47 protein-coding genes (1 of these 47 only partly in view) are annotated in these 52937 nt (G+C 54.3%); 17 read left to right on the forward strand and 30 right to left on the reverse strand.

Going from position 1 to position 52937, the window contains the following annotated elements; translation table 11 throughout:
- The 5 genes from TMES_RS13790 to TMES_RS13810 form a co-directional block, all read right to left on the reverse strand.
- A protein-coding gene (locus tag TMES_RS13790; protein WP_085583462.1) for an ABC transporter ATP-binding protein crosses the window boundary here: on the reverse strand, positions 1–95 show its 5' end (the start). The gene continues 592 nt to the left of window position 1, outside the view; the window shows 95 of its 687 coding nt (coding positions 1–95); it begins with the start codon at positions 93–95; its stop codon lies off the left edge, out of view.
- The gene (locus TMES_RS13795; RefSeq protein WP_085583464.1) at positions 95–856 is read right to left on the reverse strand and encodes an ABC transporter ATP-binding protein; all 762 of its coding nucleotides are present in this window, start codon (positions 854–856) and stop codon (positions 95–97) included. Before TMES_RS13795 ends, TMES_RS13790 begins: the two co-directional genes overlap by 1 nt.
- On the reverse strand, positions 849–1856 hold the full coding sequence (locus TMES_RS13800) for a branched-chain amino acid ABC transporter permease (protein WP_085583466.1): 1008 nt from the start codon (positions 1854–1856) through the stop codon (positions 849–851). The genes TMES_RS13795 and TMES_RS13800 overlap by 8 nt, the downstream gene beginning before the upstream one ends.
- Positions 1849–2763: a branched-chain amino acid ABC transporter permease gene (locus TMES_RS13805; protein ID WP_085583468.1), complete on the reverse strand. Its 915-nt coding sequence runs from the start codon at positions 2761–2763 to the stop codon at positions 1849–1851. Before TMES_RS13805 ends, TMES_RS13800 begins: the two co-directional genes overlap by 8 nt.
- 77 nt (positions 2764–2840) lie before the next feature.
- Positions 2841–4031: an ABC transporter substrate-binding protein gene (locus TMES_RS13810; protein WP_085583470.1), complete on the reverse strand. Its 1191-nt coding sequence runs from the start codon at positions 4029–4031 to the stop codon at positions 2841–2843.
- 237 nt (positions 4032–4268) lie between these two features.
- On the opposite strand from TMES_RS13810, the gene TMES_RS13815 reads away from it, so the two are divergent.
- Positions 4269–4757 carry a hypothetical protein gene (locus TMES_RS13815; protein WP_085583472.1) on the forward strand — a complete coding sequence of 163 codons (489 nt, stop codon included), beginning with the start codon at positions 4269–4271 and terminating at the stop codon, positions 4755–4757.
- A 79-nt stretch (positions 4758–4836) separates the two neighbouring features.
- Here the strand turns inward: TMES_RS13815 and TMES_RS13820 are convergent, their stop codons facing one another.
- The 5 genes from TMES_RS13820 to TMES_RS13840 all read right to left on the reverse strand — a co-directional run bounded on the left by TMES_RS13820 (position 4837) and on the right by TMES_RS13840 (position 10477).
- On the reverse strand, positions 4837–5901 hold the full coding sequence (locus tag TMES_RS13820) for an alanine racemase (RefSeq protein ID WP_085583610.1): 1065 nt from the start codon (positions 5899–5901) through the stop codon (positions 4837–4839).
- Positions 5902–5917: 16 nt separating this feature from the next.
- On the reverse strand, positions 5918–7384 hold the full coding sequence (locus tag TMES_RS13825) for a M81 family metallopeptidase (RefSeq protein WP_085583474.1): 1467 nt from the start codon (positions 7382–7384) through the stop codon (positions 5918–5920).
- Between the two features lie 129 nt (positions 7385–7513).
- The gene (locus tag TMES_RS13830) at positions 7514–8572 is read right to left on the reverse strand and encodes a TRAP transporter substrate-binding protein (RefSeq protein WP_085583476.1); all 1059 of its coding nucleotides are present in this window, start codon (positions 8570–8572) and stop codon (positions 7514–7516) included.
- Between the two features lie 106 nt (positions 8573–8678).
- On the reverse strand, positions 8679–9959 hold the full coding sequence (locus tag TMES_RS13835; RefSeq protein ID WP_085583478.1) for a TRAP transporter large permease: 1281 nt from the start codon (positions 9957–9959) through the stop codon (positions 8679–8681).
- Positions 9956–10477: a TRAP transporter small permease gene (locus tag TMES_RS13840; protein ID WP_085583481.1), complete on the reverse strand. Its 522-nt coding sequence runs from the start codon at positions 10475–10477 to the stop codon at positions 9956–9958. The genes TMES_RS13835 and TMES_RS13840 overlap by 4 nt, the downstream gene beginning before the upstream one ends.
- A gap of 185 nt (positions 10478–10662) precedes the next feature.
- On the opposite strand from TMES_RS13840, the gene TMES_RS13845 reads away from it, so the two are divergent.
- From TMES_RS13845 to TMES_RS13855, 3 genes are all read left to right on the forward strand, one after another.
- Positions 10663–11052, forward strand: coding sequence for a RidA family protein (locus tag TMES_RS13845; RefSeq protein WP_085583483.1), 390 nt, complete (start codon positions 10663–10665; stop codon positions 11050–11052).
- A gap of 61 nt (positions 11053–11113) precedes the next feature.
- Complete coding sequence (locus TMES_RS13850; RefSeq protein WP_085583485.1) at positions 11114–11998, forward strand: MurR/RpiR family transcriptional regulator; 885 nt, start codon at positions 11114–11116, stop codon at positions 11996–11998.
- Between the two features lie 86 nt (positions 11999–12084).
- Positions 12085–13086 carry a sugar kinase gene (locus TMES_RS13855; RefSeq protein WP_085583487.1) on the forward strand — a complete coding sequence of 334 codons (1002 nt, stop codon included), beginning with the start codon at positions 12085–12087 and terminating at the stop codon, positions 13084–13086.
- 87 nt (positions 13087–13173) lie between these two features.
- On the opposite strand, the gene TMES_RS13860 is transcribed toward TMES_RS13855, so the two are convergent.
- Both TMES_RS13860 and TMES_RS13865 read right to left on the reverse strand, forming a co-directional pair.
- Positions 13174–17628 (reverse strand): translocation/assembly module TamB domain-containing protein, encoded by a 4455-nt coding sequence (locus TMES_RS13860; RefSeq protein ID WP_085583489.1) that lies wholly within the window; start codon positions 17626–17628, stop codon positions 13174–13176.
- Entirely contained in the window at positions 17628–19631 is a 2004-nt protein-coding gene (locus TMES_RS13865) for an autotransporter assembly complex protein TamA (RefSeq protein ID WP_245835420.1), read from the reverse strand. Before TMES_RS13865 ends, TMES_RS13860 begins: the two co-directional genes overlap by 1 nt.
- A 368-nt stretch (positions 19632–19999) precedes the next feature.
- On the opposite strand from TMES_RS13865, the gene TMES_RS13870 reads away from it, so the two are divergent.
- Positions 20000–21961 (forward strand): GNAT family N-acetyltransferase, encoded by a 1962-nt coding sequence (locus TMES_RS13870; protein WP_085583614.1) that lies wholly within the window; start codon positions 20000–20002, stop codon positions 21959–21961.
- Positions 21962–22029: 68 nt separating this feature from the next.
- On the opposite strand, the gene TMES_RS13875 is transcribed toward TMES_RS13870, so the two are convergent.
- The 5 genes from TMES_RS13875 to TMES_RS13900 form a co-directional block, all read right to left on the reverse strand.
- Complete coding sequence (locus tag TMES_RS13875) at positions 22030–23139, reverse strand: GNAT family N-acetyltransferase/peptidase C39 family protein (RefSeq protein WP_085583491.1); 1110 nt, start codon at positions 23137–23139, stop codon at positions 22030–22032.
- Between the two features lie 109 nt (positions 23140–23248).
- Positions 23249–24985, reverse strand: coding sequence for a SulP family inorganic anion transporter (locus TMES_RS13880; protein WP_085583493.1), 1737 nt, complete (start codon positions 24983–24985; stop codon positions 23249–23251).
- Between the two features lie 212 nt (positions 24986–25197).
- Positions 25198–25611, reverse strand: a complete 414-nt coding sequence (locus TMES_RS13890) for a protein tyrosine phosphatase family protein (protein ID WP_085583497.1) — start codon at positions 25609–25611, stop codon at positions 25198–25200.
- A 42-nt stretch (positions 25612–25653) separates the two neighbouring features.
- Entirely contained in the window at positions 25654–26559 is a 906-nt protein-coding gene (locus TMES_RS13895) for an MBL fold metallo-hydrolase (protein ID WP_085583500.1), read from the reverse strand.
- Positions 26556–26807, reverse strand: coding sequence for a YgaP-like transmembrane domain (locus TMES_RS13900; protein WP_085583502.1), 252 nt, complete (start codon positions 26805–26807; stop codon positions 26556–26558). Before TMES_RS13900 ends, TMES_RS13895 begins: the two co-directional genes overlap by 4 nt.
- Positions 26808–27022: 215 nt before the next feature.
- On the opposite strand from TMES_RS13900, the gene TMES_RS13905 reads away from it, so the two are divergent.
- Positions 27023–27751: a TenA family protein gene (locus TMES_RS13905; RefSeq protein WP_085583504.1), complete on the forward strand. Its 729-nt coding sequence runs from the start codon at positions 27023–27025 to the stop codon at positions 27749–27751.
- Positions 27752–27840: 89 nt separating this feature from the next.
- Here the strand turns inward: TMES_RS13905 and TMES_RS13910 are convergent, their stop codons facing one another.
- From TMES_RS13910 to pcaD, 8 genes are all read right to left on the reverse strand, one after another.
- Positions 27841–29181 carry a 3-carboxy-cis,cis-muconate cycloisomerase gene (locus TMES_RS13910; RefSeq protein WP_085583506.1) on the reverse strand — a complete coding sequence of 447 codons (1341 nt, stop codon included), beginning with the start codon at positions 29179–29181 and terminating at the stop codon, positions 27841–27843.
- 126 nt (positions 29182–29307) lie between these two features.
- Positions 29308–30513, reverse strand: a complete 1206-nt coding sequence (gene pcaF / locus TMES_RS13915; RefSeq protein WP_085583508.1) for a 3-oxoadipyl-CoA thiolase — start codon at positions 30511–30513, stop codon at positions 29308–29310.
- Positions 30514–30516: 3 nt separating this feature from the next.
- The gene (locus TMES_RS13920; protein WP_085583510.1) at positions 30517–31287 is read right to left on the reverse strand and encodes a CoA-transferase subunit beta; all 771 of its coding nucleotides are present in this window, start codon (positions 31285–31287) and stop codon (positions 30517–30519) included.
- A 2-nt stretch (positions 31288–31289) separates the two neighbouring features.
- On the reverse strand, positions 31290–32141 hold the full coding sequence (locus TMES_RS13925) for a CoA transferase subunit A (protein ID WP_245835422.1): 852 nt from the start codon (positions 32139–32141) through the stop codon (positions 31290–31292).
- A 170-nt stretch (positions 32142–32311) separates the two neighbouring features.
- On the reverse strand, positions 32312–32899 hold the full coding sequence (gene pcaG, locus TMES_RS13930; protein WP_085583514.1) for a protocatechuate 3,4-dioxygenase subunit alpha: 588 nt from the start codon (positions 32897–32899) through the stop codon (positions 32312–32314).
- Positions 32900–32902: 3 nt separating this feature from the next.
- Positions 32903–33604 (reverse strand): protocatechuate 3,4-dioxygenase subunit beta, encoded by a 702-nt coding sequence (gene pcaH / locus TMES_RS13935; RefSeq protein WP_085583516.1) that lies wholly within the window; start codon positions 33602–33604, stop codon positions 32903–32905.
- Positions 33601–34011 carry a 4-carboxymuconolactone decarboxylase gene (gene pcaC, locus TMES_RS13940; RefSeq protein ID WP_211275921.1) on the reverse strand — a complete coding sequence of 137 codons (411 nt, stop codon included), beginning with the start codon at positions 34009–34011 and terminating at the stop codon, positions 33601–33603. The genes pcaH and pcaC overlap by 4 nt, the downstream gene beginning before the upstream one ends.
- Positions 34004–34804 (reverse strand): 3-oxoadipate enol-lactonase, encoded by an 801-nt coding sequence (gene pcaD / locus TMES_RS13945; RefSeq protein ID WP_085583520.1) that lies wholly within the window; start codon positions 34802–34804, stop codon positions 34004–34006. Before pcaD ends, pcaC begins: the two co-directional genes overlap by 8 nt.
- A gap of 128 nt (positions 34805–34932) precedes the next feature.
- Here pcaD and pcaQ point away from each other — a divergent pair, with 128 nt between their 5' ends.
- From pcaQ to TMES_RS13970, 5 genes are all read left to right on the forward strand, one after another.
- Positions 34933–35874, forward strand: a complete 942-nt coding sequence (gene pcaQ, locus TMES_RS13950) for a pca operon transcription factor PcaQ (RefSeq protein ID WP_085583522.1) — start codon at positions 34933–34935, stop codon at positions 35872–35874.
- Positions 35875–36073: 199 nt separating this feature from the next.
- The gene (locus tag TMES_RS13955; protein WP_085583524.1) at positions 36074–37111 is read left to right on the forward strand and encodes a TRAP transporter substrate-binding protein; all 1038 of its coding nucleotides are present in this window, start codon (positions 36074–36076) and stop codon (positions 37109–37111) included.
- Between the two features lie 73 nt (positions 37112–37184).
- Positions 37185–37682 carry a TRAP transporter small permease gene (locus TMES_RS13960; RefSeq protein ID WP_085583526.1) on the forward strand — a complete coding sequence of 166 codons (498 nt, stop codon included), beginning with the start codon at positions 37185–37187 and terminating at the stop codon, positions 37680–37682.
- Positions 37675–39066, forward strand: a complete 1392-nt coding sequence (locus TMES_RS13965) for a TRAP transporter large permease (RefSeq protein WP_085583528.1) — start codon at positions 37675–37677, stop codon at positions 39064–39066. Before TMES_RS13960 ends, TMES_RS13965 begins: the two co-directional genes overlap by 8 nt.
- A gap of 97 nt (positions 39067–39163) precedes the next feature.
- A complete protein-coding gene (locus tag TMES_RS13970; protein WP_085583530.1) occupies positions 39164–40090 on the forward strand; it encodes a helix-turn-helix domain-containing protein in 927 nt (308 codons plus the stop codon).
- A 24-nt stretch (positions 40091–40114) separates the two neighbouring features.
- Here TMES_RS13970 and TMES_RS13975 read toward each other — a convergent pair whose 3' ends face one another.
- The 3 genes from TMES_RS13975 to TMES_RS13985 form a co-directional block, all read right to left on the reverse strand.
- A complete protein-coding gene (locus TMES_RS13975; protein WP_085583532.1) occupies positions 40115–40930 on the reverse strand; it encodes an ABC transporter permease in 816 nt (271 codons plus the stop codon).
- On the reverse strand, positions 40920–41690 hold the full coding sequence (locus tag TMES_RS13980) for an ABC transporter ATP-binding protein (RefSeq protein ID WP_085583616.1): 771 nt from the start codon (positions 41688–41690) through the stop codon (positions 40920–40922). Before TMES_RS13980 ends, TMES_RS13975 begins: the two co-directional genes overlap by 11 nt.
- Positions 41691–41780: 90 nt before the next feature.
- A complete protein-coding gene (locus TMES_RS13985) occupies positions 41781–42836 on the reverse strand; it encodes an ABC transporter substrate-binding protein (protein WP_085583534.1) in 1056 nt (351 codons plus the stop codon).
- 334 nt (positions 42837–43170) lie between these two features.
- Here TMES_RS13985 and TMES_RS13990 point away from each other — a divergent pair, with 334 nt between their 5' ends.
- On the forward strand, positions 43171–44385 hold the full coding sequence (locus TMES_RS13990) for a TIGR03862 family flavoprotein (protein WP_085583536.1): 1215 nt from the start codon (positions 43171–43173) through the stop codon (positions 44383–44385).
- 126 nt (positions 44386–44511) lie between these two features.
- Here TMES_RS13990 and TMES_RS13995 read toward each other — a convergent pair whose 3' ends face one another.
- Entirely contained in the window at positions 44512–46431 is a 1920-nt protein-coding gene (locus tag TMES_RS13995) for a PhoX family protein (protein WP_085583537.1), read from the reverse strand.
- Between the two features lie 267 nt (positions 46432–46698).
- Here TMES_RS13995 and TMES_RS14000 point away from each other — a divergent pair, with 267 nt between their 5' ends.
- Complete coding sequence (locus TMES_RS14000) at positions 46699–47370, forward strand: class I SAM-dependent DNA methyltransferase (RefSeq protein ID WP_085583539.1); 672 nt, start codon at positions 46699–46701, stop codon at positions 47368–47370.
- A 48-nt stretch (positions 47371–47418) separates the two neighbouring features.
- Here TMES_RS14000 and TMES_RS14005 read toward each other — a convergent pair whose 3' ends face one another.
- Positions 47419–47769 carry a hypothetical protein gene (locus tag TMES_RS14005; protein WP_085583541.1) on the reverse strand — a complete coding sequence of 117 codons (351 nt, stop codon included), beginning with the start codon at positions 47767–47769 and terminating at the stop codon, positions 47419–47421.
- 234 nt (positions 47770–48003) lie between these two features.
- Between TMES_RS14005 and ade the strand changes: the two genes are divergently transcribed.
- From ade to TMES_RS14025, 4 genes are all read left to right on the forward strand, one after another.
- On the forward strand, positions 48004–49710 hold the full coding sequence (gene ade, locus TMES_RS14010) for an adenine deaminase (protein ID WP_085583543.1): 1707 nt from the start codon (positions 48004–48006) through the stop codon (positions 49708–49710).
- 351 nt (positions 49711–50061) lie between these two features.
- A complete protein-coding gene (locus TMES_RS14015) occupies positions 50062–51444 on the forward strand; it encodes an MFS transporter (RefSeq protein WP_085583545.1) in 1383 nt (460 codons plus the stop codon).
- A 76-nt stretch (positions 51445–51520) separates the two neighbouring features.
- Positions 51521–51946, forward strand: coding sequence for a MarR family winged helix-turn-helix transcriptional regulator (locus tag TMES_RS14020; protein ID WP_085583547.1), 426 nt, complete (start codon positions 51521–51523; stop codon positions 51944–51946).
- Between the two features lie 50 nt (positions 51947–51996).
- On the forward strand, positions 51997–52764 hold the full coding sequence (locus tag TMES_RS14025) for a siderophore-interacting protein (RefSeq protein WP_085583549.1): 768 nt from the start codon (positions 51997–51999) through the stop codon (positions 52762–52764).
- The last annotated feature ends 173 nt before the right edge of the window (positions 52765–52937 follow it).

Raw genomic sequence — 52937 nt, forward strand, 5'->3', positions numbered from 1 at the left:
AGACTGACGATTTCGCCTTGGCCGACTTGCATATTCACGCCAAATAACACCTGGCTGCTGCCATAGCAGGTTTCGACATTCTGAAGTTCCAGCATCAGTACCCCTCCGCCAGATAGGCTTTTTGAACGTCTTCATTGTCGCGCACATCATCGACACTGCCCGATGCGATCATGGCCCCGTTGACCAGAACCGAAATCACATCGGCGAGCCGAAAAACAATATTCATGTCGTGCTCAACCAGCAAAATTGCGAAATCGGGCTTCAGTTTTTCCAAAAGTTCGGCCAGTTGATTACTTTCAGTTGGCCCCATGCCCGCCATTGGCTCGTCTAGCAACAAAACCTTTGGTTCCAACGCCAATGCCATGGCAATTTCCAGCTGGCGTTTCTGCCCGTGCGACAAATCGGCTGCACGGCGGGATGCAAAACCGCCCAATCCAACCTGCTCAAGCAACGCCATTGCCCGTTGATTAATCCCGGCATCGCGCGAAACCGCACGCCAGAATGAAAAATGATGCCGGGTGCGTGATTGCACCGCCACGGCGACATTTTCGGCCACCGTGAAATCATCAAATATCGCAGTGATTTGAAACGACCGCGCCACCCCCATCCGGGCGCGCCAGGGCATCGAAAAACGGGTAATATCCTGCCCGTCAAACCAGACCTGCCCGTCATCGGGGCGTAATTCGCCCGACAATTGCGACAGGGCCGTGGTTTTACCGGCCCCATTGGGGCCGATCAGGGCATGGATTTTGCCAGTTTCAAGCTGGATCGATAAATCATCGGTGGCGCGCAAACCGCCATAGCTTTTGTAAAGGTTGCGCGCTTCAAACACCGGGCGACCTTGCACATTATCCATGATCGCCCCCTGACTTTACCGTTGTTTTGCCCGCGCCCGACAGAAAACCAACAATGCCCCCGCGAAAAAACACCACGACCAATATCAAAACCGGGCCTAAAATGACCTGCCAGTGTTCGGTAAAGGACACCAGGCTTTCTTCCATTAAAAACAGCGCCAAGGCCCCGTATATTGGCCCGACCAGGGTGCCCAGCCCGCCCAGAATAACAATCACCATCAATTCGCCCGACCGCGACCAGTGCAAAAGCCCGGGACTGACAAATTCGGAATGATTGGCAATTAACGCCCCGGCCAACCCGCCAATGGCGGCGGAAATGCAAAACGCGGTTAGCTTATAAAGCAGCGGGTCATAGCCAAGGGCGCGCATGCGGCGTTCGTTTTGTTTACAACCGATAACAACCCGGCCAAACCGCGATCCGACAAGGCGGGATAGCAAAAACCACACCGCCAGCAAAATGGCAAAACACAGATAATAAAATGTATCGCGGTCATACAGATCAAGGCCCGGAATGACGTTGCGATCCCACAGCGATAATCCGTCTGCCCCACCATATTGCGACAGGGACACAAAGAAAAAATAGAATAACTGGGCAAAGGCCAGCGTGATCATGATGAAATAAACACCCGAGGTGCGCAGGCTGATCAAACCAATAATCAGCCCGAAAAATGCCGCCACCAGCATCGCCAGCGGCCAGACAACAAAGGCGTCGTTACTGCCCGTCCAGCCAAAAATAAAGTCGCTGCCATCAAACGCATGGGTGCCCAAAATACCCGCTGTATAGGCGCCGATGCCAAAAAAAGCCGCATGACCAAAACTGACCATACCGCCAAAACCAATGATCAGATCCAGCCCGACCGCGGCCACTGCATAAATAACCGCGCGGTTAAACATCGTAATTAAAAACGCATTATCAAACGCATGTGCCACCGGCGGCACCAGTGCCAACAATACAAAAATCGCCAATGTCGCCCAGCCTTGGCGTGAAATGTTTTTAACCATGTGTCTGGAACAACCCCCGGGGACGGAAGGCCAGAGCCACGGCCATTAAAATATAAATCATCATCGATGCCAGTGACGCGCCAGCACCATCTGCCACCGATGGCGGCAACCACAAACGCATCAGATCGGGGATATAAACCCGGCCCAGTGTGTCGGTCAGGCCGATTAACAGCGCACCGGCAACCGCCCCGCGAATGGAGCCTATGCCGCCAATCACAATCACGACAAAGGTCAGGATCAGGATATTTTCCCCCATGCCGGACTGAACAGCACTGAACGGGGCCGCCATAACACCGGCCAACCCGGCCAGTGCCGCGCCAAAGCCAAACAGCAAGGTATAAAGCAGCGAAATATTAACCCCCAACGCACCAATCATTTCGCGGTTGGATGCCCCGGCCCGTATCCACATGCCAATACGGGTTTTCATTACCAGAAAATACAAAAAGCCCGTCACCAGAATGCCGGTGGCGATAACGGCCAGACGAAATGCCGGGTACGGTGCACCGGGAATAATTTCGACCGTGCCCGATAAAAATGCCGGCGGGTCCATGGCAATGGGCTGGCGACCCCAAATGATACTAACCATTTCATTAAAAAACAAAATCAGGCCAAAGGTTGCCAATACCTGATCCAGATGGTCGCGGCGATAAAGCCTGCGCATGATGACAAATTCCATCACCATCCCGGTCAGAGCGGCGGCGGCAACCCCGGCCAAAAGACCCAGAAAAAAGCCCGAGCCATGGGCAATGGCGGTCGCCCCGACATAGGCGCCGACCATAAACAGCGACCCGTGGGCCAGATTGATCAGGTTCATGATCCCGAAAATCAGGGTCAATCCCGATGCCATCAAAAGCAGGGTCACGCCAAATTGCAGCCCGTTCAAAAGCTGTTCTAGAAACAAAAGCATGATTATTTTCCGGTGCAAATGCGAAAACGCAGTGGCCGGCACAAGACCGGCCACTGGTTAAATTGCGCGGGGTAAAATTACATTTTGCACTCGGAGGCGTAGGCATCGACATGGTTTGAAAAAACCTTGCCAACCAGCTTGTTGGTATAGCCCCCATCCGGGTCGGCAACGACTTCGCGCACGTAAAAATCCTGGATCGGGTGATTGTTATTGCCAAATTTGAAGTTGCCACGCACCGAGGAGAAATCGGCCTTTTTCAAAGCCGCGCGGAAATCATCTTTTTTCGACATATCCCCACCCACGGCAGAAATGGCACTGCCAATAAGGTTGGCCGCATCATAGCCCTGCACCGAATACAGGCTGGGTTTCGCACCATATTTGGCAAAATAACCGGCCACGAACTTTTTCGAGGCGGCGTTATCCATATCGGGCGACCAATGCGAGGTGTTTTTCATGCCAACGGCGGCTTCACCAACGGCATCAACCAAATGTTCATCGGCGGAAAAGGCCGGGCCAAACAACGGAATTTCATCTTTCAAACCGGCTTGGGCATATTGTTTGATAAAATTAATGCCCATGCCGCCGGGATAGAAGAAAAACACGGCATCGGGTTTTGCCGCGCGCAAAGATGCAATTTCGGCAGCATAATCGGTTTGACCCAGTTTGGTGTAAACCTCGTCAGCAATATCGCCTTTGTAATACCGCTTAAAGCCTGCCAGAGCATCTTTACCGGCCGGGTAATTCGGGGCCAGCAGGTAAACTTTTTTAAAGCCCTGATCCTGAACATACTGGCCCATGGCTTCGTGAATATTGTCGTTCTGGTAGGCGGCATTAAAATAATTGGCATTGCACTTCGCACCCGCCAGCGCACTGGGGCCGGCATTGGTTGAAATGTAAATCATGCCGTCGCGCACCACCTTGGGCACAACGGCCATCGCGACATTGGAAAAGATAATGCCGGTCATCAGATCAACATGTTCGCTTTCCATCATGCGGGTGGCAATCTGGCGGGCACTTTCGGGTTTTAGCCCGTCATCCTCTACGATCAGATCAATATCCGCCCCGCCCAATTTGCCGTCATGTTCGGAAATCGCCAGTTCAAACCCCTTGCGCATATCATCGCCCAAATACCCGGCACCGGTTGAAAGGGTGGTGATCATGCCAATTTTAACCGGCTCGGCCGCCTGCGCAGAAATCCCCGCCGCACAGGTGCCCATCAACAATGCCGCCGCCCCCAAAAGGGCCGCCTTTTTTCTTTTTGCCAACATCTTACAGTCTCCCTGAAACCTGATTTTAAATCGTTTGTTTTTGACTTGTTTTTGTTGCCTTTCTATTCATCCCCAATTCGCTCGCCGTTGCAATAACCAGTTTGTTTAAGCTTAAAGTTTTTTTATTTCTTGTACGTATAAATACGTATTTTTTGCTCATATTCCTGTCATCAGCCCCGGAAAAATGGCACAGTGCGCCCTTGCAAAATGTAATACTGCCAAGAACAGGGACCCATTATGACAGCCGATCAAACCTGCCCGTTCCCCACCAAAGACGCCGATCGTAACGCGATTTGGGAAATGCTGGTCCCGCGCGATATAACTGCCTTTGTGCTGGCCGACTGGGCACTGGTGGAAAACGATTTTGCCGCCAACGGGTTTTATGCCATCGACGCCCACACATCGGCCAACCCCGATGACTGGACTTTGGCCTTTCCCGACCTGCTCGCCTATCGCGAAACATGGCTTACCCAGGCGCGCGCCGGCCAAAGCACCGACTATGCCGAACCGCTTTTTGACGCGATTTTTGCCGCGACCAAACTGGAACATATTGAAATAAACGGCGACCGCGCCCTTGCGCGCAAACATTTTAATGGCAGCATCAAAAAGGCCGATGGCAGCGAAGACCGCTTGTTGTGGAAAACGCATTATTATTGCCAGAAAGGGGCCGACAAAAAATGGCGCATCACCGGCTTTATCGGCTATTTGCCCAATAAAGACGTCTGACAATTCAAAACGGCATTCCCGATGAAACAGGAATGCCGTTTGTTCTGTCACCGGTCATATATCGAAAGCCTGACCGAAATTAAACCATTTTGCCGCGCGCGGCGACAAAGGCCGGGTTTTCAAAAATGCCATTTCGGCACAATTGAACATAGTCAAACATGTTGCTGACCACGCAGACATGGTTGGGAATAATCTGTAACCGCTGGCCAATTTCAAACGGCTGCGTTGCCGGGTCAAACGTTAGAATACCATGTTCCTCGCTCAGCGATTTCACGGTGACATCGCCATGACCAACGACATAGCCAAAATGCTCCAGCCCGAACAAATCCGACGTCAAAGCCTTTGACCCGGCATCGATAATCGCGCGGCCCGGCGCCGGTAGCGACACGATTTCGGTCAGGACACGCAAGGCGCAATCTTCTTCCAGGCAACCGCCCCGTGCCATCACCGATTTATCGTTATAAATATACGTACCAATACGATATTCAGTCACCACCGGAGCCTTATGGGCCTGCCACATATCGGGGGTTCCGCCCGAACTGCGCACCGGGCATTCCAGGTCAAAATTTGCGCATTTAGCCATGGCATCGCGGAAAAACGTTTCCACCTTTGTCATGCCGCCATTTGGCGGATAGGTCATCAAGCCAACAAACTTCAACCCCGGCAGAGCATCAACGACCCGCGCCAGATTAGCGGTTTCGGTTGGGGATTGCACCCCGCACCGCCCGGCACCGGTATCGCATTCCACCAGCACTTCCAATGGTTTTTGCCCATCGGCAAATGCGCCTGAAAGCCCGCGCGCCACAGTTTCACTGTCAACAACCACACGCAACAGATCGATGCGGTCTGCCAATGTCCGCAATCGTGCCAGCTTGCGCGCACCGATAATGTTATAGGTAATCAGAATATCGCCAATGCCCGCATCCGTCATAATTTCGGCTTCGCCGATTTTCTGGCACGTAATGCCCTTTGCCCCGACCGCAATTTGCTGCAACGCGAAATCGGGGATTTTGTGGGTCTTGATGTGCGGTCGCAAGGCAATATCATGTTCGTCGCAATATTCCTGAAAAGTGCGAATATTGCGTTCAACGCAATCAAGATCAACAATGGCGCAGGGCGTGTCGAGTTCGGCAAATTCGGTCATTCTATACTCGATTTCATCATGATGCGGCGGCAAACGGATCATCTACAATCGGCCAGACCTTGCGCGTCAGGTGTTTATACCCGTTTGTTTTCGGGTCTGACGGATAGGGGCCCTGAACATTCACATAGATAATTTCACCGGCAATTTTAGCAAACGCATCGTAGAAGTGATTGGTGGATTTGATAAACAGATAATTCTTTGCTTTAGGGTCAACGCCCATATTGGCAAAAAGATCCGGATCAAAGCTTTGCGCCCGGTTGCTGTTTAAAATCACTTCGCCGCCATCGGGCAGCTCAATCAAGGCGCAATCGCCCAACGGCACGATGCTATCACCGAAACTTTGCCAGGAATTCCGCTGCAATTTTTTCACACGAACAACGGCATCCACCGGTGCACCCCCGGTCGAGGATGTTTTGCCGCCAAAGCGCAGCGGCAAAACACCGCCTTCGCCCGCCGAAAAACAAATCCGCACTGCCATCGGGTCCCAGATCGTGCCAAAGGCATAATTTTGAAGGCCGCTATTCATAACCTTGCGCAGCAAAATTGTGGAGTCACCGGGCACCCCGCCACCGGGGTTATCCCAAACATCGGTAATGACAACCGGGGTCGCAATAATATCGGGCAATTTCGCCATCGCCTGATCGGGGGTAATAAAATCGGGCCGGGTGGTGCCGCGAAACCCGAACAGCTCCATCCCCAGATCCCTGGCTGTTTGGGTGGCCAGATCGGCTTTGTTATCAGTAATCACGATAACATGTGACCCGATTTCGGGCACGTCCCCTGCCATAAAGCCATGAATAACCGAGACCGACAAAATGCCGTCATGGCCTTCCATTGCCTTGATCCGATCAACAAAGGATCGCATGGGTTCGCGCGAAGTCGGCAAAACTTCGATCATTTTGCAATCAAACGCCGCCTTGACCGGCTTTATTTCCCCGCGAATGGTGCGCAAAACCAGATCAACGGTTGCGGCCCCTGCTTCGACAAAATCGGTATGGGGAAATTCCTTGAACGCAACAAGCACGTCGGCTGCATTAAAGCGTTTGGCACTTAAATGGCTGTGCGGGTCAAAGCTGGCACCAATCACAACATCGGGGCCAACAATATCGCGCACGGATTGTAACAAATCGCCTTCGCAATCGAGATAATCCTGTGCGACCATCGCCCCGTGCAGACCCAATACAACGCCGTCCACCGGCATTGCGGCTTTAAGCTGGGCCAGTACCTCGTCGCGTAAATATTCATAGGTATCGCGGTTCACAATCCCGCCCGGTTCCGCCCAGGTTGCCGTGCCTTCCACCAGTTCCCACCCTTCGGCCTTGGCGCGGGCGCGGGCAACGGTAAAAACAGCACTGCATAATGTTGGCGTTTCGGGGTGGTCGCCAGGGCCTGCATAAAAACTTTCGCGGAAATCGGAAATATCGGTTCGCAGGGGCGAAAACGTGTTGGTTTCAGTCGCAATGGAAGCGCAAAAAATTCGCATACCCGGGTCCTTCTTGGTCTTTGTTTTGGGTAAATGGATCAATGAAATGGAATGGAAAAATGATCAGGCAGTTTTTACAAAGGTGGCGGGAGGGAACCGGGAGGAAGCCCCCTCCCCGCCAGACGGAAATTAATCCGTCAGGTACTGTTTTTCGTTGGCTTTTTTGACTTCAACCTTAAACAGGTCGAGCAATTCAACACCCTTGTCGCCAAGTGTTTCCTTGACGTGCTTTTCCATAACCGGCTGGGTGACTTCCTTGAACTGTTCGCGTTCTTCCGGGGTCAGGGCGTCAATTTCCATTTTGCCCATCAGGCCCTTCAGGCCACGATCAGATGCTTCGATCACGCGCGAAACACCCCGGCTGGCAACGACACAGGACTGTGCGGCATAGCGGATAATGCGCTGCTGATCTTTGGTCAGGTCATCCCAGAATGCTTTGGACAGCATCATGGTGTAGGGCGAGAACAAATGGTTGGTCAGGGTCAGGTATTTCTGAACTTCGTTAAATTTGGCGAAGGTCACGGTTGGAACCGGGTTCATCTGACCATCGATCACGCCGGTCTGAAGGCCGGCATAAACTTCACCCCAAGCCATCGGATAGGCTTCGGCGCCCAATGCCTGCATGATTTTTTGATGTGACGGCAGCGCCATGGTGCGAATACGAATGCCCTTGAAATCGGCCAGTGTTTTGATCGGGTGCTGCGAATTGGTGACAGCAAAGAACCCGCCGGTATCGGGGAAACCCAATACCTTAACATCGCCCAGCGTTGCTTCGATATCCTTGGCCAAGGCCACGCCAAACGGCCCGTCATAAACGTTATAGGTTGCAGCATTGCTGTCAAAAGCAAATGGCAGGTTCAAAACGTCGATGCGCGGATAATAAGATGCAATAGCACCGGTCGAGGTCAGGGTTGCCTGAATAAGACCATCACGCACCATCTGGACATGTTCGGCGGCTGACCCCAACTGGTTGGACGGGTAAACTTCAACCTTGATTTCGCCATTGGTGTCGGCTTCGACAATGTTGGCGAAAACGGCGGTGCAAGCCTGGGCCGGGTTTTCAAACGGATCCAGTTTGTTGTCATGGGCAAATTTCAGAATTTTGGCTTCGGCATGGGCGGTGCCCATGGTGCCTGCCAGCATTGCCGTCGCGGCCATCGCAGCCCCGAAACGTTTGAATGTGTTCATAACACCTCTCCTGATTGGATTTATAGTTGCGCCCCAAACCCACCCTGTCCCCCAGGGTGATCCGCCCCGGGCAAGGGCGGAAAACCGTAACGTCGTTACATCGGGGTTATCTGAACCCCAACAATCTGGGCACCAGCAGCGCCAGATCCGACCAGAAAGCGAACAGCAACAGCACGCCAATTTCAGCAATCAGAAATGGCCACAGCTGTGCTGCGATTTTTTCAAGTTTTTCACCCGTCACCGATGCCAGCACAAACAGGCAGGCCCCCACCGGTGGCGTCATAAGGGAAATGTTGAGCGCCAGCACAAAGATGATGCCCGCATGGATCGGGTCCATGCCGATTTGCACCGTTAACGGTACAAGGACGGGGGCCAGAATGATGAGGATGGCGTTGATATCCATCACCATGCCAATCGCCATCAACAACCCGACAATCATTAAAATGACCATATAGGGGTTGCTTGAAACGCCCAGCACAGCGGCGGCAATTTCCTGCGGGATGCGGTTAAAGCTAAGCCACCAGCCCAGAATGGATGCAAAGGCGATGATGATAAAAATCACCCCGGTAACCCGTGCGGTTCTGATCAGCATCTGGATAAAATCGGCCATGGTCAGGGCGCGATAGACAAACACGCCAATAAACAGGGCATAGGCCACCGCAACCGATGCGGCCTCTGTGGGGGTGACAATGCCACCCAGAATACCGCCCAGAATAATCAATGGCATGATCAGGGCCGTGATCGATGATTTAAAAATCGTCCAGATTTCAAGCAGGCTGGCGCGGCGGTCTTCCTTGGGCAGGTTTTTGCGCCGTGCGGTAACGGCAATCACTGTCATGCAAATCAGGCAAATCATCAGGCCGGGCAAAATACCTGCGGCAAACAGCCCACCAATGGAAACCCCCATCAGGGAGCCATAAACCACCATCAAACCCGATGGCGGGATCGTTGGCCCGATGATAGAGCCCGCCGCCGTCACCGCGCAGGCATAATCGCGGCGATATCCGCGTTCAACCATGGCTGGCACCAGCGTTTTGCCAAAGGCCGCCGCATCGGCCGTCGCCGCTCCGGTAAGGCCGGCAAAAAACACACTGGCCAGCATATTGGTATGGGCCAGTCCGCCGCGAAAATGCCCGACAAGGGACTGGGCAAATTTAACCAGACGGCTGGTAATGCCGATATGGTTCATAATTTCGCCCGCCAGAATAAAAAACGGCATGGCCAGAAACGGAAACACATTAAGGCCGTTAAAAACCTTGCTGGGCCCCTGCACCAGAAACATGCCACCGCCCATGTCATAGAGGCCCGCCACCCCGGCAACGCCAAGGGCAAAGCCGATTGGCATGCCCAGAACCATCAGAACAACAAAAATAATGGCGATGATCATTCCGCGCCCTCCGTCATATCGACCGGGATGTAACGCCCCTGATCGCGCAGGGCGACCAGCAACAACTGTGTGGCGGCAAGCAGGGCTGAAACCGGCACCGCAGCATAAGGAAGGGCCAGCGTCATGCCGAAAATCATGGCGTGGCGTTTCATGCCGCCAAGGGCAAAATCAAACCCGTAAACAGTCAGATAAACGAATGCAGCCAGTGCAATAAGATCGACGGCAAACAGCACAATCCGCTGCAACTTCATGGGAAGGTTAAGAACAACCAGACCAATACCGATATGTTCGCGCCGGGCAATACCCGCAGATACCGCCAGCAATGCCGCCCAGATCATAAGATATCGAGCCAGTTCTTCGGGCCAGTTAAGCTGCCAGTGAACAAGATAGCGATCGACCACCCCCAGCCAGACATCAAGCACCAGGGCCAGCATCAAAACGGCGATGATCCGCTCCACACCCCAGTTCAGTCCGTTGCTAAGCGTTCGGGCGGATGCCTCAACGCGCTGCAAACCCATTTTCTTGTCTCCACTGATTTGGTGTTTGTATTTTTTCTACACATTGGTCACATATTTGTAGCTTGTCTACATATTTTTATGGAAAATTTCGCAAAAATGACCCAAACTGGAATTAAACATGCGTCGGTAAAGTAGTTAAGCTACTTTTTGGATTAAAAACAGCCCGCAAATCAAGGAGACTTACCATGAGCATCAAACATTTCGGCAATGAGCGCAGCGGTGCCGGTGGCCAAAAATTGCCGTTTTCGCCCGCCGTTCGCGCAGGCGATTTTGTTTATATTTCCGGTCAGGTGGCGATGACGGAAAACGGCGAAATCGAGTATGGTGGTATCGAGGCGCAAACCAAACGCACCATGGAAAATGTCAAAACCGCCTTGGGCCTGGCCGGTTGCACCCTTGACGATGTGATCAAAATGACGATCTGGCTGGATGATACCCGCGATTTCTGGACGTTTAACCGGGTTTATGCCGAATTTTTCCCCGGTGAACGCCCTGCCCGTTCGACGGTTGAGGCCAAGCTGATGGTCGATGCCAAAGTCGAAATCGAGGCTATCGCCTATAAACCGGAAAAATGATAGCTATCAACGGGGCGCCGGAAACGGACGCCCCGTTGATTTGAAAACCGGGACCATGCACATGCAACAAGCAACCGACATTATCAGCCAGCTTCACCGTCCGCCGGGCACGTTATCTGCGCGCGAGCAAAAGGTTGCTGAATATGTTCTGGAACATCTTGAAAACGTTACGTCCATAGCGCTTTCCGACCTTGCCAAACAGATCGGCGTGAGCGAGCCAACCGTGATCCGGTTTTGCCGCAGTCTTGGCTGTGAAGGTTTTCGCGATTTCAAATTAAAGCTGGCGCAAAACCTTGCTGTCAGCATGCAGTATCTGGCGCCGGAGCCGATTGAAGACCACATTACCGATCCTGATGTTTTGGGCAGCCATGTAATTGGCACCATTATTGACAGTTTGCGCCTGCTGCGCGACCAGCTTGCGCAATCTGATATTGATGCCGCCGCAGATACGCTTGCGGCCGCCCGGCAAATTGCCTTTTTTGGGGTTGGTGGCGGGTCCAGCACGGTGGCAAATGATGCGGCCAACCGGTTTTTCCGCCTTGGCATCCCCGCACAATCGCAAAATGACGGTTATTTGCAACGCATGTTGGCCTCTACCCTTGGCGAAGACGATGTTATTGTTGCCATTTCCACCAGTGGCCGCCCGGCAGAACTGATCCATAGTGCCGCCATTGCCCGGCAATATGGTGCCAAGGTCATTTCACTGACCAAGCCCGACAGCCCGCTTGCCGCCGAAAGCGATATTGTTATTGGCCTGATCATGCCCGAAAGCCCCGATATTTATAAACCCACCGCGACGCGCCATGTTTTCATGGCGACCATCGATGTTATTGCCACCGCCGTTGCCCGCCGTAACCCGGTGCGCAGCAAGGAAAAACTGCGCCGGATACGCTCGTCGCTTTTAACATTGCTGCCAACAGTGGGCCGTCTGCCGATCGGCGATTGACGCCACCAAAACTTCACGGCAAGTTGCGCATAACCAAATTAAAACCGGCTTCACCCCTTGGGGAAGCTGCAAACAGGATTGTTTAAATGACCAAAACTGCCTTCATCGGTGAATGCATGATCGAAATTTCGGCCGCCAGTCCAAACACCAGCGCCGAACCTTCATCCGCGTTTGGCCCCGCCAAGCTGTCCTATGCGGGCGACACCCTGAATGCAGCGGTCTATATGGCGCGCGCCAGCAAGCTGATTGTGCAACAGGGCAAGGCTGCTGCCAACGCGTCCAGTAACGAGCGAAACGATGGCGTCATTTCATATGTCACCGCCCTGGGGACGGACCCCTACAGCCAGGCAATGATTTCCGCCTGGCAAAACGATGGCCTTGATGCCAGCCTTGTCCGCCAGATAGACGGTGAACTGCCCGGCCTTTATGCCATTCAAACCGATGCCAGCGGCGAGCGCAGCTTTAGTTACTGGCGGCAAAACGCCGCCGCCCGCCAGCTTTTGAAAAACGGTTATGAAAAAACACTGGGCGGCAAACTGGCCGGATATGGCATGGTTTATTTGTCCGGTATTTCGCTGGCCATTCTAACCGACGAAGACCGCGCCAAACTTTTTGCCATGCTGGCCACTTTGCGTAAAAACGGCACACGCGTGTGTTTTGACAGCAACCATCGCCCGCGCCTGTGGGCCGACACCCAAACCGCAACCGATGCCTATGCCGCCATGGCCCCGCTATGCGATATTTTAATGCCCACCTTTGACGATGAAGCGGCCCTTTTTGGGGACGCAACACCGGCGGATTGCGCCAAACGCTGGCTTGATGCCGGTGCAGGGGAAGTAATTGTTAAAAACGGCGCACTGCCGTCAACATACATCACCCAAACCGGTGAAACCGGCACGGTTACCCCGCCCAGAATAGAGCGCGTAATTGATACAACATCGGCAGGGGATTCATTTAATGGCAGTTACCTTGCCGCGCGCCAGCAAGGCATCGACATTGAAACTGCCATCGCAATTGCCCAGAAAATAGCAGGCTGCGTCATTGGCGCGCGGGGTGCGCTGGTTGATATTGACCATCTGGTTCTTTAAACCGCCACATCGGAAAACCAGATTTATCACAAATAAAACACGGCCCGGCTGATTTTCCGCCGGGCCGTGTTTTTGTTGTCACAACAATCAATAATCCAGTTTGAACTGAATACCGGCCTTGCTGTCAATTTCGCTGGTTTCGCTGGTGACTTTGATATGCGGGGTTAGCTCAATTTCAACCTCAACCCCGCTTGACCCCGGCGTGGTTCCCTGCTTGGTGCCAACATAAATATCGTCGGTCAGATATTTACCGGCCTTTACCGTGGGCCCGTTCTCACCGCTGTCGACCCGCAAAACATCGGCCCCGATGAAATTGCGGATGGTGCCAATCACATCAAGCCCGCCGCCATTCCCCGAAAGCTGGGCGGCGGCATTGGCCAGTTGAACGGCTTCAACCGCACTTAGGCTGCCTTGCGACTTGCCAAACAAAACCTGCGACAGAATTTCGTCTTGCGGCAATGCCGGTTCCGAACTCAGGCTTAGTTTAGGGTCGTTGGCCGGGCCGGTTAAGGATGCCGTCACCGTTAAATCATCGGTCGTGTAAACCCCGGCAATGTCAAGCAACGGATCGGGCGGTTGGGCGCCGGAAAATGTAATTTTGGAATCCCTGATGACAAAGGTTTTGCCAATCAGGTCCAGTTGACCGCGCAAAGCGCGTAATTCGCCCACAATCTTGGGGTTATCGGCCCGCCCGGTAATATCAAGATGCCCGCCCCATTCGGAATCAAGGCCCTTGCCACGCACAAACAGGCGCGCAGGCACATCGACCTTGGCATTCAAATTGGTCACAAACCCGCTTTGGGCGACGGCATCCTTTTTCTGGTCTTCGGTTGGTACCTTGGCAAGGTTTTGCACATCAAGCTCTGGCACTGTGGCGGGTAACGCCACGCTTAAATCAACCTCGCCCCGGCGCAATGTTGTGGTGCTTTCGATATCGGCTTTGTTTTCATCGCCGGTCACATCAACATCAACATCGGTCCAGACGCGCAGTTCATCCATGCGGGTGATCGCCATGTTGCGCATGGTAACATTGGCGGTGTAATTCACCCCGTCGCCAAGTTTGACATCGGCCTTACCGGTCAGGGTGCCCTGCCCGCCGTCATTGGCGGACAGGTCGGTTAGTTTAAAGCCGTCATTGTTAAACACACCATCAAGCACAATATCCTGAACCAGCGTGCCATATTGCAAATGCTCATAGCGACCATCGCGCAGCGATACCGTACCCTTCCATTGCGGGTCAGACAGGGTGCCATCAACGCTGGCGTCAAGTTTGACAACCCCGGCAAGTGAATGATCGGGCAGTGGCACATAGGGCCAGAACTGGCCAATTTCACCATCCATTTTCGCCGTTGCCGAAAGCGGCTCGTCGGGCGATACCGCAAACTGACCTTTCAGAAATGAAACATCGAACGGCAGTTCGGCATTTGCCGTTATGATCTGCATATCAGGCCGCCCCATATCAAGATCAGCCGAAACATCACCGTCGCGCAACGATGCCGTCAAATTCAAGGCAAGCGGGGGTAATTGTGCCGCCGCCGCAACGCTGATATCGCTGATTTTGCTAGTGATATTGGCTGTCGCCGGTTTGCCCGGCTTTTCGTGGGCATCGGCATTCAGGGTTAATGTGCCATCAAGCCCGGCAACATCAAACATCGCCCCCCACGGCCCCAATACCAGCGATTTGATATCGGCCGTGGCATCAAAACTTTTACCCGGCGCAAGATCCAGTTTCGCGTCAAGTTGTCCGTCGCCAATCGATAGCATGGCCTTGGCGGTCAAGCTGCCATTAGCACCTTGGCGAAAGACCAGCGGCTGGCGCAAGGCAATATGCTGGGTGCCAACATCGGCATTCAGCTTGCTTGCCGTTACTGCAATATCATTGGCGATGGCAATTTCAGTCGCGGCATCCAGTTTCACCGGAATGCGGTTTTGCACCATGGCGCGCGCCTGAACCGTTGCCTGTAATTTCGCCAGAACACCTTTGATCGTTGCGGTTATTTTTTCTACCCGCGCATCGGCAACGCCAATATCCGCCCCGGTTAATGTGACATCCAGGTTCGGGTCACCAAAGGCATTGTTGATATCACCCTTAATCGTAACATCGTCTATCCGTGCGGTTTCAACCCCGTTCGGGTCCACCATCCGCAGGCCTTTGGCCGATAATGTTGCGATAATATGCTGCGCAGCATTTTTGGCGGAAAAGTCAGCATTGGCGGTTATGTTACCATTGGCCAGCGGCACCCCGAAACCTTGTGCCATCATCGCGTCCAGCCGGGTTACCGCAATAGTACCGGTTAACGGTACGGCATTACCCGGCAAGGCAATATCCCCGGTCAGATCAATATGTTTGCCTGCCAGTTTGATATTGGAAACCCGGAGGCCACTTGCGGGCAACCCAACATCGGCATTTAACCGATAGGGATCATTGCGCCAGTCAAACTTGCCGGTGTTTTGCAAGTACAAAACCCCGGCATTCGTGGCTTTAGCCTGCCGCCACGAAATATGGCTGGGCAGATTAACGTTTTTAAAGGCTTCGCCAGACGCAGCAAGGGATGGCACCACAAGGGTGACATCGCCCTGCGGTTCAGCCAAAGGACCGTCCAGTTTTGCGGTCAGGCGGGCTGCCTTGCCCCCCAGCGATACCGGCACCGATGGCGGCACAATTCCGGCGGCCAGTGCCACATCAGCATTAAGCGACAATTGGTTGAAATCATTGGTGATCGATACTGTTGCCCCGCCATTAATGTTAGCTGTTTTGACATCATCAACAGTCACCACAAGGTCCATTTGCGGGCTAATGGTGACATTGGCGGCAATGGCCGGGCTGGTGCCCACCACATGGTCCAGTTCGGCAATGCCAAAGCCAGCCTCGCTGGTTTGCAACGTGATTTTGGCCTTGCCCCCGTCGGTTGCATTCCAGGTAATATCGGAAATATCGAGCGTACCTTGCCCGTGCAAATCCATGCCTGAAATGGGCGCAAAGGCCGCAAGATCGCGAATATCGGTCTGCACGGATGCCTGATCGACATTGCCTTGCCCATCAATAACCGCGCGCCCATTTACATCTAGTTTCGGGGTTTTCAGGGTTAAATCATCAAGGGTGATTTTTGCAAAATCGGCGGTCGCAACGCCGTCCACCGTAATATCCTGCTGCGTCCCCACCATCGCGCCCAATGTTTGGTCGTCAAATTCATGGCCGGTGGTGTTGATGGTAGCGTGCAGGGCAAAGTTACCGTTCGTCGGCACAAGCTTTGCGTTAACTGCCAGGGTATCAATATGCGATACTGGCGTTTTAACGCTTTGTGCGGAAATGTCGGCATCGATTTCGGGCAACGCCAAATCGCCGGTGGCATGGGCGGTCAGCGACAATCCCTGCCAAGTGGCACTGTTGTCAATCAGAGCACTGGCGGCACCGTCGATATCGGATGTCAGTTCGGCATCAATCTGGCTGTTTGCCAAATCAATATCGGCAGACCCGCGCAAGGCCAGCAATTTGTCCTTGAGAACGTCAAGCGAGGTGATCGCAAGTTTATCGTTTTTGCCGTCATATTGCCCGTTTGTTTTAACCGAAATATCGCCCTGCAGCGGAACAGGCAAAGATGATGCCAGTGATCCCAGCGTCGTTGCTGCAACATCCAGACCAAAGCCGATTTTGCGGTTATCGCGCACCTGCACGTCAATCACGCCACCAACTTTGCCAAGGTCGCTGGCATCAAACGCCAGATCACCATGCCAGTCATTGGCGGGGCCGCTGCCTTTTAACGATAGCGTAACATCGGGTGCATCATTGGGGTTTAAACCGGCCAGCGCCATGATCAAGCCAGCACGGTCCAACCGCCCGTCGATATCGGCCTTAAGCTTTTGCGCATCCGCATCAAAATCCAGATCGGCACGGATATGGTCCACCCCGCCGTCAAGCGGCTGCAAATTCAGCCCCAATACCGCCGACAGGTTTTGGCTGGCAGATGCATGGGCATCCAAACGATAGGAAAAAACCCGCCCGTCAGCCGGATTGGTAATCTGGATTTGCGGAATTTCCAGGGTGCGGAGCTTTACCGCCACCGGCAACGCAAAACCAGACCCGGTTTCGTCTTCCGGGTCTTCAGGCGTTTGAGCGGCGGTTTTATCAGGCAATGTTACCGCCAGGCGCGATGCCGAAATGCGATCAATATCCACCTTTGCGCCAAACAACGCCAAAGGCGACCATGCCAGCACCACATCATAGCCCGCAATCGCAAGGCCGGTTTCGGGCATGTTTACCGTTAAATCCGATATCGAAAGCTGGCCCCACAGGCTGCCTTCCACCCGGCCTAAGACAAATTTACCATTTATGGCGTCAGAAACGTTTTGATTGATCCACGGGGTAAACTGGCGCAGCACCGGGCCGGTACCGGCCAGCACAATGATCGCGACCAGCACAAAAAACAGGGCCACAACCCCGATCACACCACGCATCACCCACCGCCGCACAGGGCGCGGCCGGGGCGATTTTTCGGGTGTTGTCTTATGGGCCGGGCCGTTCGACTTATTCAGCTCAGCCATTAAAACGCCTGACCCAAACTAAGATAGATCTGGTAGTTATCATCAATATTTTCACGTTTATCCAACGGCACTGCAAAATCAAACCGGACCGGGCCGATGGCGGTGTAATAACGCACGCCAAGCCCGGTTGACCACATCAGGCTGACATCATCGGGTTTGACACCTTCATAAACATTACCCCCTTCAACAAAGGGAACCAGCCCGATGCTGTCGGTGATACGGGCCCGAAATTCCAGCCCTGCTTCGATCACGGAGCGCCCCCCGATCGGGTCGCCATCGGCGTTAAGCGGGCCTACCGTTTGATATTGGTAACCCCGCACCGATCCGCCACCACCAGAATAAAATCGTTTGTTGGCAGGTAGCGAAGAACGTTCATCGCCAATGATGCTGCCAACCCGGCCACGGCCCGCCAAAACGTAATATCCCCGGTCGTCAAAGGCGTAATATTGCGACCCGTTCAGCGAGATCACGGCAAATTGCGTTTCCGCCCCGGCAAGGCTGATATAGGGCGACACGCTGAGTTCCAGCCGGTTTCCGGTCGTCGGGTCAAGCGGGTTGTTGGTATTATCGTGGCGCAAAACGCCGCGCAAACCACCCAGATAGAATTCCTCGTTCGGGGAATCGGCCCCGGTCAAATCGGAATATTCAGCTGTCAGCCCATAGGTGGCCGACCAGTTTTTCCAAAATTCCCGCTCGATCCCGGCAAAGGCGTTGGCAAGGTCGCCATCATAGGCGTCTGTGCTATAGCGCGTTGCTTCGCTTTGCCCGACAAGGGCCTGATGACGACGTAAAAATTGCGGTTTGCGAAAAGTCGCCGAAGCCCCCTGCTGTAACCCCGACCCTTCCAGTTTCAAACGCAGCTTTTCGCCTTTGCCAAACAGGTTGCGGTGTTCCCAAAAGGCATTGGCACCCGGCCCGTCGGCAGTTGAAAAATCAACCCCGCCACCAATGGATCTGTGATCGCGTTCGGCAACCCGCATTTCAACGGGAATTTCACCGTTTTCGTCAACCTGCCCGGCGGGTTTGACGATCACGGAATTAAACAGGTTGGAGTCCGCAAGATCGCGCCGGGTGGTGGTGATTTCGCTGGGCGAATAAGGCTGGCCTTTTCCCCAACTGTGATACCCGCGAATAAAATCGGCATCGACATCCTGGGCACCAACCACATTGATTTTGCCGAACCGTGCCTGTTTCCCCGTCATCACTTCATATGTCACACGCATGGTTTTTTCTGCTGTATCGGCCAACACCTTTTTCTTGCCCGCTTTGACCAACGGGTAACCGTCATTGCGAAAAACATCGAGAACACTTTGCTCGGCAAGAATGATCGGATCGGCTTCCGCGCGCATCCCGATGGACAAATTTGCCGTTTTCAATTCGGCATCGGTCATGGACCGGGTTTCACGGCTGTCATCAGGATGAATAATTGTGATTTCAGCATCGGACAGCAAATAAGGCGTTCCGGTATCAATCCGGTATTCCAGAACAAGCGGTTTTGGGGGTGCCTTGCTGGCCAATGCCGGGGAATCGGGTGCTGTGGTTTGCGTATTCGCGTCGCCTTTATTACCATCAGCCAAAGCAGCCTTGGGCGCTGCGGTTTCAGCATCTTGCGGCGCGGCAACTTCTTCGCCCTCGGGGGTTATCGCGATGTCACCATTTGCAGGTGCCGCGTTAGCATCATGAATATCATAATTCACCACCGCATCATAAAACCCGAACGACCGCAACACACGGGTAAACCGCGCAACGTCATCCTCTGCGCGCCGATCAAGCCCGGCTTTCGTCGGGGTCGGGCGGTCTTGCAATCTTATGGCGGTGCTGTTTTCCTTTAAGGCTGCCAGCAGCCGTTCTTCGTGCGGGTCAAGGCCCTGATAGGTGACGGAATAGGGAATGGCACGATCAACATCCTGTGTTGCCGTCGAATCCGCGCCGTCGCCGAAAGGCAAGTTTCCGCCGAGCGAACACGCCGATAGCATGGATGCCCCGACCAAAACCGACAGCATCCCCCGTCTTTTTCTGCATCCACCCGAAAGCAGATCAATTCTTTTTGGCAACGCCCCTGTCCCTTTTGTGCCTGTTTCCGAATTTGCGATCCGGTATGTTATACGCAGTCTACCTGGAAATGTTTCACTGTGACTTTGCCCCTGAGTGCGATTTCGCGATGGCTACCATTAAAAAATGGCAACCGCATGACCACCGATTTCACGCTATTGTGCAGGGCCTGCACCCACAAGGCTGTCACTATTGGTGATATTTATCATGGCAATGTGTTACAGGCTAACCGGCAAAATAATATATAATCATTGCAAATAGTATGCTTCGGGGTCATCCCGCAAAAACTGTCATTGTATCGGGCCAGAAGGTTTCTTTCATGCCACATTCACAAGCTACCCCGATTGTTGTCCGTACCGCGCAAAAAGCCGACATTGACGGGCTTTGCGCCATCGAACAGGCCGTTTTCACCACCGACCGCATGAAGCGCGCAACGTTTTCGCGCTTTTTGCGCCAGCCCACCGCCCGCGTTCTGGTGGCCGATGCCGGCGATGACGGTGTTGTTGGCTATGGCATGTTGCTGTTGCGGTCCGGCAGTGGCACGGCCCGGATTTACTCGCTGGCCCTTTCCGAAGACTGGCGCGGCAAGGGTTTGGGCACACAGCTTCTGGCCGGGCTGGAAAGTGTCGCGATTGAGGCTGGCTGCGACAAAATGCGCCTTGAAGTGCGCGACGATAACCATTCGGCGCGCGCAATTTATGAACGGCACGGCTATATCGACGTTGCCATTTTACCCGACTATTACGAAGACGGTGAAAATGGCAAACGCATGGAACGCCACCTGTTTGATGCAACGTCGCAACTTTCACCCGCCATTTCAACCGGCGCGCCGCTTATTCTGGTCGATCATTTACGCGACCTGCCCTTTGGCGTTTCTGGCGCACGGGTAATGAAAGTACGCGATTACCTGGCGCTGGATCACGGCATTCGCAATCGCCGGGTGATCAACCTGTGCCATTCTTATGAATATCTGTCGCGCGGCTATTATTGCAGCCTGTTGGCCGCTGCACGCAGCGAACGCGTCATCCCCGAAGCCGATGTATTGCTGGATTTAAACTGGAAACGCTTGCAAAAAACGGCCCGCGCACAAATTGGCCCCATGATTGCCGATGCCCTGAACAAGCCCGGCGCGGAACGGCCCGACCATATTGATGTTTATTTTGGTCGCACCACCGATAAACGGTTTCGCGACCTTGCCCAGCGCGCGTTTGACCAGTTTCGCTGCCCGATCCTGCGTTTGCATTTGAATGCCGGCGACAAAAAAATACTGCGCGAAATCGAAGCCCCATCCCTGCATCACCTTGATGCCAGCGAAATGCCCGCATTTGAAACCGCCCTGAAAGCCTATTTGCGCGGCCGCGTGCGCAAACCGTCAAACGGGCGCGCACCCACCGCCCTTATTGCCATTCTATATGACCCCGAAGACCCCCTGCCGCCGTCCGACAGCGATGCACTGGCAAACTTTGTTCAGGCCGCCGCCGACCTTGGCGCACGGGCCGAATTGATTACGGCAAAGGATTTTCACCACCTGTCGGAATTTGATGCCCTTTTGATCCGCGAAACCACCGCACTGGACCATCACACCTACCGCTTTGCCAAACGGGCCCGCAAGGAAGGTATCCCGGTGATTGACGACCCGGAATCGATCCTGCGCTGTACCAACAAGGTTTATCTGGCGGAATTGCTGCGCACCCATCACATCCCGGCCCCGCGCAGTGCCATTTTTGACAAACGCCGCATCGATGAAATTGCCGGCCAGTTTAATTTCCCCAGTGTTTTGAAAGTCCCGGACGGGTGTTTTTCACGCGGGGTGCGCAAGGTCACATCACGCGAAAATTTGCACCAGATCGCCGGTGAAATGTTCAAAAATTCCGAATTGCTGGTGATACAGGAATATGTCGAAACCACCTTTGACTGGCGGATCGGGGTTTTGGGCGGCGAACCGCTTTATGCCAGCCGCTATTTCATGGCACCGGGCCACTGGCAGATCGTCAAACATGAAGATGACGGTAAAAATTTCGAACAAGGCGGTTTTGAAACCGTTGCGATTGAAGATGCCCCGACCGACATCGTCTCAACGGCCCTTGCCGCCGCCCGTTTGATGGGAAATGGCCTTTATGGTGTGGACATCAAGGAAACACCCTATGGCCCCATGATTATCGAGGTGAATGATAATCCCAGCATTGATGGCGGCGTTGAAGATGCCGTGATTGGCATGGATTTGTATCGTCGCATCATTGCCCATCTTTTGGGCCAGATTGCCCAGCCATGGACGATATAAACCACAATACAGCCCACTAAACCAAAACACCTGCCAGACCCGCGTGCAAACGGGTTTTGGCGGGTGTTTTACTTGGGCAGGTCAATAAAAACAGCCGCCTGCAATTTTGACCGTCCATACCGCGCCATCAAATCAAATTCGTGGCGCAATATCGGCACCGACACACAATCGCTGCCGTTATAGGGCTCGTCATCCTCGCCAATATCGGGGTCGGTGACATAAACAAAACGGTCATCAAAACCCGAAACCACCACCCAGTGCGGAATTTTATCGCCGTAAATGCGATATTGGCTGATCAAAACCAGTGCCATTTGCCCGTTGCTGCTGTGGCGTTCAATGTCAGCAATGCCAAATGCCCCCGCCGTTACCGATATACCCGCCTGTGCGGCCTGATCGGCAAAATCATAATGCACGAGTTCAACAACCTTGCGGTTTTCGGGCTTGCGCACCGTATCAACAAATAACGGCCCCTCGCGCGACACCAGAACCTGTGCGCCAAACCCGCGCCGATAGGCCGCCAATGCCAGCCCCAACGGGCCACAGCCGCCATGCCCCGATGTCATAAAAATGGTGGTGGCTTCGCGCCAAATGGCAATTTCGCTGCTGCGGTCCATTTCAATGGCCGGATCAAGCGCATTCATCGCCATCATCAGTGATGCCGGGCCGCAGGTGAACGGTAATGTCTGGTGATAAAAATGCAATGGCGAGGGCCGATGCATTAATTGCGGCACCAACACCTTTTCCATGCGCAAGGCCGGGCTGTGATCGGGGAAATAATCCGGATACAGGGCAAATTCCAGATAACCGTTTTTTCGATAAAGCGAAATTGCCGCCGCATTTTGCGGGTGAACTTCAAGCCGCAATATCGGCGCGCCAAAATCCAGAGTGCCTTCTTCAGCCCGCGCCAATAATGCCTGCCCGATCCCCTGCTTCTGAAATGCCGGGTCAACTGCCATGCTGTAAAGCCGCGCCAAGGCCGTGTTGCGGCGAAAAATCACCACGACATAGGCAATCACGGCGTCATCGCGAACGGCGACCCAAAACCCGGCGGAGGCACTGGCAATAAAATGGCGCATGGTCCGGCGCGACATTTTATCCTGATCGAAACAGATATCTTCAATTCGACCAAGGTCAGCAAGATCAGCATCTGTTGCCGGACGCAAAACAGGATCAGACATACATTTTCAACCCAAATTCATCAGGGATTTCGCAGCGGAAATTATGGCAATGTTTCTGGCGCGAAACATAGCACATTGTCTGTGAAATCGGGTCACTGCATAGTGCTATTTACGCAATACGGCACGGCGTTAGCGCCGATGGGTCCAGTTTTGATAGCGCGTCATATTGCGATAAAAAAACCTGCCCGGCCAATTCATCCACAAACCCGCTAGGTGCCAGGCGGTCCATCACCGGGCCTTTGACTTCGGATAAATGAAACGTCACCCCGGCATCGCGCAGGCGTGCGTTTATTTCACGCAGGCTTTCAAGGCCGCTGGCATCAATTTCATTCATCGCCGAACACATCAGCACCACATGTTTAAGGCCGGTATTTTCCGCGATCAGCGCATAAATCCGATCTTCGAGAAACCGGCAATTGGCAAAATACAGGCTTTCATCGGGACGCACTGTTAGAACCGATGTGCCGGTGGCAACGTCATGGCGCAAAATATTGCGAAAATGCTCGGTCCCGGGCACTTGGCCCACCACCGCAATATGCGGGCGGCTGGTGCGATGCAAATACAGCATTAATGACACCACAACCCCGCCCATAATGCCAGGTTCAATCCCCCAAAACAGGGTCAGCGCAATGGTCACCATCATCGCGCCAAAGTCGGCCCGCGAATAATGCCAGATGTGAATAATTGTTTTAAGATCCACCAGTGTTAGCACCGCCACAATAATGGTGGCCGCCAAAGTGGCCTGGGGCAGGTAATACAGAACCGGGGTTAAAAACAACGTTGCTCCGGCAATGCCCACCGCTGTCATTAAACCCGCGGCCGGTGTTTGTGCCCCGGCATCAAAATTAACCATCGAGCGGGCAAAACCCCCGGTAACCGGCAGCCCCCCGGCAAACCCTGCCCCCAGATTGGCCATGCCCAACGCAATTAATTCCTGATCGGGGCGAATGCGCTGCCGACGTTTTGCCGCCAGTGTCTGGGCCACCGATATGGTTTCAACAAAACCGATCACGCTGATCAAAAGGGCGGGCAAAGCCAGTTGACGCCACAAATCGGGATCGAAAGACGGCAGCGAAAAAGCCGGAAAACCTTGCGGGATGGTGCCGACAATTTTAACGCCACTCGCTGCCAGATCAAAATACCAGCTCGCCAGTGTGGTAATGACAACGGCCAGCACCGGTCCGGCCCGAACCACAAAGGTTGCCCAAACACCGGCCATACCCAAACGGCGCAATATGGCAGGCAGACCGCTACGCACCCAGAACAAAAAACCCAGACAGCCAAATCCCAAAATTGCAGTCAGGACATTCATCTCAGCAGCGTGCGACACCAGACCTGCCAGAATTTCAGCCAGATTGCCGTCGGCTTTGGGCAGTCCCAGCAAATGGCGCGCCTGCCCCACGGCAATTAAAATGCCAGATGCACTGACAAAGCCGGAAATAACCGGATGGCTTAGAAAATTGGCGATAAACCCCAATCGGAACAGGCCCATTGCCAGCAAAATTGCCGCTGAAATGATTGCCAATGTCATCGCCGCCAAAACCGGGCTTACCCCGGCGGGTAAATGAAGGGCACCAATGATCAAGGCCGTCATCAGGGAAATAAGGGCAACCGGGCCAACGGCCAATGTTGCCGATGTGCCAAAAATGGCGTAGGCCACCAACGGCAAAATGCTGGCATACAGCCCGACTTCGGGTGGCAACCCTGCCAGCATGGCATAGGCCAGACTTTGCGGGACCAGCATGATGGACACAATAACCGCCGCAACAAAATCGTTGGCGGCGAATTGCCGGTTATAATGCCGGCCCCAATCCAGAATGGGGAAAAAACGGGAAAGCGGGCGCAAATTTCATTCCTTTATGAAGGCGTTAACCTGCCCCCACCATCGCGCCCTTTTCGCAGTTACCCGCATCGCATCGCCATCCATTGCCAGGAACCATCCCAGTCAAAACAGGGTGCCCGCAGACACCCTGTTTTCATTCAGGCCCGGCAGCACCGCAGGTGCCCCAAAAAATGGCAGCAACCGCTTGTCTGCCCGGCCTGAAGCAATGATATGATCTAGCGGCGTGCGTCGATCCGCGGGACCAGGCCTGCCATGTCGTACCCGGCATTGGCCGCAGCACTGACAATTTCAGACGTGGTCATTTTACCGGCATTGGCCAGCGACCACAAAATGGTGCAGCGCGTACCGGTACGGCAATAGGCGAAAACAGGCTTGCTGGCAGTGGCAAGGGCACTGGCGAAGGCATCGACGTCGGCATCCTGCACGTTGCCGCTGACAACCGGCAAAAATACAGTTTCAAGGCCACATTCCGCCGCCTTGGCGCTGATTTCGTCAAAGGATGGCTGACCGGGATCTTCCTGATCGGGGCGATTGCACATAATCGTTTTAAAGCCCGCATCGGCAATGGCAGGAATCGCTTCAAGCGGCACTTGCGGCGATACGGTCAGATCATCACTCAGACGTTTCATGGTATGGCATCCGTTTTTGTTAACGTATTGCCGCAAATGTCCCTACAGAACATCTAACGGCACCTTGATATAACGGATGCCATTATCTTCGGCTGGTGGCAACTCCCCGGCGCGCATATTTACCTGAACAGAGGGCAAAATAAGCCGAGGCATGCCCAGTGTCGCATCGCGATCGGTGCGCATGCGGACAAATTCTTCCTCGGTAACATCATCGTTTAAATGAATGTTATTTTGCCGCTCGTTGGCAACCGTGGTTTCCCAACAATAATCATCACGCCCCGGTGCCTTGTAATCGTGGCACATAAACATGCGGGTTTCGCCCGGCAACGCCAGCAACCGCCGGGCGGAGTGATAGAGCATGTGGGCATCCCCACCGGGGAAGTCACAACGTGCGGAGCCGTAATCGGGCATGAACAATGTATCACCGACAAACACGGCATCGCCGATCAGATAGGACATACAGGCGGGTGTATGCCCCGGTGTGTAGATAGCGCGACCCTGCAAGGCACCAATGTCAAACGTATCGCCATCACTGAACAACCTGTCAAACTGGCGACCATCACGGGCAAAGGCCGTTCCGGCATTAAATATTTTGCCAAACGTATCCTGAACCACCGTGATCTGCGCGCCAATCGCCATCATGCCGCCCAGCTTTTGTTTCAGATACGGGGCGGCAGACAAATGATCGGCGTGAACATGGGTTTCGAGGATCCAGTGCACCGTCAAATTATGATCCCGGACATAAGCAATAATCACGTCGGCCGATGCGTGGCTGGTGCGCCCGGCTGCCGGGTCGTAATCCAGCACACTGTCAATAATCGCACAGGCCAGCGATTGCGGATCGCGCACAACATAACTGACCGTAAATGTTGCCGGATCAAAAAACGCTGTTACCTGCGCGATACCGGGGGTAGCACCGGTGGCCGGGTTATGTTGTGCTGCCGTCATTTGGCCAACCCGGTCGGTTTTGCGCCCCCGCCCGTTTTGCAGGTACGGATGCCAAACATCCAGTAAGCCGGGCAAAAACGGAAAATTGCCGTTGCGGCCAAAACCACACCGACCAGCAAAGATACCCAGGCAAAACCACCCATGGCAGCCATAACACCGGCTTCACCGGCCAGCAAAAACGGCAATACCAGCAATATAATCCCGGCAACAAGCCGCAAGGTCCGATCCAGACTTCCAAGGTTCGTCATAATGGTCTCCATTAATTGGGTCTGATATTTTTTATATTATAAAATTATGTTTTACAAATGTTATTTGCTCAACTTTTCGTGTGGAATGTCGAACCGTTCCAGAGTTCGCGTTGCCCCCTGCGGGCAATCACCGTCATGCTGATATTTGCAACCCGGTTGCGGGAACACTTACCCCGTGCTAGCCGTATTACGGTATCGCATCTGGAGATTGGTCTATGTCTGGTTCTACAAATGCCGGTTCGTTCACGGATTGGCCCGAATGGCACAAAGCCAACCCGCAACAGGGTTTTTCACAATGGCTGATGTCAACTGTTGCCGATGACTGGCACACCGTTACCCACCATCCCTTTACCGATGATTGGGGGCAAGGCAAGGTGCCCACCGAAAACCTGCGCCGTTATCTGGTGCAGGACCACCGGTTTTTAGACCGCTTTGTCGCCCTGCTGGCAGGTGCGGTATCGCGCGCACCAACGCTGGCCGATCGCATTCCGGGCTGCCAGTTTCTTGCCCTGATTACGGGCAAGGAAAACACCTATTTCGAACGTTGTTTTACCGCCCTTGGCGTGCGCAACAATCAACGTTTCGGCACACCGGACTGGGACGCCACCAAGGGCTTTAAAGACCTGATGGCAGAAGCACTCGAAAGTGCCAGCTATGCCAATATGATTGCGGTACTCGCTGTTGCCGAAGGCACATATCTGGGTTGGGCTGCGCGGGTGGCAAAAACGGTTCCGGCCAATCCGGCGCTGGATTTCTGGTTTTCCGAATGGATTGATCTGCATACCGGAACCTATTTTGAAAGCGTGGTTGCCTATTTGAACGGCCAGCTAGACGCAATCGGCCCAGATTTGAGTGATGGCGAACGTGCGGCTTGTCAGGCCCGTTTTGCCAAGGCGACCAAACTCGAAATTGACTTTTTCGATACGGCCCAAGCAGGCGAATAATACAAAGCGTTAAACACCGACATGAAAACAAAGGGCGGGTTGCATATCGGCACCCGCCCTTATCGTTTGAACTGTTATCTATTTCTTGCTCAGCTTTCCGACAGGTCTCGCTGGGCTGCGCCAATCACACGGTCGATATAATGATTGCTCATGCCAATATAATTGGCCGGATTGCGGACGTGTTCCCAATCAACAGCAGCATCCGTTAATGTTGGCAATTCATCAAACATATTGCTGTGGTTTTGCTGCGATTGCGCAATCGCCTGTTTGACAATCCGGTCGGCATCGTCGCGCGCGATATGGCTGGCAAGGGCAAAGGTTGCGGCCTCGGCCAGCATGGCACCGTGCGAAACGTCCATGTTTTCGCGCATTTTTCCGTCATTAACGCGCAAGGACGGCACCATTTCCACCGCCACCGCCAAAGCCTTGCCACTTGCCATAACAATTTCGGGCAGGCTTAACCATTCCAACAGCCAGGCCGTCCCGCTGCGTTCATGTTCATGTATTTGCGAATGATAAAGATGCGACATCTGGGTGGCGCTAAACCGCGCCAGCGTCACCAGCATTTCAGCCGATATCGGGTTTGATTTATGCGGCATGGTCGATGACCCGCCCCCACCCGCCGGGGTAACTTCGGCAATTTCAGACTGGGCCAGCAAAACCAGATCCTGCCCCATCTTGCCCAGCGCCCCGGTTAACATTGTTAACTTTGAGGCCAGTTCAACCACAACATCGCGCTGGCTGTGCCACGGCATTTCGGTAATGCCCAATCCCAGTTCATCGGCCAGATAATGTTCCACACTTGCCGCATCACCGCCCAAAGATGCCAGTGTTCCCGACGCCCCGCCAAAGGACAGCCGCAAAAACTGCTGTGACGCGGCGACAAGCTGATGATCCAGCCGCACCAGTGGCAGCAGCCACCCGGCCGCTTTAAGGCCAAAGGTTGTTGGCACGGCCTGCTGGCTGCGGGTGCGCCCGGCCATTACGGTTTGGCGATGATCCAGCGCGACCCCCATCAAGGATTTGATCACCCGGCGCAAACGCCGCCGTATGACGGCAACAACATCGCGCATCCGCAACACAAGGGCCGTATCCACCACATCCTGACTGGTGGCACCAAAATGCACATAACGGGCATCGTCCCCGCCCATTTCGGCCTTTAATGCCTTAACCAGGCCCGGCACAGGCACACCGGTGCTCGCCGTTGCGGCGGCCAAAGATGCCGGATCGGGCACAAAATCGCGGCAGATATCGCCGATGCGTTTTGCCGCATCTGGCGGGATAATCCCGGCGCGGGCCTGCGCGCTGGCAAGGGCAGCTTCAAACAGCACCATCGATGCAATAACGGCATCATCGGTGAAATAAGCGGCAATTTCCGCATCGGCAAAAAGCGGGCCGAGCAACGCAGAATCGAAAGGTGACAGGGTCATGGTCTTCCCCGTGATAAAAATACGAACGCCACCATACCGGTAAAACCAACATGATGGCGTTGTTAATTCGATGGTGGCATCCGGTGCGCTTTTACGTCAACACACAGCATATCTCATCGCAGCAGCTTACACTGCCTCAAGCGCAATGGCGATGCCCTGCCCGACACCGATACACATGGTCGCCAGTGCATATTTACCCCACACACGTTTTAACTGGCGGGCTGCCGTGCCGGTTATACGTGCGCCAGACATGCCCAGCGGATGGCCCAATGCAATGGCCCCGCCATTGGGGTTCACCCGTGCATCATCATCGGCGATGCCCAAATCACGTAATGTTGCCAAACCTTGCGATGCAAAGGCTTCGTTCAGTTCAATAACGTCGAACTGGCTAACGTTCATGCCATACCGCGCCATCAGTTTTTTGCTGGCCGGTGCCGGGCCAAAGCCCATGATGCGCGGCGGCACACCGGCGGTGGCCCCGCCCACAATGCGGGCAATCGGGGTTAGGCCATATTTTTTAATTGCGGCTTCAGAAGCGATAATCAAGGCCGCGGCCCCGTCATTAACCCCCGATGCATTGCCCGCCGTCACCGAGCCGCCTTCGCGAAACGGGGTGGGCAGTTTTGCCAGTTTTTCGGCGGTGGTGCCGGGGCGCGGATGTTCATCGCGATCAACAATAATGGCGTCGCCCTTGCGTTGGGGAATACTCACCGCAACGATTTCCTCGGCCAAAGCACCATTTTCCTGTGCGCTCACGGCCTTGTCTTGCGAGCGGGCGGCAAAGGCATCCTGATCGGCACGCGAAATGCCAAAATCCTCGGCCACGTTTTCGCCGGTTTCGGGCATCGAATCAACGCCGTATTGCTTTTTCATCACCGGGTTAACAAAGCGCCAGCCAATGGTGGTGTCGTAAATTTCGGCGTTACGCGAAAAGGCCGAACTGGCCTTTGGCATCACAAACGGGGCACGCGACATGCTTTCCACCCCGCCCGCAATCATAATATCGGCCTCGCCCGCCTTGATCGCGCGGGCCGCCATAATAATGGCATCCATGCCCGAGCCGCATAAACGGTTCACCGTGGTGCCGGTCACATTCTCGGGTAAACCCGCCAGCAGCAAAGCCATCCGGGCCACGTTGCGGTTATCTTCGCCTGCCTGATTGGCACAGCCAAAGATAACATCGTCAATGGCTTCAAAATCAACATCAGGGTTACGGTCGCGCAAGGCCCGTAACGGGATGGCGGCCAAATCATCGGCACGCACCGACGATAGCGCCCCGCCAAAGCGGCCAATCGGGGTGCGGATATAATCGCAAATATAGGCTTCGGTCATTCTTTATTGCCCCTCATGTGCGGCATTGGTGCGGGCATGCAGGTCGCGCAAAATTTGCAATTCATGGTCAGATGGCACCGGCGTTTGGGCAATTTCATCGGCAAATTCCACCTGCCAGCCGGTCGCGGCAATAATATCGTCGCGGTTAACGCCGGGATGGATGGATGTAACGATAAAATGCTTGTCCACCGAATGCGGTTCCATGATGCATAAATCTGTAATCAGGCGCGACGGCCCCTTGGTGGTCACACCATAACTTGCACGATCATCGCCACCCTTGCCATAGCCAAGCGAGGTGACAAAATCGATTTTTTCAACAAAGCCGCGTTTGCTTTGTTTCATCACCAGAAAAATCTCGCCGCAACTGGTCGCAATTTCAGGCGCACCACCACCGCCGGGCAACCGCACCTTGGGGTTGTCGTAATCACCAATCACAGTGGTGTTGATGTTGCCGTATTTATCAAGCTGGGCCGCGCCCAGAAAGCCAACCGTAATTTTGCCACCCTGCAACCAATAACGGAACATTTCCGTGACCGGCACGGTATTCATTGCCGTTTCACACAATTCACCATCGCCAATCGATAACGGCAAAACGTCGGGCTTTGTGCCAATGGTGCCGCTTTCATAAATCAGCGTAATTTCGGGCGCATGGGTAAGGCGTGCCAGATTACATGCCGCCGAGGGCATACCGATGCCAACAAAACACACATCTTGATTGCCAAGGGCACGCGCGGCGGTAACGGTCATCATTTCAGTGGGGGTGTAATTGGTCATGATCAGGCCTCCGCCTTGGCATTGTGCATCTTCAGGCGTGTTGCGAAATCTTCGGGCCCACCATTCATAACATGCTGGTCGATCCAGTCCTTAAAGCTGTCGCGGTCCCTGGCGATATTGTCCCATGCCTTGTAAAAGGCATTGTCACGTTTGTAATAGCCTTGCGCATAAGACGGGTGCGCGCCGCCGGGCACATGCACAATTGTTGAAATCGCCCAGTTCGGCAGCATCACCGCATTAAAGGGAATATCGGCAAAATCATCGACAATTTCCTCGACCGTGATGATCGATTTTTTGGCCGCCAGCACCGCTTCCTTTTGCACGCCAACAATGCCTTCAAACAAAACATCGCCTTTTTTATTGGCCTTTTGCGCATGGACCACCGTAACATCGGGGCGAATGGCAGGCACGGCCGCCAGGCTTTCTCCGGTAAACGGGCATTTTATAAATTTAATGTTGGGGTTTACCCGTGGCAGTTCCGCCCCGCGATAACCCTTGAACACAGCACAGGGCAAGCCTGCGGCACCGGCATCATAGGCATTTGCCATGGCAGCATGGCTGTGTTCCTCGATCTCAAGCTTGCGCGGCCAGCCATTTTCCAAGGCATCGCGCAGCCGGTGCAACGACCCCACACCGGGGTTTCCGCCCCAAGAAAACACCAGTTTTTTGGCACATCCCGCCCCGATCAATTGATCATAAATCACATCGGGCGTCATGCGGATCAGCGTTAAATCGCGTTTACCCTGACGGATAATTTCATGCCCCGCCGCATGGGGAATAAGGTGGGTAAAACCCTCCATCGCAATCACGTCGCCATCCTGCACACAGGTGGCAACGGCATTTTTTAACGACATGAATTGTGCAACCACAGAACATTTCTCCCGGGGCAAATAGAACAGGTTCTGATCGGGTCAATATCGCCTGCGCAACGCAACGCCGCACCGCGCACCCCAATCAGAAAACGATAAATGCGATACAGGCCGTGCGGCTTGTATGCCAACAGCGGCCGATATCGCCATAATATTCAGACGTCGAAAAACACGGTTTCCCGGTCACCCTGCATGTAAATATCAAACCGGTATTCGGGGCCGGTTGGTGTGTCATTGCGCGCCGCAATTAATGTATCGCGCCGGTCCGCCGGCACGGATTGCAGCACCGCACAGGTGCCATTTGCATCGCTTTCATCGCTAAAATAAAGCCGGGTGAAGGCATGGGTTAACATGCCGCGCATAAACACCGTGACATTGATAAAGGGTGCGGCGGCATCGGCAACAACGCCGGGTTTTACCGTGTGAAAAACAAACCGATTATCGGCATCGGTGCCCGTGCCACACCGGCCCAACCCGCGAAAACCGGCATTGTCCATACTGACCGGTTCGCTGCTATATTGGCCCGCCTCATCCGCCTGCCAAATCTCGATCATGGCATCGCTAACCAGCACGCCATCACCATCAAAAACCTGGCCCATAACGCGAATATGCTCGCCCTTGGCATCGGGCCCGGCAACAACGAAATTGGCAAGGTCGGTAAAGTCATAACCATACTGAACCGGGGTTAACCCATAGGCAAAATAAGGCCCGACGGTTTGTGACGGGGTTTCTCCGTACGACATGGCTTAATCCTCCATCGGGGTGGCGAAACGTCCGCGCAGGACAATGTCAAACTGATAACCCAAGGCAAAACCTTCTTCGGTTTTATCAATCAAAAATTTCGCCACCAGCCGGTTTCGCGCGTCTTCGTCGGGCGTGCCCAAAAAGATCGGGTCAAGGTCAAGCAACGGGTCACCGGGGAAATACATTTGCGTTACCAGCCGTGTGGCAAAGCCCGGCCCAAACAGGGATAAATGGATATGGTTGGGGCGCCATGCGTTAAAATGGTTCCCCCACGGATAGGCACCGGGTTTGATGGTATAGAAAACATAATTGCCGTTTTCATCGGACATGCACCGACCCGACCCGCGAAAATTGGGGTCCAACGGCGCGTTATGCTGATCAACCTTGTGAACATATCGCCCCGATGCATTGGCCTGCCATACCTCGATCACGGTGTTGGGCACCGGGCGACCATCGCCGTCCATGACCCGGCCATGCACCACAATGCGTTCGCCAATCGGCGCGCCGTTCACACAGCCGTTTTTGGTCAAATCCCAATCAAGATCACGCACCACCGCACGGGCAAAAACCGGGCCGGTGCCTTCCGACAAACCGGGTTTTATGGCAACCAGCGGCTTTGTCGGGCCGCGCAAAAGGGTCGATTTATATCCCGGCGCGATATAGGGGGCATGGCTGTTCCAGTCCCGCGGTTTGAACCCGGTCATGATTGTGTTTCTCCCTGTTGATCTGCTTTTTTATGATCAATTTCAGCAAAGACCTGTTTGGCAATGCGAAAGGCAGTATTACCGGCAGGCACACCGGCGTAAATCGCCACATGCATCAAAACTTCGCGAATATCATCGCGGCTGGCCCCGGTATTAACGGTGGCGCGCAAATGCATTGCCAGTTCTTCTTCGTGGCCCAGTGCCGCCATCAGGCAAATGGTTAAAAGTGACCGTTCCCGTTTGGAAATAACCGGGTTTTCCCAAACCGTCCCCCAGACATTTTCGGTAATATAACGCTGAAAAAAATCGTCAAATTCCGTGATTCCGGCTGACGCACGATCCACATGGGCGTCGCCCAGAACGGATCGGCGAGTTTTCATGCCTTGCTCAAACCGGCTCTCAGACAAGGGCGTTCTCCTTGATAAATCCGTCAATCAACCGGCAAAGTTCCTGGGGTGCTTCAATTGGCGGCAAATGCCCGACCCCCTCTATCAAGGCAAATTTCGCATGCGCGATACTATCGGCCATCGCCCGAACCAGGTCTGGCGGGGTGGATTGATCAACCGATCCCGCGACACACAAAACAGGCCGTGATAAAGCCGATGTGCTTTTGGTCAGATCGGCATCGCGAATGGCGGCGCAGGTGCCGCCATATCCGGCCACCGGGGTGCGCACCAGCATCGCCTGATATAGGGCGGACAAAGCAGGTTTACGCGCGCGGTAACTTGCCGACAGCCAGCGTTCAATCACCGCATCGCCAATAACCTCCATGCCGCCTTTGGCAATGGCATCGATGCGGGTGTTCCAGCCGGTGGCATCGCCAATTTTGGGTGCGGTATCGCATAAGATAAGCCCGCGCACGCGGTTGGGCGCAATCGCCGCCAAATGCTGCGCAATCAACCCGCCAACCGAAAGCCCGCAGACAATGGCATTTTCAACACCAAGATGGTCCAGCAGCGATAAAAGATCGCGGGTGTGAAGGTCGATGCTGTAAGGCGCGTCGCCAATGCCTGAGAGGCCATGACCGCGCTTGTCATAGGTTATCACACGAAAGGCCGGGGCAAATGCCGCAACGACATCGTCCCAAATTCTAAGGTCCGTGCCCAGCGAATTGGAAAAAACCAGAACCGGCGCATCCTGCCTGCCCTGATCGGCATAATGCAGGTGCGTTCCGTTCAGGTCGGCAACTTTTAGTGTCATTTGTTTCCACCCTGATTTGTTAACGTCACTTTGTCAGGGAGTTTTGGTTATGTAAAATGAGCATTTGCGCTTTTTGCATAACTATTTAATTATGAATAAAGCAAAAACCCCGAAATACGAGGCGCAATGTGCTGGACCACCGGATTAAATTTCGCCACCTGACCTGCTTTTTGGAGGTTGCACGCCAACGCAGCGTGGTTAAAGCGGCCGACACATTGGCCATTACCCAGCCCGCTGTTTCCAAAACCCTGCGCGAACTTGAAGAACATCTTGATGCACGGTTGTTTGACCGTTCCAAACGCGGTGTGACCTTAACCGATTATGGCAAGGTTTTTTTGCGCTATGCCGGGGCCAGCGTAACCGCCCTGCGCCAGGGGGTGGACAGCATCAGCCAGGTGCGTGCGCAAGGCGGCTTAACCATTACGCTGGGCGTTTTACCTACGGTTGCCGGTACCATTATGCCCGCGGCCTTAAAACGGTTCAAATCGCTGGGAACGAATACAACGCTTCGCGTTATTACCGGGCCCAATACCGTGTTGCTTGGGCAATTGCGGGTGGGCGAGATGGACCTTGTTATCGGCCGCCTGGCCGAGCCTGACCAAATGTCGGGCCTGTCGTTTATTCATTTATATTCCGAACATATTTCGCTGGTGGTGCGGCCCGGCCACCCCCTGTTGGTCGATGCCAATCTCGACCTGAGCAAAATTCGCGATTACACCGTGCTGGTGCCGACACCCAATGCCATTATTCGCACCGTGGTGGACCGCATGTTGATTGCGCACGGCATCGGCGCGCTGCCCGACCGCATTGAAACGGTTTCAACATCGTTTGGCCGTGCCTTTACCCGCGAAACCGATGCCATATGGATCATCTCAAACGGTGCCGTTGCCACCGACATCGCCGATGGCGTTTTGGTGGAATTGCCGATTGATACCAGCGATACCTTTGGTCCGGTTGGCCTGACAACCCGGGTAGACGCCCCGACATCGCCACCGGTTGATATGCTGACCAATGTTATTCGCGAAGAAGCAGCCCGCCATCACAGCGCACATGCGCTCGCAAAAACATAATCATTTGGTTATGCATAACAGCTTCAATATCATTATACATAACCGTTATGATGATATTAGAGTCAGTTCAGAATAATCAGGCAGCTGTTGTAAGAGCTGCGATCAATAATAAAAAAAGCCCGTAAGAAACTCCCGGAAAACAAGGTTTATCAGCGGAACCAGCCAGTTCAAGGCTTGGCGGAGACGTTTAGGAGGAAACATGAAACACATCTCGAAATTGCTCGCGGGGGCGGCAATTGCAACCTTGATGTCCTTTGGGGCACAGGCGCAGGAAGTGACCCTGACCATTCATCATTTTTTGGGCCCCAAAGCCCCGATCCAGAAGGATCTGCTGGAGCCCTGGACCCAGAAAATTGAAAAAGAGTCCGGTGGCCGGATCAAATTTGAAATTTTCCCGTCGATGTCGATGGGCGGCAACCCGCCCGAACTTTATCGCCAGGTCCGCGATGGCGTTGCCGATATTGTCTGGACCCTGCCGGGCTATACACCGGGTGTTTTCCCGCATACCGAAGTGTTTGAACTGCCCGGTGTGCATCTGGGCGATGCCCGCGCCACCAACCTTGCCATTTATGACATGATGGACGAACTGGCCCCGGATTTAAAAGACATTCATCCGTTGCTGGTGCATGTCCATGCCGGTCAGGCCATTCATACCACGCAAAAAGAAATCCACACCGTTGCCGACGTTAAAGGCCTGAAACTGCGCACCCCGACCCGCACCGGAAGCTGGGTTATTGAAAGCTGGGGCGCTGAACCTGTCGGCATGCCGGTTCCGGCATTAACCCAGGCATTGTCACTGGGGGTTGTTGATGGCGGGCTGGTGCCGTTTGAAGTTGTCGGGCCGCTTAAACTCAACGAACTGGTTTCCTATTCGGTCGAGGGGCAAGGGGCCAATTCGCGGTTTGGCACCAGTGTTTTCCTGCTGGCCATGAACAAGGACCGATACGAAAGCCTGCCCGATGATTTGAAAAAGATCCTGGATGACAATACCGGGCGCGATTTTTATGCACATGCCGGTGATGTCTGGAACGATGTCGAGGAAGCAGGCAAACAGCTGATCCGCGATGGCAAGGGCGAAATCATTGAACTGACCCCGGAACAGAAGAAAACCTTTGATGATGCATCAGCCGGTGTGACCGATCGCTGGATCAAGGAAGCCAATTCCGCCGGAATCGACAATGCCGCAGAACTGGTGGAAGAAGCCAAGGCTGCCGTTCTGAAACATACCAAAGAATAAAACAGACAGCCGGGACCATGCGCCATGTCAGTGCGTGGTCCCCTTTTTGTTTCCAGCAAGATTGTCCGGATATATGAAACGCCTGTTATATCAATCTGCGTCGGGGCTGGCCGTTCTTGGCGGGGTACTGGCCCTGCTGATTGCCGTGGTAACGATTGTCAATGTCGGTGGCTTTGCCATCGACAAGGTCGCCCGCCTGTTTGGCGGCCATTTCCCGGCCATTCTCGGCTACGAGGATTTCGTCGGCCTCACCGTTAGCTGCGCCGCTTTAATGATGTTTCCCTATTGCCAAACACGTTACGGCCATGTCGCCGTCGATGTTTTCATGAATTTGTTTCCGTCATGGTTCGGGCGGGCTGTCGATGTGGTGTCCTCCACACTGATGACCGCACTGGCCCTGTTTCTGGGCTATATGATGGTGCGCGGGTTGCTGGAAGTACAAAGCGACAACGCCATGTCGGCCATTTTGGGCTGGCACCTTTGGCCCTTTTATATTCCCGGTATTATTTCGATGTTCTTGTGGGCGCTGATTTGCATGACCCAGATTTTTGAAAGAGAAGCCCATGTCTGAACGCGAACTGATTGGCATTGGCGGACTGGGGGTTTTGTTTTTCCTGCTAGCCCTGCGCATCCCCGTCGGTTTGGCAATGGTTGGCGTTGGCATTGGCGGCAACTTTGTGCTGAGCATCTTTTTTCCGTTTTTGCGCTTCGAACCTTATTTACAACAGTTCAAATCCCTGTTGTGGGGCATTGTTTCCAATTATGAATTATCCGTCGTACCGCTTTTTGTGCTGATGGGGTATCTGGCCAGCCAGGCCAACCTGTCGCGCGATCTGTTTCAGGGTGTAAATGCCATTTTGGGCCGCTTTCGCGGCGGTGTTGCCATGGCCGCCATTGGCGCGTGCGCCGGGTTCGGGGCGGTTTGTGGATCATCGCTGGCAACGGCATCGACAATGGGCCGGGTCGCCCTGCCCGAACTGCACCGGTTAAATTATTCGCCCCGCCTGGCAACCGGCACGCTGGCAGCCGGTGGCACCCTGGGTATTCTTATTCCGCCATCGGTGGCACTGGTGATTTATGCGGTAACGGTTGAAGCATCGATCATTCAGATGTTTCAGGCGGCCATCATTCCCGGCCTGATCGCCGTTGTGTTTTTCATGCTGGTTATTGCCATTCAGGTGCGGTTAAACCCCGATCTGGCCCCGATCCCCGCCCCCATGCCCCCGGCAGAACGCAAGCAGGCCCTGCTGCGTCTGATCCCGGTAATGGTTATTTTTGGCGCCATCATTCTGGGGCTGGGTGCCGGGTTGTTTACGCCGACACCAGCCGCTGGTGTCGGCGTTTTTGCCATTCTGGCCTATGGCTTGTTCATGCATTGGCGCGGCAAGGAAGGGCTTAGTTTTGGCGGGTTAAAACAGGCCCTGCGCGACACATCTGTCACCAGTTCGATGATTTTTTTCATCCTGCTGGGGGCGGAAGTACTGAAAGGTTTTTTCAGCCGCGCCGGCCTGCCCGCCTTTATGGCCGATGCCGCCGCCAATAGCGGGTTGGACCCGTGGCTGGTGATGGTTTTGATGTTGCTGGCCCTCATCGTTCTGGGCTGTTTCATGGAAAGCCTTTCCATGATTGTGGTGGTGATCCCGTTTTTCTGGCCTGCTTTGGTCGACATTAATGGCGGCGATTTTGCCACAGCCGCCACGGCAGCCTATGGCATGGGGGCCGAAGACCTTAAAATCTGGTTCGGGATTTTAGCCCTGATTGTGGTGGAACTGGGCCTGATCACGCCACCGGTGGGGTTAAATGTGTTTATCATTAACGCGCTGGCCGATGGTGTGCCCATGAGCCAGACCTTCCGGGGTGTGATGCCGTTTTTTGCCGCTGAAATTGTGCGCATTACCCTGATTGTCTTTATCCCGGCCATTACCCTGTTCATGCCAACCATACTGGGCGGATAATTAACCGTTAAAGCCTTCATTCGGGGCTGCGCCAATGCGTGGCCCCGTTTTGCGTTTCGGGCTATAATTCGCACGAAAGCATATTGCAGGAACCACCATGATCGCCACCCGCGAAACCATTCCTGTTTACCGTCTTTATGGTGAAAACATCGCCATGAACGGCCATGCGGTGCAGGAACCGGAATTTTTCCATCTGGAATCCATTCCATCGCGCTCCCGCCTGCATGACATGCATATTCAGCCCCATCGCCATGCCAACCTGTTTCAATTGCTGTATATTACACAGGGACAGGCCGGGATTGAATTTGACGACCGCCAGTTTACCATCGGCCCGCAAACCATGCTAACCGTGCCGCCTGGCACCGTGCATGGCTTTCGGTTTAGCCGCGATATTGATGGCTGGGTTATTTCCCTGACTGATGATCATGTACGCGAAATTCTGGCAATGGTGCCCCGGCTAAACAGTTGCCTGGATGTGCCGCTTTGCGTGCCAATTACGCAGCCCCCGGCCAATACCGCGCAGGATACAAACCAGCCCAGCCCAGCCCGCGCCGATTTTTTAATTCGCCAACTGGTGGCCGAATATCACAGCCATGCGATCGGCAGGTTATTTGCGCTGCGCAATATTATCGGGTTGTTATTGCTTGAATTTGGCCGTCATGGCGCATTGCATCGCGACGGGCGATTGTCGCGCCAGGAACAAAAGAACGCCAAATTCCGCAAGTTCCAAAACCAGATTGAAAATCAGTACCGCCAGCATCGTCCGCTGGATTATTACGCCCGCGAAATTGGCATCACCACAACCCAGCTAAACCGGATTTGCAAAGACATCGTCGAAATGACGGCGATTGAAGTGGTGCATAACCGGCTGATACTGGAAGCCAAACGGGTGCTGATTTATACCGACATTAATATTCAGCAAATCGCCGATGAGCTTGGCTATCAGGATGCCGGATACTTTTCGCGGTTTTTTGCCAAAAAGGCGGGGATGTCCCCCGCCCGGTTTCGTGCCCTTTACCGCTAGGGCCTTTTCCTGTGCTATGGCGTTTTAACGCCAACCCAGCAACCATTTATCCAGCCGCCCCAGCAACCACGATATGGCAAGCCCGAACACCGACAGCACCACCACCCCGGCAATTAACTGGTCCGTCTGGTACAAACTGCCTGCCGACAGGATCAGCGCGCCAATGCCGTATTGCGCGCCAATCATTTCGGCCGCGACCAGCAAAATAATGGCGATCGAGGATGAAATACGAAAGCCCGACAGGATAGTGGGCAACGCACCGGGCAAAATGATTTTGCGTACAATCGACCAGGTCGACATATCAAAACTTTGCCCCATGCGGATCAAATTGCGGGCCACATTATCGACCGCGCCAAAAGTGTTGATCACGGTGGGGAAAAACACGCCAAAGCCGATGGTGGCAAATTTGGATGGCTCGCCAATGCCAAACCAGATGATGAAAAGCGGCAATAACGCAATTTTGGGAATGGGAAACAGCGCCGACACCAGTGCCACGCCGGGCGACCGCGCCCAGGAAAACATGCCGACCAGAAAACCAACCGCAAGCCCGGCCACCGTGCCCAGCACCCAGCCCACTGCCAATCGCTGGCCCGATGCCGCCAGATGCACCCACAAATCACCTGATACAATCAATTGCCACAGTGATTTAGCCACGGCAACCGGGCTGGGCATGGCAAGTTCGCTGATAAAGCCGGTGCTACACCCGATTTGCCATAATATAATCAGCACGACAAAGCTGCCCCACGCCGCCAGCGGATTGGCACGCGGGTTAAAACCAACCGCGCGAAACCGAACCGGTTGTTTTGCCGTTTTTACCGGGGCCAAATGATCAGGCGACATTTTCAAGTTCCTTGTCTGCGGCAATGGCCTCATCGCGGATCAGCTCCCACAATGCCGTTTCGTGCGCCACGATTAACGGATCACCTTCACGGCGCTGGTCAATCGGCACATCGATGGTGTGAATTTCCTTAATCGTGCCGGGGCGACGGCGCAGTGCTACCACCCGGTGGGCCAGCCGCACGGCCTCGTTTAAATTATGGGTCACATAAACTGCAGTCATGCCGGTGCGCGCGAACAGGGCCGAAAATTCATCAAGCAATAAAATACGGGTTTGGGCATCCAGGGCTGATAACGGCTCGTCCATCAACAACACAGCCGGGCGTACCGCAAGGGCACGGGCAATGCCCACGCGCTGTTTCATCCCGCCCGATAGCTGCTTGGGAAAGGCATTGCGAAAATCGGCAAGGCCGGTTTGCTCTAGCACTTCATCAATGCGCGCGGCCCGTTCGGCCTTGCTTAATTTATGGTCTTCCAAAACCAGGCTAATATTGCCTGCCACCGTGCGCCACGGCAACAGGGCGAAGTCCTGAAACACATAGGTTAGCGGGTTCAAACAGCCATCGGGAACCGCGCCACTGGCGCTGATTTTCCCTTCGCTGGGCTTTAACAAGCCGCCAATGATGCTTAGCAAGGTTGATTTACCACAGCCCGACGGACCAATCAGGGCAACAATTTCACCCGGTTCAATCGTCAGGTTAATATCGCGCAAGGCTTCAACCTGATCGTAGCGATGGCATACACCGGAAATTTCCAGCCGCATAACCGGCCCTCTTTTTATCTGATTTAAAAATGAAAAAACAAATGGACCGGCCCGTTTACCGGACCGATCCAAAATCATGCAAAAGTCTCGTTATTTTGTGTCAAGCGGCGGGATGAAGCTGGTATCGATGAAATCATCGGGGTTGGCATCTTTCGATACATAGCCCCGGTCCTGATACCATTTGACCTGCTTTTTCACATCCGCCACATCAAGTTTGGCGTCTTTGGTAATAAACATCGCGCCGTTGCGAATTTTCGGAAATGCTTTTTCTTCCGGGTCTTCGGCATAGACGTATTTGTGAACGATTTTCAAAATTTCGTCGGTGGTCTCGGACTTTACCAGTTTGCCATTGCCATCGGTCGCCAGCAGGGCGGCCCGATAATCGGCAACGCCTTTTTGGTAGGCCGCAACAAAATGCGCCACAACATCCCGGCGTTCCTCGATATTGCGGACCGATGTAAACAACCCGCCCACCTGATAAGGCACATAATCATTCACCCAGCCAATGATATGCGCGGCACCGGCATTGGCCAGCGGCTTGGCAATGTGGGGCACAATGATCATGCTGTCGACCTGCCCGGTTTTAAGGGCACCAATCATGTTTGGCACCGCCTGAAGCGGCTTTAATTGCATGCTGGCAAGGTCAAACCCGGCTTTTTCGGCGACATTACCAATCATGTAATGGAAGCTCGACCCCACCTGACTAATGGCAAAGCTGTGCCCGGCCAGCTGTTCAACCTTGGTCAAACCGGCATCATAGGCCTTGTTTGACACCAGAATGGCCGAACCATCATATCCCGGTTCTTCATGGAGCTGCGCGCCAATAACCTTCAGCGCACCTTTGGCGGCAAGGTTAAAAAAGCCACCGGTAAAGGCCGTAACGCCAAAATCGGCATCGCCCGAAGCAATGGCGACCGAGACCGGCTGTGCCGCGCGGAAAAATGTCAGTTCCGCATCCAGGCCTTCATCGGCGAAATAACCCTTTTCCTTGGCAATAAACAACGGCGCGCTCGACACAAAGGCCAGCGTCGCGATGTTAATTTTTTCTGCGGCATTGGCAATGCCAACAAGGGCCGTCGACAGCGTGGCAACGGTGGCAACCGCAAGGGCCCCACGGGCAGCACGCCTGATCCGGGTTGAGAACATTTTTTCCTCCACTTAACGTTTTTTGATTAATTGGCCGCTGGTTTCCGCCAGTCCCCGCCGGAAATAACCCGCGCCAGATAAGACACCAAACTGAATTGCCGAAATGGCACTGGAATTTTGTTATACGAATTAGCCCCGAAATGCCAATGTTTGGCGCGTTATCGCGCAAATTTAATGGTTTCCACCCACCCAAGCGCGATCAATGCCAATGAATTAACCACGTCCGGGCGATATTGGCCGGTCTGCGTGGCGTGCGATCAATTGCCAAACCGGCGCGAAACCGTCATAACCGCGCAAGATTGCACAAGGTTCCTTCATACCAAAGGCCAGTTAAATGCCCAATACCCCCAAAGCCGATACAAACGCCCCCCTCCCCGCCAAAACCGCCATTGTCATCGGTGCCGGTCCCGCCGGGTTGATGGCGGCCGAACGGCTGGCCGGTGCCGGGCACAATGTTACCATTTACGAAGCCATGCCCAGTGCCGGGCGCAAGTTTTTAATGGCGGGTAAATCGGGCCTGAACATTACCCACAGCGAAGACATGGAAACGTTTTTGTCGCGCTATGGCACGTCACGCGCCCGGCTGGAACCGCATTTGCGCAAATTCGGCCCCGCCGAAATTCGGGCATGGTGCGAAGGGCTGGGCATTGAAACCTTTGTTGGCTCCAGTGGTCGGGTGTTTCCCAAGGTCATGAAAGCAAGCCCGCTTTTGCGCGCCTGGCTGCGCCGCCTGGCCGACCTTGGCTGCAATATCCATTACCGCCATAAATGGACCGGCTGGGATGCCAGCGACAATGCTGTTTTCAGCACAGCAGATGGCGATGTCACAGCAAAAGCAGATATCACCATATTGGCCCTTGGCGGCGGCAGCTGGAAAAAGCTGGGATCAAACGGTGCATGGATGAAAATCCTGATCGATGCCGGTATTGCCTGCAACCCGTTCAAACCGGCCAATTGCGGGTTTGATGTGCGCTGGACCGATCATTTAATTGAAAAATGCGCCGGAAACCCGGTAAAGGCCGTGACACTGACCTGCGAGGATCAAACCGTACGCGGCGAATTTGTTATTTCCAAAACCGGGATCGAAGGCAGTGCGGTTTATACGGTTTCGGCCAAATTGCACGATACCTGGCTGCAAACCGGCAGCGCCACCGTAACCCTGGACCTGACCCCGGACCGCGACCTTGCCGACGTCACCGCCCGCCTTGCCAAACCACGCGGCAAAAATTCGCTGGGCAACCATTTGCGCAAATCTCTGGGGCTGGACGCCACCAAAATCGCCCTGATTTTTGAAGTCACCCCGCGCGAAGTGCTAAACGATCCCGCAAAACTGGCAAGCGCCATAAAATCGCTTCCCATCGCCATCGCCCGCCCCCGCCCGCTCGACGAAGCCATCAGCACCGCAGGCGGCATTGCGTGGGAAGAGCTGGACGATAATTTCCAGCTTATCAAACGCCCCGGCACCTATTGCCTTGGCGAAATGATCGATTGGGAAGCCCCGACGGGGGGGTATTTGATAACCGGCTGTTTGGGCGTCAACATCCTGTAAATTTGCTGGTTACAAGCTCGAAAATAGGCCCCCAAACAAGAACGGCTGGCAAAGCCGGTTGTGCGACGAAAAACGCCCCCCAAACCAGCCTTGCCAGCCATCAAAAATCAGGTCGCAGCCTTTATCTTAGCTTTCGACAGGAATCCCGTGGATATAGCCAACGCCACCGGCAAAACGGTCGCGGTAATTGGCGTCGATCAGCGGTTCAAGGTTGGCTTTAACCTTGTCATGCAGGCCTTTTTCCCAGTCACCGGGGTGCTGGAAGTTGCTGAGGATGTAGGCAAAGCCGTTCATGTCATCCACGGCGTGCAAACCGGTTGATTCCGCACCAGCCGGGCAAGACAGGATGCGGTCCAGCTTTTTGGTGTCGACATTATAGGCCCACAGGAAGTTATTAACGTGGTTGCCGCTGTCTTCACCCACAAACAGGGTGCGCATTTTTTCGGAGAACTTGATGTTGTCCGGGTTTGCAATGTGGTTGATATCGGCGGTGTTGCCGATTTCATCCGGGGTTGCAAGGTCCTGGCCTACTAGTTCCGGCACCGCTGCCATGTGAACCGGGACCCAGTCACTGTCAATCGCATTGCCTTCGGTATCGGTCTGGCCACCGGTCATCGGCCATGCGTAAACAGCACCGGCTTTGATCTGGTCAACCTTGATGCCGCTTTTGCCGTCGCTCATGGATTTATAGATATAGGACATCGCGGAATAACCGATTTTGTCCCTGGCGTTAACCGTTGTGCCTTCCATTTTGGTAAAGGCAAGCGTGCCACCGGCCATCGGGGCATAACGGTGCGTTTCAAGATAAGCCGCAGCCTTTTCCATGCCCGGCTTAACGCGAACCCACTGTTGTTTGCCGCTAAACTGGATGGCGGTAAAGCTGTCGTCTTTCGGGTCTTCAAGGGCAACGTCGATGATGTCAGAAGCGGTCAGCTTGTCGGCCAGGGCCTTGATTTCGTCGCTGGTGGCGTGGCCGAGCAATATCCATTTCAGATCAAACTTGCCGCCTTTATCAAGGTCAACACCGTCGCGCTGGTTTACCTGGGCAACGTAAAGTTTGCCAGATGACAGGTCGGTTGGCTTGTCGGCGATGAACATGAACAGGCCGCCATTGGTGGCGTCATCACCCATCAGGGTCGTGCGCTGGTCGGGCATAACCTGAACCAGTTCGTGCGAAATACGGCCAAGGCAGAAATGCTTTTTAATCTCGCCAGTACCGTCCGCATTCACCACCACTTCGGGCAGGTGCCCGTAATGATAGGGGTTGGCTTTTTTCGGGTCGCCATAAAGGCTTTTGCTATAGGTCTGGAATTCTTCCGAGGCGGCAGCCTTGGTGGCGTCCGGCTCGTATTCTTCAGACGACAAATGGGTGTTCCACGGCGACAGGCTGGCAGCACAGGTGATCCACAGGCCATGCACGCTGCTGGTATTAACCGGGTGGTACTGCACCAGGCTAAGCTCGCCGCTTTTCGGGTCCTGATCAAAGGTCAGAACGGCAATCGGCGATGGCAGTTTGCCATACATGTCGGTGCCATCAAATGCGCGCGAGGTATATTCAAACTGAACCACGGCAAACACGGTATTGCCTTTTACACCCGCTACTTTGGCGCCATCAAGTTTGATCAGGCTATAGCCATCGGGGCAATCGGAAAAGAACTGGCGTTTGTCGGGCGCGCTTTCATCAATGATCGGTTTGTTGTTGATGTCGCGATAGCCACCGGCAACAATTTTGCCACCCTTGCCGTCCGAAACTTCATCGCCAGTAATGAAAAGCGGCTTGTAACCCAGTTTAAAGTTCTGGGTAGCGCCATTTTCATAGGTGGCAATCAGGCCGGAATTAACAGTGGTGGTGGCACGTTCGGCATCGCTCATCGGTGCGGTCATGCCAACAAATTCAATCGATTTAACCCGGTTTTTGCTGGTGGCTGCAAAAGCAGACGAGCCACCAATCATGGTAAGTGCCGATGTTTCAAGCAATGGCAGGAACGGTGCGCCCGCGAGAATACCAAGCAACGAACGGCGGGAAATGCCGGTTGGGCTATTCATGTCTATGATCCTTGAATAACAAACTGAAGACGGGAAAAAGGCCGATATGGAAAGATGCGCCCGCAAGCCCCTGATCAGGAACAGGCAGTGCGGGGACTTTAGCGCTGGCCTGTGACAGTTTGATAAAACTTTGATGGCATTCTAAATAACAATGTGGCGGATGGCGGCGAAGACCCGGTTTTGCGGCCAACTTGCTATTCCGGCGTGGCTGTGCGTTACTGAACCCCTCAAAAATAACAATCCGCAATCAAATCAGTGAGGTGAAAAATGGTCGATGCCAGCGATGGCAACACCAGCCATAATTCTGTTTCCAATACCGCTTCCGATCTGGTCAATATGACCCATGCCAGCCCCGAGGCCCTTGCCGCCTATTACGACAAATGGGCAACATCCTATGAAAAGGATTTGCTGGCGATGGGCTATCAGGCCCCGGCCCGGGCGGCCCAAATAATGACAACACAAGGCCTGCACGCCAAAAGCCCGATCCTCGATGCCGGATGCGGCACCGGCCTGACCGGGCTGGAATTATCGAACCAGGGATTTTCGCACATAACCGGCATTGATATTTCGCCGGAATCGCTAAAACAGGCCAAAACCAAGGCCTGTTACCAGACCCTGAAAATTCAGAACATGAACCGGCAACTCGATTTTGCCGCCAACAGTTTTGCCGCCGCCCAATGTATTGGCGCGCTGACCTATGTTGATAATGTTGAAGGATTAATGCGCGAATTTTCGCGGCTTGTGATCACCGATGGCATCATTGTTTTCAGCCATCGTGTCGACCTGTATGACGGCGACTTTTCTGCAACATTGCAAGCATTGAGCGATGACGGCACATGGTCGCTGGTCGATCATTCATCGCCCCAGCCCTATATCCCCGACCATGCCGATTTCGGCGATGAAAAAACCATCCATTACGATATTTACCGGGTGCATTAGCCGCCAAATTGCGGGGCGGCCCCAAACCCGGCCGCCCCGCAGGCTTGCTCAAAAGCAGGTTGTGGTAAAATACGGCGACGTATTGGTCGATGATTTTTTAAATACGTGGCACGCAACACCCCCGCTTTTCGCGGTTACGGTAACATGGGTGTTATCAGGCGCACCGGACGGGGTTGTGCCCCCGGAATGCTGCCCTTTAAGCCACAGGCAGGTGCCGTTGGCATAGCCATCGCGCAGCGTTTTGTTGGCCGAGCTTTTAACCCGCTTGGGCCAGCCCGAAAGCCCGCCTTCCTCCTGATAATTTGATGCCTTGGTGCAACCTTCAGCCGCCTGGCTGCTTGCTGGCAGCATCAGTGCGCAGAACAATCCAACACCCATCAATATCGATATATTTTTCATTTTACACCTCGTAAAAATGCCGCTTCACCAACGAGCCATTCATTGGCCCGTTGATAAAAAAGCATTCCGCAAGGCCGCAAAACGCGCCCCATACCCGTGCCTGTTCAAACAAAAACACATAAAATATTCGCCCCCTTGCGACGGATCGTCTAATGCTGTCCCATATAAGACAGAACCATTTCTGGCGGCATGCCGCAGGGCACTTGCACGCCACAAAGATAAAAGGACAGCGCGATGGATCATTCCCGGCTTTCAAAATGTATTCTTGCCGGTCAGGGCAAGGTTCCGGCTGATATTGTCATTCGCAATGTTGGCTTGCTCGATGTCATGACCGGGGCGGTAACCGTTACCGATATCGCCCTTGTCGGCGACCGCATTGTCGGCACCCACGCATCGTACCGCGGTGATGTCGAAATTGATGGCACCGGGCGTTTCGCCGTTCCCGGCTTTATCGACACGCATTTGCATATCGAAAGCTCGCTCGTCACCCCGCTGGAATTTGACCGTTGCGTGTTGCCCCACGGTGTCACCACGGTTTTGTGCGACCCGCACGAAATTGCCAATGTGCTGGGCGCACCCGGCATTAAATATTTTCTGGATAGTGCCGAACGCGCGATTATGGATATCCGCGTTAATCTGTCGTCCTGCGTGCCAGCCACATCGTTTGAGACATCAGGCGCGCAGCTTGAAATTGACGACTTGTTGCCATTTCGCAGCCACCCCAAAGTGGTCGGTTTGGCCGAGGTTATGAACTATCCCGGCGTGCTTAACCTTGACCCCGGCATCATGGCAAAGCTTTTAGCCTTTCAGGACGGGCATATGGATGGCCACGCGCCGCTGGTGCGCGGCACGGCCCTTAACGGTTACATGGCGGCCGGAATTCGCACCGATCACGAAGCCACCACGGCCGATGAAGCACGCGAAAAACTGGCAAAAGGCATGGCGATCCTGATCCGCGAGGGATCTGTCTCGAAGGATCTCGAAGCCTTGGCTGAAATTCTGGATGAAAACACATCCAGCTTCGTCGCCCTGTGTACCGATGACCGCAACCCGCTTGATATCGCCGAGGAAGGCCACCTTGATGCATTAATCCGCCGCCTGATCGCCAAGGGACGGCCATTGCACCATGTCTATCGCGCCGCATCGCATTCGGCGGCACGTATTTTCGGCCTCAAGGATCGCGGTTTGATCGGCCCGGGCTGGCGGGCAGATATTGTCTTGCTCGATAGTCTGGAAGATTGCTCCGTTAGCGACGTTTTCGCGGGTGGCAAACGGGTCACACCCGACTTGTTCGCCGCGCGTGAACTGGTGCCTGCCGTCGGGCTGTCATCGATGAAGGCAAAGCCGGTAACGGGTGATGCCTTCATCTGTGCGCCCAAACCGGGCCAGAACCAGACACCGGTGATTGGCGTTAAACCCGGCCTGATCCTGACCTTTCGTGAAGAAGCAACCTTGGAAGTCACCCCAAACGGCCTGATGCCGGATCTTGAGCGCGATGTCATTAAAGTTGCCGTGATTGAACGCCACGGCAAAAACGGCAATATCGGCCGCAGTTTTGTTACCGGTTTTGGCCTTAAAAAAGGCGCTATCGCCTCGTCCGTCGGCCATGACAGCCACAATATTACTGTGGTGGGTGCCAATGATGCCGACATGGCCCTGGCCGTAAACCGCCTGATCGAAATGGGTGGCGGATTTGCCGTGGCCGAGGATGGCAAAATCACTGCCGACCTGGCCCTGCCCGTGGCCGGATTAATGAGCGAGGAACCCTTCGAGACCATCGCAACCAATCTGGAACATTTGCGCAAAGCCGCCAAATCGCTTGATTGTGTGTTGCCTGAACCGTTCCTTCAGGTCGCGTTTTTGGCCCTGCCCGTGATCCCGCATTTAAAAATGACGGATCGCGGCCTGTTCGATGTCGATAAATTCGATTTCGTCAATTAACCCGGCCAAAATTTCGCCCAAACGTACAATTTACTAACACCACCCCGGCAATACACTGTCGGGGTGGTTGTGGTTTTGCGCGGGTTCACCGCAAAGCCATATGCCAACCAGTTGGCAATACTGCAGATTCATGAAAACGCACAGTTAAGAATTATTATCATTGACTTTATCAACCATCTTTCTTATTGGTTGACTATATCAACAACACGCCAACCTCAAACCCCGGCATTTCGCCCCTTCCGACATGTTCATCAGGTTTTCACACCTGAAACAGTCCCCGATACGACAATGCGTCACCCCGAAAACATAACAGGCAGCACAGCATATGTGCGCCGTTTCAGGAATTTCTGCATGACAAAATCTCCGGTCATCCACGAAGATGGATTGCCCCAACCCCAACGTGCCCTGGCCTTTCTCACCATCTCGCTTGCCGTGATGATGGCGGTTCTTGATGGCTCGATCATGAATGTGGCCCTGCCCACCATCGCCCATGACCAGCATGTCAGCCCGGCCCATGCCATTTGGGTGGTAACGGCCTATCAGCTCGCTGTGGTGGTGGCCTTGCTACCGCTTGCGGCCTTGGGCGAAGCCATCGGTTTTCGCAAAATCAATCTCGCCGGGCTGGTGGTGTTTTGTGCTGCCTCCATCCTGTGCGCCTATTCCCCCACCATCGAAATGCTGACTTTCGCCCGCCTGCTTCAGGGCCTTGGCGGTGCGGCACTGATGAGCATTAACGCAGCCCTTGTGCGCCATATCATGCCGATCAATCAACTGGGCAAGGGCATCAGCCGCGTTGCGATGGTGGTTGCTATTTCAGCCGCGGCAGGACCGTCCATCGCCTCGGCCATACTGGCGGTATCAAGCTGGCACTGGCTGTTTTTAATCAATGTGCCGCTCTCGATTGCCGCGTTTGGCATGGGCTATTTCACCCTGCCCCACAACAAGCTGAACCAGACCAGGTTTGACTATGGCAGTGCGCTGTTAAATGTGCTGAGCTTCGGTTTCCTGATCTCCGCCCTGGGCAGCATTGGCACCAGTAACAATACTATGCTGATTGCCGGGCAGTTTACCATCGCGATTATTGCCGGTATTTTGCTGGCCCGTCGCCAGCTCTCGCGCCCCAATCCCCTTTTGCCGATCGACCTTCTCAAACGCCCGGTTTTTGCAGGCTCGATCATTTCGTCCATCTGCGGCTTTAACGCCCAGTTTATCGCCTTTGTCTCGCTACCGTTCTTCTTTCACGATGTCATTGGCTATAGTGCCGTTAAAACCGGCCTTTTGCTCACGCCGTGGCCGGTCGCAACTGCGCTAACAGCCCCGCTGGCAGGCAAACTTGCCGATAAATATTCAGCCGCCCCCTTCACCGCCATCGGCATGACAATTTTTGCCATTGGCCTGTGCGCTACTGTCTGGCTGCCCAGCGATGCGGGCAACTATACCGTCATCATCGCGCTTATGATCTGCGGTGCCGGGTTCGCCCTGTTTCAAACGCCCAATAACCGTATCATGCTGACCAGTGCGCCGCGTGAACGCAGCGGGGCGGCCAGCGGCCTGCTCTCTACCGCCCGCCTGCTTGGACAGTCCAGCGGTGCAGCTCTGGCGGCCATTCTCATATCGTATAGCACCAGCTTCAACCTTGGCCTTCTGATGTATACAGCCGCGGGTTTCGCCCTGTTTTCGGCCTGCACCAGTGCCATTCGCAACCGTGCCTGGCAGGTCGGCATCATTTCATAATGCCCGACCAAACCCGTCTGGCGGCATTGACGCCGCCAGATGCAATGATTACCTCGCGTGATAACGGAGCCTTCTTATGCCCGAAACAACGATTGGCGAAACCCTGCATACCTTGCTGCATGCCTATAAACGGGCCATGCGCCAAGCCTATCATCAGGCTGAAATCCCGCTCGCCATCTCGCATATACGGACATTGAAAGGCATCAGTGCAATGCCAGCCTGCACGCCTCTTGCCCTGTCATCGCGCACCAAACGCGACAAAGGCCAGGTGACCCGCCTGATCAAGGATTTGCTGGCCCAAAACCTGATTGAAAAGCATCAGCACCCCGGCGACAAACGTAGCAACATCCTGCATCTGACCCCGGCGGGGCACCACATGATCAAGCGGATCAAAGAGATCGAAGAAATCGCCGCCTCACGCATGGCCGAAGGGCTCTCGCCCGCCGAAATCGCCGATTTCAGCCGCCTTGCCAATATCATGAGCGCCAATCTGGCGGAATAAGCCACAGATTAGGCCGACACCAAATCCGAACACCTCGAAAGGAGATCACAATGCCAAAACCAGCAAGACCGGCAAGACCAGCTCCGCGGCAGTTTGACGTGATCCGTAAATCCAGCGTCACCCCTAACATGCTGCGCATCACCCTGGGCGGTGAGGGTATGAACACTTTCCCCGAAGACCAGCCCAGCGCCTATGTCAAACTGATGTTTGACACCCCCGGCCAGCAAAAACCGATGCTGCGCACCTACACCGTGCGTGCCCAGCGCGAAGATGAAATCGATATCGATTTTGTCCTGCACGAAGATGGCGGCCCTGCTTCACGCTGGGCGATTAATTGCCAACCGGGCGATAAAATCACCATCGGCGGCCCCGGCCCCAAAAAGCAGCTCGACCCTGCAGCAGACTGGATCATGATTGTCGGCGATATGACGGCCCTGCCCGCCATCTCGGTCAATCTCGAGCAATTACCCGAACATGCTCGGGGTTACGCCGTAATCGAAGTGCTCAGCGAAGCCGATATCCAGCCCTTAAGCAAACCCGAACACGTCACCATCCACTGGGTCATCAACCCCCATCCGGGTACCAACAGCGACGCGCTGCACAATGTCGTCACCGCACTGAACTGGGCCGATGGCAAACCCTCGGTCTGGGCCGCGTGCGAGTTTACCGGCATGCAAAAACTCCGCCACCACTTCCGCAACGACCGCGCCATCGACAAACGCGAAATGTACATTTCCAGCTACTGGAAACTCGGCGCGAACGAAGAAACGCATAAATCGGCAAAGCGTGATGATGCGGAGAGGGAGGAGGCAGCTTGAGGTTCCTTTGATAGATTGATATTTGAAGTGTCCTGGTAAGCGTCTAGCCACGGCTACCTTGACGGAAGAACGTTTTCAGTTCTTGGGAGGGAAAGAGGCTTGGATGTCAATATTCCAGGGAAGCAGATCGTCGATCTTGTTGATCGGATGATCGGCAATGCGGTCGAGGACGA

The organism is Thalassospira mesophila (genome assembly GCF_002115755.1).
Lineage (GTDB): Bacteria > Pseudomonadota > Alphaproteobacteria > Rhodospirillales > Thalassospiraceae > Thalassospira > Thalassospira mesophila.

Coding starts and splice junctions, on each gene's coding strand:
- TMES_RS13995 (WP_085583537.1), bottom strand. CDS start 46,431: ATGAATAGCCCAACCGGCATTTCCCGCCGTTCGTTGCTTGGTATTCTC.
- TMES_RS13975 (WP_085583532.1), bottom strand. CDS start 40,930: ATGTCGCCTGATCATTTGGCCCCGGTAAAAACGGCAAAACAACCGGTT.
- TMES_RS13825 (WP_085583474.1), bottom strand. CDS start 7,384: ATGCGAATTTTTTGCGCTTCCATTGCGACTGAAACCAACACGTTTTCG.
- TMES_RS13850 (WP_085583485.1), top strand. CDS start 11,114: ATGCAACAAGCAACCGACATTATCAGCCAGCTTCACCGTCCGCCGGGC.
- TMES_RS14005 (WP_085583541.1), bottom strand. CDS start 47,769: ATGAAAAATATATCGATATTGATGGGTGTTGGATTGTTCTGCGCACTG.
- TMES_RS13820 (WP_085583610.1), bottom strand. CDS start 5,901: ATGACCGAATTTGCCGAACTCGACACGCCCTGCGCCATTGTTGATCTT.
- TMES_RS13910 (WP_085583506.1), bottom strand. CDS start 29,181: ATGACCCTGTCACCTTTCGATTCTGCGTTGCTCGGCCCGCTTTTTGCC.
- TMES_RS13830 (WP_085583476.1), bottom strand. CDS start 8,572: ATGAACACATTCAAACGTTTCGGGGCTGCGATGGCCGCGACGGCAATG.
- TMES_RS13925 (WP_245835422.1), bottom strand. CDS start 32,141: ATGTCGTTAAAAAATGCCGTTGCCACCTGTGTGCAGGATGGCGACGTG.
- TMES_RS13960 (WP_085583526.1), top strand. CDS start 37,185: ATGAAACGCCTGTTATATCAATCTGCGTCGGGGCTGGCCGTTCTTGGC.
- TMES_RS13815 (WP_085583472.1), top strand. CDS start 4,269: ATGACAGCCGATCAAACCTGCCCGTTCCCCACCAAAGACGCCGATCGT.
- pcaG (WP_085583514.1), bottom strand. CDS start 32,899: ATGTCGTACGGAGAAACCCCGTCACAAACCGTCGGGCCTTATTTTGCC.
- TMES_RS13805 (WP_085583468.1), bottom strand. CDS start 2,763: ATGCTTTTGTTTCTAGAACAGCTTTTGAACGGGCTGCAATTTGGCGTG.
- TMES_RS14020 (WP_085583547.1), top strand. CDS start 51,521: ATGCCCGAAACAACGATTGGCGAAACCCTGCATACCTTGCTGCATGCC.
- TMES_RS13955 (WP_085583524.1), top strand. CDS start 36,074: ATGAAACACATCTCGAAATTGCTCGCGGGGGCGGCAATTGCAACCTTG.
- TMES_RS13800 (WP_085583466.1), bottom strand. CDS start 1,856: ATGGTTAAAAACATTTCACGCCAAGGCTGGGCGACATTGGCGATTTTT.
- TMES_RS13855 (WP_085583487.1), top strand. CDS start 12,085: ATGACCAAAACTGCCTTCATCGGTGAATGCATGATCGAAATTTCGGCC.
- TMES_RS13870 (WP_085583614.1), top strand. CDS start 20,000: ATGCCACATTCACAAGCTACCCCGATTGTTGTCCGTACCGCGCAAAAA.
- TMES_RS13980 (WP_085583616.1), bottom strand. CDS start 41,690: ATGCGGCTGGAAATTTCCGGTGTATGCCATCGCTACGATCAGGTTGAA.
- TMES_RS13965 (WP_085583528.1), top strand. CDS start 37,675: ATGTCTGAACGCGAACTGATTGGCATTGGCGGACTGGGGGTTTTGTTT.
- TMES_RS13860 (WP_085583489.1), bottom strand. CDS start 17,628: ATGGCTGAGCTGAATAAGTCGAACGGCCCGGCCCATAAGACAACACCC.
- TMES_RS13970 (WP_085583530.1), top strand. CDS start 39,164: ATGATCGCCACCCGCGAAACCATTCCTGTTTACCGTCTTTATGGTGAA.
- pcaF (WP_085583508.1), bottom strand. CDS start 30,513: ATGACCGAAGCCTATATTTGCGATTATATCCGCACCCCGATTGGCCGC.
- ade (WP_085583543.1), top strand. CDS start 48,004: ATGGATCATTCCCGGCTTTCAAAATGTATTCTTGCCGGTCAGGGCAAG.
- TMES_RS13905 (WP_085583504.1), top strand. CDS start 27,023: ATGTCTGGTTCTACAAATGCCGGTTCGTTCACGGATTGGCCCGAATGG.
- pcaD (WP_085583520.1), bottom strand. CDS start 34,804: ATGACACTAAAAGTTGCCGACCTGAACGGAACGCACCTGCATTATGCC.
- TMES_RS13890 (WP_085583497.1), bottom strand. CDS start 25,611: ATGAAACGTCTGAGTGATGATCTGACCGTATCGCCGCAAGTGCCGCTT.
- TMES_RS13810 (WP_085583470.1), bottom strand. CDS start 4,031: ATGTTGGCAAAAAGAAAAAAGGCGGCCCTTTTGGGGGCGGCGGCATTG.
- TMES_RS13900 (WP_085583502.1), bottom strand. CDS start 26,807: ATGACGAACCTTGGAAGTCTGGATCGGACCTTGCGGCTTGTTGCCGGG.
- pcaH (WP_085583516.1), bottom strand. CDS start 33,604: ATGACCGGGTTCAAACCGCGGGACTGGAACAGCCATGCCCCCTATATC.
- TMES_RS13985 (WP_085583534.1), bottom strand. CDS start 42,836: ATGTTCTCAACCCGGATCAGGCGTGCTGCCCGTGGGGCCCTTGCGGTT.
- TMES_RS13795 (WP_085583464.1), bottom strand. CDS start 856: ATGGATAATGTGCAAGGTCGCCCGGTGTTTGAAGCGCGCAACCTTTAC.
- TMES_RS13865 (WP_245835420.1), bottom strand. CDS start 19,631: ATGCTGTCGGTTTTGGTCGGGGCATCCATGCTATCGGCGTGTTCGCTC.
- TMES_RS13990 (WP_085583536.1), top strand. CDS start 43,171: ATGCCCAATACCCCCAAAGCCGATACAAACGCCCCCCTCCCCGCCAAA.
- TMES_RS13835 (WP_085583478.1), bottom strand. CDS start 9,959: ATGATCATCGCCATTATTTTTGTTGTTCTGATGGTTCTGGGCATGCCA.
- TMES_RS13840 (WP_085583481.1), bottom strand. CDS start 10,477: ATGGGTTTGCAGCGCGTTGAGGCATCCGCCCGAACGCTTAGCAACGGA.
- TMES_RS13875 (WP_085583491.1), bottom strand. CDS start 23,139: ATGTCTGATCCTGTTTTGCGTCCGGCAACAGATGCTGATCTTGCTGAC.
- TMES_RS14015 (WP_085583545.1), top strand. CDS start 50,062: ATGACAAAATCTCCGGTCATCCACGAAGATGGATTGCCCCAACCCCAA.
- TMES_RS13920 (WP_085583510.1), bottom strand. CDS start 31,287: ATGACCAATTACACCCCCACTGAAATGATGACCGTTACCGCCGCGCGT.
- TMES_RS14000 (WP_085583539.1), top strand. CDS start 46,699: ATGGTCGATGCCAGCGATGGCAACACCAGCCATAATTCTGTTTCCAAT.
- TMES_RS14025 (WP_085583549.1), top strand. CDS start 51,997: ATGCCAAAACCAGCAAGACCGGCAAGACCAGCTCCGCGGCAGTTTGAC.
- TMES_RS13845 (WP_085583483.1), top strand. CDS start 10,663: ATGAGCATCAAACATTTCGGCAATGAGCGCAGCGGTGCCGGTGGCCAA.
- TMES_RS13895 (WP_085583500.1), bottom strand. CDS start 26,559: ATGACGGCAGCACAACATAACCCGGCCACCGGTGCTACCCCCGGTATC.